This is a genomic window from Segatella sinensis (genome assembly GCF_040095255.1).
In the GTDB taxonomy this organism is placed as follows: Bacteria; Bacteroidota; Bacteroidia; order Bacteroidales; family Bacteroidaceae; genus Prevotella; species Prevotella sinensis.
Genome location: NZ_JBBNGE010000014.1, coordinates 1 through 57,671, shown reverse-complemented (window position 1 = coordinate 57,671; position 57,671 = coordinate 1). Strand labels below are relative to the sequence as shown.

The 57,671-nt window shown below is 45.8% G+C and carries 45 protein-coding genes and 1 pseudogene (1 of these 46 running past the window's edge); 15 read left to right on the top strand and 31 right to left on the bottom strand.

What is annotated here, in order from left to right:
- From AAAT87_RS05945 to AAAT87_RS05885, 14 genes are all read right to left on the bottom strand, one after another.
- Positions 1-843: the 5' portion of a lipopolysaccharide biosynthesis protein gene (locus AAAT87_RS05945; RefSeq protein WP_349225910.1), read on the bottom strand. It extends 609 nt beyond the left edge of the window; 843 of the gene's 1,452 nt are visible here — the first part of the coding sequence; the start codon lies at positions 841-843; its stop codon lies off the left edge, out of view.
- 102 nt (positions 844-945) lie between these two features.
- Positions 946-2,358, bottom strand: a complete 1,413-nt coding sequence (locus AAAT87_RS05940; protein WP_349225909.1) for an APC family permease — start codon at positions 2,356-2,358, stop codon at positions 946-948.
- Positions 2,358-3,620, bottom strand: a complete 1,263-nt coding sequence (locus AAAT87_RS05935; protein WP_349225908.1) for an ATP-grasp domain-containing protein — start codon at positions 3,618-3,620, stop codon at positions 2,358-2,360. Before AAAT87_RS05935 ends, AAAT87_RS05940 begins: the two co-directional genes overlap by 1 nt.
- A 5-nt stretch (positions 3,621-3,625) precedes the next feature.
- Complete coding sequence (locus AAAT87_RS05930) at positions 3,626-4,843, bottom strand: ATP-grasp domain-containing protein (RefSeq protein ID WP_349225907.1); 1,218 nt, start codon at positions 4,841-4,843, stop codon at positions 3,626-3,628.
- Positions 4,844-4,852: 9 nt separating this feature from the next.
- On the bottom strand, positions 4,853-5,962 hold the full coding sequence (locus AAAT87_RS05925; protein ID WP_349225906.1) for a DegT/DnrJ/EryC1/StrS family aminotransferase: 1,110 nt from the start codon (positions 5,960-5,962) through the stop codon (positions 4,853-4,855).
- 29 nt (positions 5,963-5,991) lie between these two features.
- Positions 5,992-7,050: an acyltransferase family protein gene (locus AAAT87_RS15530; protein ID WP_431996992.1), complete on the bottom strand. Its 1,059-nt coding sequence runs from the start codon at positions 7,048-7,050 to the stop codon at positions 5,992-5,994.
- Positions 7,051-7,121: 71 nt separating this feature from the next.
- The gene (gene rfbA / locus AAAT87_RS05920) at positions 7,122-8,030 is read right to left on the bottom strand and encodes a glucose-1-phosphate thymidylyltransferase RfbA (protein WP_349225905.1); all 909 of its coding nucleotides are present in this window, start codon (positions 8,028-8,030) and stop codon (positions 7,122-7,124) included.
- A gap of 371 nt (positions 8,031-8,401) precedes the next feature.
- Complete coding sequence (locus tag AAAT87_RS05915; RefSeq protein WP_349225904.1) at positions 8,402-8,674, bottom strand: hypothetical protein; 273 nt, start codon at positions 8,672-8,674, stop codon at positions 8,402-8,404.
- A 28-nt stretch (positions 8,675-8,702) separates the two neighbouring features.
- On the bottom strand, positions 8,703-9,314 hold the full coding sequence (locus AAAT87_RS05910) for a hypothetical protein (RefSeq protein ID WP_349225903.1): 612 nt from the start codon (positions 9,312-9,314) through the stop codon (positions 8,703-8,705).
- 69 nt (positions 9,315-9,383) lie between these two features.
- Entirely contained in the window at positions 9,384-9,659 is a 276-nt protein-coding gene (locus tag AAAT87_RS05905; protein WP_295411120.1) for a type II toxin-antitoxin system RelE/ParE family toxin, read from the bottom strand.
- Complete coding sequence (locus AAAT87_RS05900) at positions 9,656-9,859, bottom strand: hypothetical protein (protein ID WP_006849455.1); 204 nt, start codon at positions 9,857-9,859, stop codon at positions 9,656-9,658. Before AAAT87_RS05900 ends, AAAT87_RS05905 begins: the two co-directional genes overlap by 4 nt.
- A gap of 754 nt (positions 9,860-10,613) precedes the next feature.
- Complete coding sequence (locus tag AAAT87_RS05895; RefSeq protein WP_349225902.1) at positions 10,614-11,516, bottom strand: virulence RhuM family protein; 903 nt, start codon at positions 11,514-11,516, stop codon at positions 10,614-10,616.
- Between the two features lie 115 nt (positions 11,517-11,631).
- The gene (locus tag AAAT87_RS05890) at positions 11,632-11,784 is read right to left on the bottom strand and encodes an ABC transporter ATP-binding protein (RefSeq protein ID WP_233905729.1); all 153 of its coding nucleotides are present in this window, start codon (positions 11,782-11,784) and stop codon (positions 11,632-11,634) included.
- A 632-nt stretch (positions 11,785-12,416) separates the two neighbouring features.
- Complete coding sequence (locus AAAT87_RS05885) at positions 12,417-12,893, bottom strand: hypothetical protein (RefSeq protein ID WP_296974005.1); 477 nt, start codon at positions 12,891-12,893, stop codon at positions 12,417-12,419.
- Between the two features lie 431 nt (positions 12,894-13,324).
- Between AAAT87_RS05885 and AAAT87_RS05880 the strand changes: the two genes are divergently transcribed.
- Positions 13,325-13,810: a BT4734/BF3469 family protein gene (locus tag AAAT87_RS05880; RefSeq protein ID WP_295024668.1), complete on the top strand. Its 486-nt coding sequence runs from the start codon at positions 13,325-13,327 to the stop codon at positions 13,808-13,810.
- Between the two features lie 259 nt (positions 13,811-14,069).
- Positions 14,070-14,402 (top strand): annotated as a pseudogene (locus AAAT87_RS05875) (N-acetylmuramoyl-L-alanine amidase); the annotation flags it as partial.
- A 116-nt stretch (positions 14,403-14,518) separates the two neighbouring features.
- Here the strand turns inward: AAAT87_RS05875 and AAAT87_RS05870 are convergent.
- From AAAT87_RS05870 to AAAT87_RS05835, 8 genes are all read right to left on the bottom strand, one after another.
- Positions 14,519-16,450: a polysaccharide biosynthesis protein gene (locus AAAT87_RS05870; protein WP_412458960.1), complete on the bottom strand. Its 1,932-nt coding sequence runs from the start codon at positions 16,448-16,450 to the stop codon at positions 14,519-14,521.
- Positions 16,451-16,589: 139 nt separating this feature from the next.
- On the bottom strand, positions 16,590-17,261 hold the full coding sequence (locus AAAT87_RS05865; protein ID WP_349225900.1) for a transcription termination/antitermination NusG family protein: 672 nt from the start codon (positions 17,259-17,261) through the stop codon (positions 16,590-16,592).
- Between the two features lie 290 nt (positions 17,262-17,551).
- A complete protein-coding gene (locus tag AAAT87_RS05860; protein WP_349225899.1) occupies positions 17,552-18,037 on the bottom strand; it encodes a tyrosine-type recombinase/integrase in 486 nt (161 codons plus the stop codon).
- A gap of 47 nt (positions 18,038-18,084) precedes the next feature.
- A complete protein-coding gene (locus tag AAAT87_RS05855; RefSeq protein ID WP_349225898.1) occupies positions 18,085-18,600 on the bottom strand; it encodes a lipid-binding protein in 516 nt (171 codons plus the stop codon).
- A 33-nt stretch (positions 18,601-18,633) separates the two neighbouring features.
- Entirely contained in the window at positions 18,634-19,350 is a 717-nt protein-coding gene (locus AAAT87_RS05850) for a BT_2262 family domain-containing protein (protein WP_294971801.1), read from the bottom strand.
- A gap of 43 nt (positions 19,351-19,393) precedes the next feature.
- Positions 19,394-20,887 (bottom strand): SusD/RagB family nutrient-binding outer membrane lipoprotein, encoded by a 1,494-nt coding sequence (locus AAAT87_RS05845; protein WP_294971798.1) that lies wholly within the window; start codon positions 20,885-20,887, stop codon positions 19,394-19,396.
- Positions 20,888-20,900: 13 nt separating this feature from the next.
- Entirely contained in the window at positions 20,901-24,089 is a 3,189-nt protein-coding gene (locus tag AAAT87_RS05840; protein ID WP_296974019.1) for a SusC/RagA family TonB-linked outer membrane protein, read from the bottom strand.
- 184 nt (positions 24,090-24,273) lie between these two features.
- The gene (locus AAAT87_RS05835; RefSeq protein WP_295024661.1) at positions 24,274-25,074 is read right to left on the bottom strand and encodes a Cof-type HAD-IIB family hydrolase; all 801 of its coding nucleotides are present in this window, start codon (positions 25,072-25,074) and stop codon (positions 24,274-24,276) included.
- Between the two features lie 290 nt (positions 25,075-25,364).
- Between AAAT87_RS05835 and AAAT87_RS05830 the strand changes: the two genes are divergently transcribed.
- The 5 genes from AAAT87_RS05830 (at position 25,365) to AAAT87_RS05810 (ending at position 31,623) form a co-directional block, all read left to right on the top strand.
- A complete protein-coding gene (locus tag AAAT87_RS05830; RefSeq protein WP_349225897.1) occupies positions 25,365-26,297 on the top strand; it encodes a DUF6562 domain-containing protein in 933 nt (310 codons plus the stop codon).
- A gap of 128 nt (positions 26,298-26,425) precedes the next feature.
- The gene (locus tag AAAT87_RS05825) at positions 26,426-27,934 is read left to right on the top strand and encodes a TolC family protein (protein WP_349225896.1); all 1,509 of its coding nucleotides are present in this window, start codon (positions 26,426-26,428) and stop codon (positions 27,932-27,934) included.
- Positions 27,935-27,973: 39 nt separating this feature from the next.
- Positions 27,974-28,957 (top strand): HlyD family secretion protein, encoded by a 984-nt coding sequence (locus AAAT87_RS05820; protein WP_118311663.1) that lies wholly within the window; start codon positions 27,974-27,976, stop codon positions 28,955-28,957.
- A 133-nt stretch (positions 28,958-29,090) separates the two neighbouring features.
- Entirely contained in the window at positions 29,091-30,254 is a 1,164-nt protein-coding gene (locus AAAT87_RS05815) for an ABC transporter permease (protein ID WP_089544665.1), read from the top strand.
- A gap of 106 nt (positions 30,255-30,360) precedes the next feature.
- Positions 30,361-31,623, top strand: coding sequence for an ABC transporter permease (locus AAAT87_RS05810; RefSeq protein WP_349225895.1), 1,263 nt, complete (start codon positions 30,361-30,363; stop codon positions 31,621-31,623).
- An 867-nt stretch (positions 31,624-32,490) separates the two neighbouring features.
- Here the strand turns inward: AAAT87_RS05810 and AAAT87_RS05805 are convergent.
- Complete coding sequence (locus AAAT87_RS05805; RefSeq protein ID WP_428848565.1) at positions 32,491-33,312, bottom strand: Mrp/NBP35 family ATP-binding protein; 822 nt, start codon at positions 33,310-33,312, stop codon at positions 32,491-32,493.
- A gap of 498 nt (positions 33,313-33,810) precedes the next feature.
- Between AAAT87_RS05805 and AAAT87_RS05800 the strand changes: the two genes are divergently transcribed.
- The gene (locus tag AAAT87_RS05800; protein ID WP_349225893.1) at positions 33,811-35,937 is read left to right on the top strand and encodes a glycosyl hydrolase 115 family protein; all 2,127 of its coding nucleotides are present in this window, start codon (positions 33,811-33,813) and stop codon (positions 35,935-35,937) included.
- A gap of 737 nt (positions 35,938-36,674) precedes the next feature.
- Here the strand turns inward: AAAT87_RS05800 and AAAT87_RS05795 are convergent.
- From AAAT87_RS05795 to AAAT87_RS05775, 5 genes are all read right to left on the bottom strand, one after another.
- Positions 36,675-36,902 carry a hypothetical protein gene (locus tag AAAT87_RS05795; protein ID WP_117661268.1) on the bottom strand — a complete coding sequence of 76 codons (228 nt, stop codon included), beginning with the start codon at positions 36,900-36,902 and terminating at the stop codon, positions 36,675-36,677.
- Between the two features lie 150 nt (positions 36,903-37,052).
- Complete coding sequence (locus AAAT87_RS05790) at positions 37,053-38,069, bottom strand: branched-chain amino acid aminotransferase (protein WP_089544661.1); 1,017 nt, start codon at positions 38,067-38,069, stop codon at positions 37,053-37,055.
- 463 nt (positions 38,070-38,532) lie between these two features.
- Positions 38,533-38,727: an exodeoxyribonuclease VII small subunit gene (xseB, locus tag AAAT87_RS05785; RefSeq protein WP_089544660.1), complete on the bottom strand. Its 195-nt coding sequence runs from the start codon at positions 38,725-38,727 to the stop codon at positions 38,533-38,535.
- A gap of 741 nt (positions 38,728-39,468) precedes the next feature.
- Positions 39,469-40,773, bottom strand: coding sequence for an exodeoxyribonuclease VII large subunit (gene xseA / locus AAAT87_RS05780; protein WP_349225892.1), 1,305 nt, complete (start codon positions 40,771-40,773; stop codon positions 39,469-39,471).
- A 117-nt stretch (positions 40,774-40,890) separates the two neighbouring features.
- Entirely contained in the window at positions 40,891-42,315 is a 1,425-nt protein-coding gene (locus AAAT87_RS05775; protein WP_427865569.1) for a S8 family peptidase, read from the bottom strand.
- Between the two features lie 270 nt (positions 42,316-42,585).
- On the opposite strand from AAAT87_RS05775, the gene AAAT87_RS05770 reads away from it, so the two are divergent.
- The 5 genes from AAAT87_RS05770 to AAAT87_RS05750 all read left to right on the top strand — a co-directional run bounded on the left by AAAT87_RS05770 (position 42,586) and on the right by AAAT87_RS05750 (position 47,609).
- On the top strand, positions 42,586-43,959 hold the full coding sequence (locus AAAT87_RS05770) for an MATE family efflux transporter (protein ID WP_349225891.1): 1,374 nt from the start codon (positions 42,586-42,588) through the stop codon (positions 43,957-43,959).
- Positions 43,960-44,119: 160 nt separating this feature from the next.
- Positions 44,120-44,743, top strand: coding sequence for a cytidylate kinase-like family protein (locus AAAT87_RS05765; protein WP_022121486.1), 624 nt, complete (start codon positions 44,120-44,122; stop codon positions 44,741-44,743).
- A gap of 68 nt (positions 44,744-44,811) precedes the next feature.
- Complete coding sequence (purT, locus tag AAAT87_RS05760; RefSeq protein WP_296974044.1) at positions 44,812-45,993, top strand: formate-dependent phosphoribosylglycinamide formyltransferase; 1,182 nt, start codon at positions 44,812-44,814, stop codon at positions 45,991-45,993.
- A gap of 243 nt (positions 45,994-46,236) precedes the next feature.
- Complete coding sequence (locus AAAT87_RS05755) at positions 46,237-46,647, top strand: sugar 3,4-ketoisomerase (protein ID WP_298528871.1); 411 nt, start codon at positions 46,237-46,239, stop codon at positions 46,645-46,647.
- Between the two features lie 23 nt (positions 46,648-46,670).
- A complete protein-coding gene (locus AAAT87_RS05750) occupies positions 46,671-47,609 on the top strand; it encodes a GNAT family N-acetyltransferase (protein WP_298528868.1) in 939 nt (312 codons plus the stop codon).
- Between the two features lie 49 nt (positions 47,610-47,658).
- On the opposite strand, the gene AAAT87_RS05745 is transcribed toward AAAT87_RS05750, so the two are convergent.
- The 3 genes from AAAT87_RS05745 to AAAT87_RS05735 form a co-directional block, all read right to left on the bottom strand.
- Entirely contained in the window at positions 47,659-48,237 is a 579-nt protein-coding gene (locus tag AAAT87_RS05745) for a LutC/YkgG family protein (RefSeq protein ID WP_349225890.1), read from the bottom strand.
- 133 nt (positions 48,238-48,370) lie between these two features.
- Positions 48,371-49,744, bottom strand: a complete 1,374-nt coding sequence (locus tag AAAT87_RS05740; RefSeq protein ID WP_349225889.1) for a lactate utilization protein B — start codon at positions 49,742-49,744, stop codon at positions 48,371-48,373.
- On the bottom strand, positions 49,741-50,478 hold the full coding sequence (locus AAAT87_RS05735) for a (Fe-S)-binding protein (protein ID WP_295025195.1): 738 nt from the start codon (positions 50,476-50,478) through the stop codon (positions 49,741-49,743). The genes AAAT87_RS05740 and AAAT87_RS05735 overlap by 4 nt, the downstream gene beginning before the upstream one ends.
- Positions 50,479-50,792: 314 nt before the next feature.
- Between AAAT87_RS05735 and carB the strand changes: the two genes are divergently transcribed.
- Both carB and AAAT87_RS05725 read left to right on the top strand, forming a co-directional pair.
- The gene (gene carB / locus AAAT87_RS05730) at positions 50,793-54,023 is read left to right on the top strand and encodes a carbamoyl-phosphate synthase (glutamine-hydrolyzing) large subunit (RefSeq protein WP_349225923.1); all 3,231 of its coding nucleotides are present in this window, start codon (positions 50,793-50,795) and stop codon (positions 54,021-54,023) included.
- A gap of 1,140 nt (positions 54,024-55,163) precedes the next feature.
- Entirely contained in the window at positions 55,164-57,341 is a 2,178-nt protein-coding gene (locus AAAT87_RS05725; RefSeq protein ID WP_349225888.1) for a DNA topoisomerase 3, read from the top strand.
- Positions 57,342-57,671: the final 330 nt, after the last annotated feature.

Sequence of the window (57,671 nt, the reverse complement as noted above, 5' to 3'; positions counted from 1 at the left end):
TTCCTTATCATCCTGTATTTCTGCCAAAACAGGATAGCTAACGCGTTGGACTATTGAGGTAAGATTAGATGAAAATATGCTTGCATATTCATTTGCACGAGTATAATGTCCAAGCGTTGAAGAAGTATAGCATCTTCCTATAACTACTTGGTATAGCTGATTCCAAACATTATTCAGAATTCCACTAGCAAGGAGCTTCCAACCAAAACCCCACATATACTTAAAACTATCCTTATAGAATGTAAACTTGGGCCACCATTTGTTCAACACCCACAAACATAAAGTATATAACAACTGCTTAGAAAGTTGTTGGGCTACCAAAGACCAAACGCCATATCCCATAAACGCCATAGTAATGCCAATCACACCACTAATTATGGCAGAAACTAGAGAAGCTTTAGTCTTTGTCTTAAAATCTATGTTTTTTGTAAGAATTGTAACTTGGGTTATAGATAGAGCATTTAAAAATAATATCAAACCTGTAACTCGAACTAATGCCGTCAATTCAATTCGATGAAAGAAATCCGAAACTAAAGGCGCACTTATAAAAAGAAGAACATACAATACAATACTAATTGCCATATTGGTCGTAAACATTGTATTATAGTCTTCATCTGTTACTTCCTTCTTACGTATCAAAGCATTGCTAAATCCACTATCTACAATGCCATTTAACACCGTTGTAAAGATTAAGCAAATACCAATCAATCCGTATTCATCAGGTGACAAGAGTCGAGCCAATACTAAACCGACAATAAATGTCACGCCCTGCCCTAACAGAGCGTCTGCAGCACTCCAACCTACACCTTTAATTGTTTTGTTTTTTAATGATTCCTGTTGCATACTTCTTAATATTGAAGCCAAACTTCTATTATATAATTAACTGATACCAGATATTATTTCACACCAACTAAGGATACTAATCTGCACAGAATGATTAAAAATTCAAATATCCATACCAGAAGCAAATGAATCTTTATATAATCTTTTTCCTCTAATTCCTAAAAAAACTCCTAAAACCATCCAGCCAACGACAATTATCTGTTCTTGCCATACCAGCGTACAAGATGAACCAGGAATCAAATACATCACAGCCATAAAACCAGACATAAATACAGCCATAAAACCTACCCAATAACCATGTTTTACTCGATAAGGTCTTATCATATCCGATTTTTCCTTTCTTAAAACAACAAATGCCAAGGACACTATACAATAAGCCAAGCAACATGCAAAGTTAGCCGCATCAACAATCCAAACCAGCATAACTCTGCCGAAGAATGGGGCCACGATAGATGTCAAGCCTAATAATAGCAATGCAACAATTGGGGTCTTATAAACAGGATGCAATTTTGCAAAGCTACTAGGAATCATCCGTGACTTTGCCATAGCAAACATAACACGACTACCACCAATTAAAAATGAATTCCAACTGGTAATGATACCACAAAGTCCTCCCAATATCAATACTTTTGCCATCGTATGACTATTAAAAGCGATAGCCATTGCGTCTGCAGTAACCAATCCTGCACCTTGCATTGATGTCACCATCTGATTGCCATTCATCACATAACCTATTGCCAATACAACCAAAGCATAAAACCCTACCGCCATTGCTATGGATAGGATCATCATACGTCCTAACCTCTTCAATGGCATATTTATCTCCTCAGTTGCCTGAGGGATCACATCGAAGCCAAATAAGAAGAAAGGTGTCATGATAGCAACCTTAGCTACATTTTCAACAATAGAAATCGTATTATCACCAACAAATAATTGTTGGCTAATATTATCAGTATTTCCTATGAAAGCAGAACCTGCAACTAATATCAATCCTACTCCTGCAATAATACAAGTCAAGATATTCTGTAACTTGGCTGCCTTTTTAGTTCCTTTTATATTGATATAAACAATTATAGCAGCAGTGATGATTGCCACAACCAACCACGATGCATAAATATCAAAGCCCTTTACGGTATATAAATATCCTTTTAAGAATCCAGGAAAAATATATTGTATGATAGTAGGAAATGATACAGCTTCAAAACACACTACTCCAACATAACTCAATATCAACGCCCAAGTACTAACAAAGGCTCCCACAGGACCAAAGGCTGCATAACAGAAGTTTTGTACACCTCCTGATTTAGGCATAGCCGTAGTCAATTCTGCATAAGCAAGTCCAACAAAATATATCATCAGACCACCTATAAGAAAACCAATAACTGTACCTAAGACACCACCAGATGTTATCCATTGCCCAGAAGACACGACCCAGCCCCAGCCAATCATGGCTCCAAAGGCAACAGAAAGAACATCTAGTGTATTGAGATTTTTCTTTAAATCAGAATCTGCCATTATCTTGCCTGAGATAAAAGGTGAGAATAGTCATCAAAATAGATAAGCATGTCGTTACCCTGTTCATCCCTGTAATGAACTGTTTTATTTATATCCTCAATTACATCACACATCTTTTGACAATCTTCTACAGTAAAGGTAATTATAGAGACAGGTCTATATTGCTGAACATCATAATTTTTATGTGCTATCTCATGCACAAAGAATTTACTATTATTCTTATATTTGTCCAATCCAACAATCTGAGTTATTTTACCTCCTTGTTTTGTCCAAAGCATATAAGAACAACCACACTTCTTGTAAGGTTCTTTTTGAGATTGAGGCAAGACTCTTGAATCAAGATTATTACCCACTGCATAATTTACCAACCATGCAATGGAATTAAATCCTGTTACATCTGTCAATGGAACAAACATCATATCTCCAGGAAGACGATGTCCCATTTCTAACAAATAGAAATGTCCATCTTGATCATAAATAATCTCAAACCAAGCAATACCATCTTTACATTTGATTTCCTTTATTACTTGTTTTACCTTTTCATCTACTTCTGCAACATACTTATCCAACAAAATGTCTGATACCGTAGTTGTCAGACTATAGGTATAGATAGGCATACCCGGTTCCGAATTCATGGAATAGAAGGATACCAAAGATGGCTCACCATTGGCAATAGCATAATACGCAGTAACTTCCTGACCATGTAGTTTACGTTCTACGATGACATTAGGATTATCAGAAACAGACTTAACTTTTTCTATTGCTTGCAATAATTCTTCCTTGTTATTTACAAAAGTCAAGCCTTTGTTACTACTTTTATCTACCGGTTTCACGACGACAGGATAAACTACATTGTCCATATCTTCTTCAGAAGGATAACCATCACAACAGAAATCCGGAGAAACAGGAGCACCTACCTTTTTACATACTTGTTTGAATTCATATTTATTACGGGCATACCCCCAAGCATTCTTATTGATATAACAAGGAAGATGAAGACGTTCTGTCAACTCTAAGACTTTATCAAGATTAAATTCAGAGACACCAGCAAAAACACCATCAATGTTTTCTTCAATGCACTTCTTCTCCAAAGTATCAATATCGGCAGTACTAATATCCCAACATTCATCAGCATATTTTTTGGCTTCAGATTTTTCTACAGGAAAGAAATCAGTTACAACTGTATATATTCCTGCAGCTTTAGCATATTTTACTATCTGAACGCTACCAGTACTCGTTCCAAGCATCAATAACTTTTTCATAACATTCAAGCTAATTTTATTCTTATTAAATTATTATAATTTTTGCAGAAATCCTCCATCTGTTCCACTGTATCAAAGTGAAGGAAGATGATTCCTAATGCTTTTCCAGCACCATCGAATACTTCTACAGGGTCACCTTCTTTTTTATAGATTACCTGACGATAAACATTCGTGGCTATATTTTCATCAATTTCAATACCCTTGAAAGTTCCTGCTTCGTAGCTATGGAGTACATAGTGCATATAGCAACCAGACAAAGACTTAACAGGTTGTTCTAAGAACTCTGGCTTCTCTCCCATCGCAGCTTGAACATTAGCCTTCACTAAATCAATACCATATGCATCACTCAGCTGAATTGGAATCATGTTACCACCAGCACGAGGACCTAATTCTAAGAAATGAACATTGTCATTCTTATCGAGGATTATCTCAATATTCAGCTCACCAAAGCGAATATCAAGAGCAGTAACTATTCGCTGTAATTCCTTATGAATGTTGAAAGTTTGCTTTTCCGATGTACACAAAGGCTTTTTCTTTCCAATAGGAATAAGCGGACTTCTCTGGGTGTCTCTGAGGCACTCCATCTCTCCATATAAGACGACTCTTCCATCCCAGACAAAAATATCTCCTCCAACAACAGATGGAAAACCTCTTTGTATATATTCCTCAACGAGTAAAACCTTGTTGCGTGAATATGTATCAGCCCAAGCTATAGCTTGTTCCAAACCATCCCAGTTTTCCAACATGGTTACACCTTTACTTCCTGAAGAATCAGTTGGTTTAACTACTACTGGGAAAGAAAAATCCTTCGCATTTTCCTTGATTTCATCCAAGGAAGTTTCAGGATGAAAAGAATAAACCTTAGGACAAGCAAAACCATGGCTCTGCAAGAACTGACGCCAAGGATATTTCAATCCTAAAACCTCTACGCTCTTGGCTGGATTAGTAGGAAGGCCTAAACGCTCTGCAACAATTGCAGCTGGAAGTGCAGCTGGATCAGAAGCATAAGCAAGAATACCATCAACCTGTTCGTCCTTCGCTATTTGATAAACAGCCTCAACATCTGTAGTACTGGCATTATAATATTTATCTGCTACATACTGTCCAGGATTATCAGACAGATAATCACACAAGACTGTATAATAGCCAAGTTCTTTAGCTGTCTTAATGGCAATGACTTGTTGGGCAGAACCACCCAACAAGAGTATTTTCTTTTGTGACATTGTTTCTATTTATTTTAAGATACAATCTAAGGTCCTTTGAATATCCTCATCGCTCAATGCATGGTGCATAGGCAAGCAAATAACACTATCCGCCATCTTATGCGCATTTGGCAAGTTTGTAGGATCCGCACTCTCCAAGCCACGATAAGTAGAGAATTCACTAATCAAAGGATAGAAGTAACGACGACCCAATACATTCTGAGACTTCATCTTTGCATAAAGTTCATCACGGGTCATACCATACTTCTGTGCATCTATAAATATTGGGAAATAGCTATAATTATGACGAACACCAGGCATATCATCGAAGAAGGTAATGCCTTCTACATTGCGCAAAGCCTCACGGTACTTGATAGCTACCTGATGACGAGCCTCAATAGCTGCATCTACCTGCTTCAGGTTGAGCAAGCCATAAGCACTACGCATCTCATCCATCTTACTATTGATGCCTGGACCAACAACCTCGGTTTCTCCTGCAAAGCCGAAGTTCTTCAAGTAATCAATACGTTTCTTGGTTTTCTCGTCATGCATAATCAATGCACCGCCTTCGATGGTGTTATAGACCTTCGTTGCGTGGAAACTCAATGTACTCATATCACCAGCATTCAAGATGCTCTCGCCATTTACCTCTACACCAAAAGCATGAGCTGCATCATAAATGACCTTCAAGCCATATTTATCAGCAATTTCTTGAATTGCCTTAGTATCGCATGGCTTGCCATATACATGGACTGGCATAATAGCTGTTGTTCTTGGAGTAATAGCAGCCTCAATCTTATTTGGATCGATATTACCAGTAGTAGGATCTATGTCTACGAAAACTGGCTTGCAACCATTCCACCAAATACTGTGGGTAGTAGCTACGAAGCTATATGGAGTAGTAATAACCTCGCCTGTCACACGGAGAGCCTGCAATGCAGTAAGCAATGGCAAGGTACCATTGGTAAAAAGACTTACATAAGGAACCTTAAGATACTCTGCAAGAGCAGCCTCAAGTTTCTTATGGTAATCACCATTATTTGTTATCCACTTACTGTCCCAGATTTTCTGGAGTTCAGCATGAAAATCATCCAAGTTTGGCAGTAACGGAGATGTTACTGTTATCAATTTCTTATCCATAAGATATATGATTAAATTATTGTCTATTATTATCGATTTCCGATTCGCTTGTCTAGAATTCGAAAACACCATTTTTCGAAGGTATGTATTCGAATATAATCCAAAATTATGCAAATGAAAAAGACAGATAGCACACTCCCAATTGAGAACCACACGAGATGGTCTGATGTATACTGTCCAACATTATTAAGGGTATCTTTCCACAACCACTGGCGCATTGTATCACTATTGGCATGTATCAACAGTACGCCAAAAGTACTGGCGCTGACAGTATTGATGACTTTGCTCTGCTTAATAGGCAAATCCTTGAAATACATAAATGAACATATCGACACAACTACCGCCATTAAGACATTGGAATCCGATACCAATCTGTAAGGAGTCAATTGTATTCCGAAGTGAATATGAAGAGCGATAAGGAACAGGACACTCAATAAGGAAAGCACTATAGCAAGAAGCGTTAACACTCCCCATTGGTAGTTCTTAATGCGCGGGAAGAGTCCATAAATTCGGATATAGGAAGAGATAAAAAATAATATACTAAACCACGTGACATAATTGAATACAACATGGAGTTTCGGCAATGTACCCAAGACGGTATAGGTAAACAGGCATAATGCCAGAAGATATGTATGCTTTCGCTTATCCATATTATTGACCAAAATATTTAGGAATGGAATAAACAAGTAGAAGACAAGGAAGCAAGAGGTGAAGCCATTGTCAATCGATACTATAGGTGACAACTCCTTGAGCATAAGTTTAATGGAGAACGACTCATATCCGGTCCCTACAAAAATCGCCCATATCACAATCTTATAAAACATAATCTCCAAAAACAGCTTTAGAAACTTCCTCAACGTGATGTGCGAGCGACACATAAAATATCCTGTTATCAGTACAAAACAGTTGATACCCGTCTTACCCCACATTCCTATCATATAGAGGTAAAGCGACTTAGAGGAAAGCGGATTTTCCTCCATCACGTCTATCAGTCCACTATTCACCACGTAATGGTGTGCAACTATTAGCAGCATGACGATGATGCGATATAACTCTAAGTTTGACCGACGTATTTTATGCCCCCCCATAACCGAAGCTGTAGTCATATTAATATTTGTTCCCATTAAAAATTTTGAAAGTTCTGATACCTTTTTCTAGTTTAATATTCTAAATTCTTTTTTAAAGTTAGATTTTTCTCTTCAAGAATGGACAGGAGATACTTGCCATAGTCGTTCTTCAGCATAGGCTGAGCATTCTCTTTCAACTGTTCTGCGGTAATCCAACCTTGACGGTATGCAATACCTTCCAAGCAAGCTACCTTCAAACCCTGGCGCTTCTCCAGAACTTCAATAAAGGTGGATGCTTCAGAAAGGGAATCATGGGTTCCGGTATCAAGCCAAGCAAATCCTCTTGCCATGGTCTGTACCTTCAGCTCCTTATCCTTCAGGAACTCCTGGTTAACGGTGGTGATTTCCAATTCACCACGAGCGGATGGCTTGATATGCTTGGCTACTTCTACTACCTTGTTAGGATAGAAGTATAAGCCTACCACTGCATAGTTGCTCTTTGGATGCTCAGGCTTCTCCTCAATGCTTAAGCAATTGCCTTGCTCATCAAACTCGGCTACACCATATCGTTCCGGATCACTTACACGATAGCCAAAAACGGTAGCCTTGTTGTTCTGCTCAGCATCTACTACTGCTTGATGCAGCATCTGATTTAATCCTGCACCATAGAAGATATTATCGCCTAATACGAGGCAAGCGGAATCATTACCAATGAATTTCTCTCCGATAATGAAGGCTTGGGCTAAGCCATCTGGTGATGGCTGCTCTGCATACTCAAACTTCACACCTAACTGGCTTCCATCGCCTAAGAGGCGCTTGAAGCCTGGCAAATCGAATGGTGTTGAAATAATGAGTATTTCACGGATACCTGCCAACATCAATACTGATATTGGGTAATATATCATCGGCTTATCGAAGATTGGTATCAGCTGTTTGCTGATACCCTTTGTGATAGGATACAAGCGTGTTCCGCTACCACCTGCTAACACTATTCCTTTCATGGCTTTATATCTTTGTTTTAACTTTATATCGTTATTTAAAAGGCAGGCTCCACACCAAAAGCGAAAAGTAGCTTATAAAAAATGCTAGTGGTGCTTCGCCTACCGAATAATATTGTTATTGTTTCGAAAACCTACCCGTCCTTCCTTACCGTTAAAGAAGTCATCTTTTCGAAAACCTACCCGTCCTTCCTTACCCTTAAGGAAGGCTCCACCTTTCTCTCCAAGCCTCTCTTTCCTCAGGAACGAGAGGATGTAGCTGGCTACGCTATAGCCTCCGCCAGAGTTTTGGTATCGTCAGCGAAGCCTGTGCCCTAAAGGGCTGCCGATAAGTGTCTACGCAACAGAGTTGCGATTGTTTGTCGGCTAGCGCATCATAAAGAATCTATCAATCTGCCGCTCTCACGCAAACGTTTTTTAAAACCTTGCATCACTGTATCTGCCCATTCATGAAGGTTTTCTTTCATCACCTGCTTTTGCTTTTCATCAAAACAAGAATAGGCTATCTGTTGCTCCATACATGTCTGAGCCGTTTCCTTTGCTAAGTCCAGTGTATGTTCTGTCACTTTACCATTGGTAAGTCTCTCGCCTAATTGGGCGTAGAAGTAGCCTTCACAAAAGGCTATACAATATTCTTTTGCTGTCATAACGCTTATATCATCATATTATATTGCATCAATCAATACACTTAGAAAATAAGTTGATATAGGAAAACATACGATAAAACAAGTAATCGATTTCGTAAGAATTCTCAATGGCAATTTTGCCTTTTTCATAATGACGAATCTGATAATCATTACCTATTTTTGTCAGTGCAAGGCATTCATCGTTCAGCAACTGTCTGAAATTAGTATCATTGCCAGACAATTTGTCTAGCACTCTATCAACAGACTTTCTTTTATCAACTTTTCTGTCTTCAAGAAAATAGGTCTTAGAACGTTCAAATGCATCCCAAAGTTTGTCCAAAGCCAATTTTCTATCCTCTAATTTTGGCAATCGTATTTTGCCTGCAGCATCAGAGACAAGCCTATTTAATTCTGAATCTTTTGTATTCACCACTCGATGAATAATAAGATTAAGAGGCAACGGGACTTCTCGCTCAATCTGACCAGCGTCTGTCAACGTATAATTTAAGCCATTGCGTTCGAACAACTCATTGATTTTCTCTTGGAATGCTTTTCTATTAGCTCCCCTATCATCTATACTGTAATGGTAATGTTTGAAAAATGTATGGTAATTTCCAATTTTCCTTACATCCTTTATATTATGATGAATATACTCTACCAAGTCTAATACTGCATAGGTGTTGATGTCTTGTGCTTCAATATCGATACCAAATGGTGAAACGATTAGTTTTTAGAAAACGTCACTATGAGAACCAGTATTAGTCATCACTAAAACCAGCTCATCATTATATTGTTTCCATATCAACAGCCAATCAGACATAATATGACATTCCCAACTTCCCGCATATTGCCCAGATAGTTTATGCGGCTTATATTCAGGAGGTAATTTTCCAGTCTCTTCAAGTAATCGAATTACTTTCTTTAGCTTTTCCATTGGAAGATTACGTTTTTTACAACGCTTTACATCCTTTTCAAAGCGACTGGTAGCTATGATTCTGTATTTCATATTCCCAACTTTTCAAACATATCATCAGCACTTTCATACTCCGTCACTCTACCATGACGAATATCATCCATTGCTTCTTCTATCCCAGACATGCTTTTCTGATGATTAGGAACAATCACAACGCCTTTCATTGCCTCAAGAACTTTCTTGAGTCCAGCCATAACACTATTATCTTCCACTTGTATAGTTAATGTTGCCATAACCTATAATTTTAAACGTTAAACTTTTCCGCAAAAGTACGCTTTTTTATTGAAACCACCAAGAAAAAAGCCGAAAATCTACAAGTTATCAGCAAATTCCACAATGCGCCAGCCGACAAACAATCGTAAATCACCGTTAGAACGTAACTACTGATTTTCAGCAGTTAGCACATCCAACAATTTTTCAAAAAAACATATTATTAATTGGTATTGCCAGAGCTGCCAATTAGGCAGCCTTGACATTCACCTTTTTGTTCGAGTTATAATTACATGGGATTAGGGACATGATAAAATTATCGATAACCAACCTTCAATAGTCTTTGCGACCCTTTCGGTTCCCCTTACAGGGGACAGAAACCTTCCTTACCGTTAAGGAAGGCTCCACCTTTCTCACCAAACCTCTCTTCAATGGTCTTTACACCCCCTTCGGTTCCCCCGTTTGCGGGGGACAGAAACCTCAGGGACGAGAGAATGTAACCGCCCTTAGTGCTGTTTTTGCCCCACCTGTCCCTCCCCAGCGGGAGGGTCCTTACCCTATACCCAAGCCCTAAATCCCTACCATAGGGATTAGGGATGTAACCGCCCTCCGGTGCTCGGAACCGCTACGCTATAAGGTTGGCGGACCAATCAAAGGTCTCGCCATGTTGTGCGGGATGGGACCGCCTTACTATAGCTTGCTGATTGGGACAGCCAGAATAGTTCCTCATTGCAGTATCGCTCTGCACTTGTCGTCGCTCGAATGAGGAATACTGTTTTATTCTACTTCTGAGAGGATTACCTCTGGGGAAGTTCCCATCAGGGTTATGGCGGAAATCTTATGACCGCCATTGGCATTTAAAGAATGACCACAATGATAGAGACTATCATCTATAATAAGCCAGCGATCATGAGACTCGTTTTTCCATTTGCGAATATCTATATGATTATCGGGGAATAGACGGTCATGCTCATCCATGAGACGTTGCATTCCTTGACCTACACCTACAGTATAAACTGTCGCTGAAACTTCCGGTTTACGAACATCTAACACACTCAGGGTTAGCGATGAAACATAACCATCTATGATTACTACTCGATGATTGGCTGTACGAATCAAGTTCTCTAAAGCAACTCTTGCTGTATAGAAATCACCTTCGAAGAAGACCATTTCTGCTGGAGGAGTGGAGGTTCGAATAAAGAAGTCGAGCTGCTGTTGCTGCTTGGCTTGAACGTCCTCAATATGGGTCATACGCTTGTCCATATTCTCCTGTAGGGCTATCAAGTGACGGTTTACGGAATAACCTTGAAGCAGGTATTGCTTTATAACAGCATTCGCCCACTGACGGAAACGGGTTCCTATTGGACTCTTTACTCTATAGCCTACAGAGATTATAACATCCAAATTATAGATTTTAGTACGATATCTTTTGCCGTCTGCGGCAGTATGTAAGGTTTCCTTACATACTGATTTTTCGTCTAACTCTTTCTCTTTAAAGATGTTACGAATATGCATAGTTATATTGTTACGAGTTGTACGAAACAACTCTGTCATCTGTGCTTGGGTAAGCCAAACTGTATCTTGATCCAGTTTCACTTCCAACCTAATGCTATCATCTGGTTGATAAAGTACTATCTGTGAATCATCAGTCACAGGCTGCATATTATTGTCGTTTGCCATAACCATACATTTTTATTGCTAACATAGCGACAAAAATACGATTTAATTTCGTAATCACCAAGGATTTAAGAGAAAAAATGCATTTATTAACCTATACTTGGCTTATGGCTAAACATTACAACACACAAAATGATTCTGCTTCCTTACCGGTTCTGCGGCGATAGTCATCACGCATACGCTTTTCCATTTGTGTTATGTATTCTGCCTTTCGTTCCCTAGAAGCCTTGAAGCGACGCATAAAATCAGCTTTTTTTTCTTCTATGTTCATAACGTAATCTCCTTATTAATTATTGTATTTTTTCGACTCCCCTGTCCCCCTCTTGCGAAGAGGGGGGCCTTACCCTATACCCAAGCCCTAAATCCCTACCATAGGGATTAGGGATGTAACCGCCCTCCGGTGCTCGGAACCGCTACGCTATAAGGTTGGCGGACCATCAAAGGTCTTCGCCATAGTTTTGCGGGATGGGACCGCCTTGCTACAACTTGCTATTATCTTGCTATAGTTTGCTATTATCTTGCTAAGAGTGAGGGTACTACCCCTATTTTAAAACAACATTAGCTTGTAATAAGTCACAAAGTGAACGCAATGTCTTTAATGTATAAGGCCGAATCGTCAAGTCATCACAAACTATCTTCTTATCCTTTCCCAAGAAAAACATTCCACAATGATCACTAAGACCTGCTTTAACAGGATATATTCTTAATCTATCATGTAAGTTTGCTAAATACCTTGGAGTAAAAAGAGCATAACCCACATAATGGCTTTCTGTCTTTTTGAAAAGAATGCCGCAAAATTCAACTGATGAGTATTTTCGTCATAAAAGGCTGGAGAGGACAACAATCGAGCTATCTCCTCCCTATCTTTCAATACTGGTTTCTCAAATGTTATATCACATTCCATTAGGCTATGTTCTTTAAGACTTCCAAAAATTTAGGGAGTTCCGAAAGTGGGAGGATGCCCTCTTTCTCTGTCTCTCCATAATTGACATCATACACTATCCTATCACTAAGAATAGATAAACAGGCATCTCCTTTGGAGGTCTTCCATTGCATTAATATATAGCCATTGGTATTTGGGAATATTGCTAATCCCTGAAGCAATGATTCGCTACAGGATGAAACAACCTTCTGAGAATAATCACATGCTTCTGATGATATGGAAGGGGAACCTGCGTAATCCCAATTCGCTGGCAAATCTCGAAGTTCAAGAATTCGCTTCTCAAGTCGTTGCCTTAACGAAAGGCTTGGCTTCTTTTTCAGCTGTTGCTTCAATAATCGCAAAGCTTCTGCCATAGCATCAGTCACACTGATGTTATTCTGCTCTGCAATTGTTGCATAGCCTTGATATAATGTATTATCGAGTACCAATGTTGCCATAATCGTAATATTCTAATTATTGGCTGCAAATATAAGGTTTTTTGATGAAACTACCAAATTTTTGGGGGGAGTTTTTGCTTCTTGCTCTAATCTCCCCCAGATTAACACAGATTTCTTAGACTTATTCGGTCTCAGGTGGTAAATCTCACTCTGCTCCTATGGATTCTATCACCAACCTTTCTAAGCTCGCCTTGTAGCCGCCTTCCATCGGGCAGGGATCGTCGGGATAGGACTTGTGATACTCCTCTTCTATGTTGTCCAGATAGTCCATTATCTGCATCACCTGGTCTCTGGTACAGGATTCCCGGCGGTTTCAACCTTTTTTCATATCTTTGCAGCAGCTTTCAAGAACGAGGGCTGAAGCTGAACTTTAGCGTTTCACTCTTTTTATAAGCAGCGCATGCTAAACCATCCTCGACCTCTTCCACCTGATGCTGGAGAAGGCGCAGAGCTACTACGAGCATCTGCTGGGACTGGAGTGCGACAAGGCTTGCGCTGACATCACCCGATGCGCCGGACTTGCCTACGACCTTGAAGCTTTCTTCAAGAACTCGCCTCTGAACTGGACATTCTGGCTGACTCGCGATGACATCGAGCTGATGCGCCTCCACAACCGCCTCTTCATGGTTGCCAACTATGCCGAGGAACAGATATTGAAGTATTACAAGGTGCCATTGCCCGACACGCCACTGGAGTACATCAAGTTCCGCTACACCTCGGAGATTCTGGAGAAGATTGGTGTCAACCCTGCCCTGCGCCAGAACCTGAACTCTCACAACATCGGTGCCGTGATGTCTCGTCTGGGATTCAAGAAGATTCACAAGGAGCACGGCAACGGCTGGGCTGTGATCGAGAAGGAGGGTTGCGAAATCAACAGCGATGCCGTCATCGATCCTAACGATACCATGGAGGATTAAGTATCTTGGTTACGATAGCTAAGTATCTTGGTTACGACAGCTAAGTATCATACTTATGGATGGTATCCGTGTGGGAAAAATTCAACATTCAACATTTAACATTCAACATTATAACAAACGTCTATGGATTTACGAAATCACTCAGCATTCAACATCGTCAATTCATCGTCCTGAACGGATGCTTGCTCATCCTGCCCGCTTCCTTTTGTCTCCCACATTAATCATTAATCACTAATCATCATGAAAGTAAACTGGAAATCCGTCAAACGAGGTGGGTGCTCACGCCCGTCACTACAACGCCCACAGCATCGGAATCTGCTACGAGGGTGGTCTCGACGAGAAAGGCAAGCCTGCCGACACTCGCACTCCAGCCCAGAAAGATTCTCTGGAAGACCTCCTCTACGGTCTCGCCCTCGACTATCCCGATGCCGAGATTCTAGGCCATCGCGACCTCCCCTGGGTTCGCAAGAGCTGTCCTTGCTTCGATGTCAAGGAATGGCTGAAGGAAATTCTGGCCTTGGCTTCCTTCAGGGTAATGATTCTACCGGGATGTTCTGGGTCCCATACCGCAGCACCTCCATGCTTGAAATAGTCCCACAGGATGATGAGAAGGGCTATGACAGAGAGAACTCCGAAAAGGATTAATATGAGTTATAACATCTTTATTTTATTTTTAATGTTGAATGTTGAATGTTAAATGTTGAATGTTTACTTTGCATCAAGCTCGCTGTACTTCGAGTGCTGGCTCTTGTACTCTGGCACTATCTCCTTCATCTTCTTCACTATCGCCATGTCATCGTAGGTGAAGGAGAGCTGATAGAGGTCTTCCTCGTTCTTGCGTGCCAATTCGTATGGATACTCACGAACCTTGGCTACCATAATCTTTGGATGATGGGTTGGAACGGTCGCCTCCTTGTCGTTCAGAACTTCCTCGAAGAGTTTCTCACCATCTCGGAGTCCAACATACTTGATGTCGATGCCATCTACTCCCGAAAGGGCTATCATACGCTTTGCCAGGTCGGCGATGCGGACTGGCTTACCCATATCGAAGACGAAGATCTCGCCTCCCTTACCCATGGTTCCAGCCTCCAATACCAACTTGCAGGCTTCAGGGATCAGCATGAAGAAACGGATGATGTCGGGATGGGTGACGGTGATCGGACCGCCCATCGCAATCTGCTTCTTGAAGATTGGGATAACGGAACCGTTACTTCCCAAGACATTGCCGAATCTTGTGGTTACAAACTGGGTAACACCCTTTACCTCGCCATCCACAATCGCCTTGTTCAATGCCTGGCAGTAGATCTCGCAGATTCGCTTGCTGCAGCCCATCACGTTGGTTGGGTTCACAGCCTTATCGGTAGAGATCATCACAAACTTCTTGGTGCCGTACTTCACAGCCATATCGGCTATCACGCGCGTACCATATATATTATTCTGCACAGCCTCTGATGGGTTGTCCTCCATCATCGGTACATGCTTATAGGCTGCAGCATGGAATACATAGTCTGGATGGTACTCAGAGAAGATGCGCTCCATACGGGTGGCATTGGTGATGCTGGTTACGATGGTTTCGCAAGGAAGATCAGCATAGTTCTTGTTCATGAAGAGGCGGACATCGTGCATTGGGGTCTCAGCCTCATCAACGAGAATCAGGCGCTGTGGCTTATAGATGGCAATCTGCTTCACCATCTCGGAACCGATACTGCCGGCTGCTCCTGTAATCAGAATGGTGCGACCGCAGAGGAGCTTTCCTATCGCCTTCATATCCACTTCGATTTTGTCTCGTGGAAGAAGGTCTTCGATATCTACCTCGTGCATCATCTGATAACGGAGGTTTGACTTGCCGTCCCAGCTCAGTGCCTTCGGCATCATCATAATCTTGATGCCTTCTGCAGTAAGCTTGTCAATCATATCCTGCTTCTCCAGGAACTTCTCTGTGACCAGAGGGCTTACAAAGAGGGTCTTGACATTCATCTTGTGCATGACGCCTATCAAAGTCTCATCATAGGAATAGACTTCGCAACCCAGCAGGAATCTGCCTACCACTGCGGCTTCTTCGGTAGAGAATCCTTTGACAACATACTGTGAAGGATGGTCGTTGCGCATAGACTTTGCCAAGGAGATACCACCCTCTCTTACTCCGAGTATGAAAACCGGAGTCTTGGTTTCAGCTGAAAAACTGGAGTCGTACATATACTTCACGAGGATTCGCATCGTCCACATCTCTATCATGGATATGAAGAGCATGACGACAATAGCCTCCGTGGTAAGCTCACAGCGGATACTGTCTGGCACCACCATGAGAAGAATGCTGTTCAGAATGAAACCGACAACGAGGGCTCCGGAAATGCGAAGCAGGTCAACGAATGACGAGTAGCGCATGATACCGGAATAGGTATGGAAGATTCGCATGCCGACTACGAAGAGTGGCAGGGAACAAATGAAAGTGAGGAGATAGTTCCAGAAATGGGAAGCTATCAGCTCGCCTCCTCCTGCGATATAGGTTGCAATCATTCCTGCCACTACGATAGCGATGCTATCGAGTACCATGATGCACCAATATGGCAGTGTAGCCTTAGAAAAATACCAATTCGTCAGTTTGTTTACAAAAAGGGATACTTTGAGCTGATACAGCATCCCTGAGAATGGCTTCTTTTCTGAACTATTCTGATTTAATTTATCACTCATAAATAATATAACTTAATCTTTATTCTAAATATATTAATGGGTATATATCTACGTTTTCTTTTTTAATGCAACAAGATCATTCTACCACTCAATCTTCTTCAACGACTTCGAGTAAATTTCTACTTATCGTAAGCGTTGCACCACTGATGTACTTGATTTCGCTGCCGATAACGGCTTTCTTGCCATTATAGCTCTGTACGTATGCTTCTACACCTTTCATGCTACCTGCAGTCACTCGCACTTTGATACCTTTCTTCAAAGGAACAGGGGCAGCAGTGACAGGCTCTTCGTCATTCTCAACAAAATATCGATAGTTGGCAATAACCTGGTCGGGAATCTGGTATATTTTCCTTTGTCCAGGCATTGTCAGCATCTTATACACATCCGAACGGAATCGGATTTTATCAAGTTGTCTCTGAGAGACATTGCAAAAGATGAAGGTAGAAAGAAACAGCTTTTCTTTCACTCTTCGCTTATTGGAACGCTTGTCGAGATAAACCACTTTTACCTTGGGAATCCAGTAGTCAAACCAAATATGATTGTAATTAAGATTTATCCGTATAGAATCAGCTATTCTCGTTTCACAATTCACTCTCACTACAGCCACATACCATCCTGCATCAGCAGGTTTTTCAAGCCCTTCATTAGGCATTTGGAGAGTCAATTTCTTAGCGGTTTCTTCACTATTTGCCACGGCTTCGCCGTCGTCCCCTGCAATAGTGGACGTAACTTGTGATTGTATATTTGTCTCTTTCATCATGCGAATCAAGTTCGTTTTTTGATGTCGATCATCTGAATCTCTACATAAGAGACACAGATACTCTCTGCAAAAATACGAATATTGTTGCAAACTAGCAAATTATGCGTGTTAAAAAATTAGTATCATTCTACGAAAATCAACATTTTTTTAGAATTCTTATCATACGCAATTTTCTAAGTCGTTGATTGAAAGTATGTTTTCGTCATTTCTGTGTCTCTTATGTAAAGATTCAGAAAAATTGGTTCATTTTGGTTCATTTTTCAAAATCCCTATTTTATTCTTTTTTCGGCTTATAGAACTGCCAGTATCCTGGCATTGGCATCATCCACTTCTGAGCTTTTGATGGAGCGGAGATAGATCTGTGTGGTGGTTACGGTATGATGTCCCAATGCCTCGCTGATGACTGAGATAGAGATATGGTTATCTCTTACTGCCGTTGCCCAGGAATGGCGGGCGACATAGAGGGTGAGTTTGCCCTTGATACCTATCTTAGCACCTAACTTCCTGAGGTGGTAGGAGATACGGGCTTCGGCATTTCGATATAGGCGTATCGTGCCTTTCTTTTTGTCAATAGTTTTATCCTGACTCTTATTTCCATCATCAACAAGGAAGGGAAAGAGATAAGGTGAGGAGGGAATAAAGACTCTGGTTCTTTCGTGTTTCTTGGCATAATACGTATATATTTTGATGTTTACAAAAAAAGGGGACCGGCCACTGCCAGTCCCCAAGACGAGAGAGATATAAGTGTTGACTTGGTCAACAACGAGGCAAATCACTTTGCCTTATATTATATCCATTTATTATTTTAATAGAGTTTAATCTATTATTCATAGAAGCCAGAATGTCTAACTCCTGAGATGCGATAAGTCAAAGCATTATCATCATCGCTGAACTTAACCTTATAGCAGATGCTATCACAAGGAAGTCCGTGAAGGTTCTTTCCCTGATTCAATAACACCTGACCTTCGAGCAACTCAACATTGCCTGCCTCAGCATTAGAAGGATTATAGCTAGAACCAGCAGCTGCAGAGAAAGTTTTGGCAGCATAATCTACATCCACTTTCATCTGTACGCCCCAGAAGCCAGCATCCTGCAACCACATTTCCTTATCGCTATTGGCAGCAGTATTGTAGGTATTCACAGTAATGGTACCCAATCCATACGGATCTTCATACAAAACATTACCATTTTCATCTACAGCATCAACCTGTACATCCCAAATACCAGCCATCTGCTCAACGGCAGTTCCACCAGCCGACTCATCAGTCTCAGTATCACAAGACACAAGAGCTAAGCAGCCCAGCAAGGCGAACATAAACATTGAAATATATTTCTTCATAATCTTATTCCTTTAAAATCTTAATTTTTTTTATTACTTCAATGTGATGACGAAATCCATTGATGTAGCATAATTCACCACGTAAGAGATTTCTCCTGTAGCAGGATCATACTTTCCATCCTTAAAGCCAGTAGCAGAATCGCCCCAACCTTCCACAGAACTAGAAAGCAAGACCAGAGAATTATCAGCCAACAACTGGAAGTAACCTGTCATTGCGTAGCTTGAACCATAACCAGCCTTCTGGTCATAGTAACCACCCATCATATCACTTACATAGAAGATGCCAGGTGCAGCCTTAGTAACCTTAACGGTATAACCAGAGAAAGAAGTAGTAGCTACAGAACCATCCTCTTTGTGATAATCACGATGAGAACCAGCCTGGAGAGTATAGGTACCCGACATATCTGTTGTAATGGTTGGATCACAGACAGCTACAGTACGAGTAGTAGATACTGAGAAGCCATCAGCATTTGTTGCAGAATAAGTAATGTAATACAAACCAGCCTTAGAAGCATCTACAGTACCAGACGTTACAACCTTAGAAGAATAATCTTCTCCATTCAACGTAGCTTTACAACCCTGCTCTGTATAAGTGGTACCGATAGGCACCTGAACAAAGTCATCACCCTGGATTTCCAAAACCGGATAATATGTAATCCTTGAATCAGTAAACTCCTCATCGTCGCTGCAAGAAGTTAATCCAACAGCAGTCATGCTGAGCATCAAGGCCAAAAACAATATCTTTTTCATATCTTTTATCTTTATATAATGAATGAATAAAAGTACCTATTGATTACTTAACATCCCAGAATACAGGATCTGCCAAAGTCTTAACGGCAGGAGTATTCTTGTTCAGCTGACGCGCTGTTGAAGGATAAGGCATACGCTTGCACAAGCCGCCCTTACCATAGTAATTAACAGCAGGCGCAATCAGATTACCAGCAGTATAGCTTGTTGGATCCTTGTGAACCTTCTCGGCAGAAGCAGAAGACAAGACAGGAACATCAGTACGACGCTGCTCAGACCAAGCCTCGAAGTGATTACGATAGAACAAAGCAACCCACTTCTGCATATAGATCAAATTCAACTTATCTTCCTTAGTAGCCTGCTTATCGAAGTTTACCTTATCACCTGCAATGAAATCAGAGTAACCTGCAACCTGACGAGACAAGAAGTCATTCTCAACAGCAGCCTCATAATCAGCCTTGGCAGCAGCCTCATCGTTATTGAATCGCAACTCAACCTCAGCCTTCAGGAACTCAACCTCGCTAAGAGTAAAGAGATAAACCGGCATAGCTTTGGCAACCTCTGTATTAACGAGACTTACATCCTTATCCATCAACTTAGTACCATCCCAATCCAAATACTTAGTCTTTGCACCAGGAATCTCACCTACATACTTACCACTTGCAGTAGCCTTGTTCAAAGCATAGGCCTCACGAGGGTCATTGGTAGCATTGAAGTAAGTTACCAATGGATAAGCAGCACAGAAGTTGTTTGCATTCAAAGAGAAGATATTACCATACCAAGGATTATACTGTCCCTCTGCATTGCTATATACATTAAATACTACATCAGAAACAGGGAGGATACCGTTAGCCACGATAGCCTTAGCCTTGGCAGTATAATTAGCCGCATCTACATTTGCATCAATCAGACGCATATACATACGAAGACGGAGGGCATTGGCAAAACGCTTCCAGCTGTTCAGGTTCTTGCTGAACATAGGGTCAGTCATATCGATGTTATCCGAAGCAGCAATAGCAGCCTCAGCATCATCCATAGCCTTCAAAACATTCTCATACACACTCTTACCATCATCCCAAACCGGATTAGGATTAGAGCTTCCCTGGCAAGCCTCTGTATAAGGAGCATCGCTACAAGCATCTACCATATACTGCATAGCCAAAGCTGTCATTACCTTGCAGACATAGAGGTTGGCTGTATTGGTAGTCTTACTCTCAATATCCTTGATATCAGTCATCGCACCGGCATAGATGGTACGATAGCAACGATCGAAGAGCTGAGAAGCCTCATCAAAGTGAAGCTCAGCAATATTGTTATACTGGTTATACTCAGGACGCTGCTCAAAATACTGAGCAAAATAGCCACCATAAGTGAACATTGCATCACCAGGAACCGCAGCTATGGCATTCTGCACAGCAGGGAACTCCAATGTTGGTGTAATATCACCAGAAGCAGGATAGTTTGGATTCTCATTGATATCCATATCGCAGCTAGAAAGCGCCAAGAGGCAAGCTGCACTACATAATAATATTTTTTTCATAAATGATCCACCTTTAGAATTTAACAGAAACATTGAAACCCATCTTGCGTGAGCTTGGGTTAGCAGAATACTCACCGAAGTTACCAGACAAGTCGTTACCGAAAGAGGTTGACTCTGGGTCGATGAATGTATTGCTAGAAGGTGTCCAGAGGAAGAGGTTGTTACCGAAGACAGAAACCTTAACGCCTGTCAAGAAAGTATTAGCCAACCAAGCCTTTGGCAAATCCCAAGAGAGAACTACCGAACGAAGCTTTACATAACTCTTGTCAACCAAGAATTCTGCATCGTAGTTATCAGCACCATTGTTCCAATAGTTGTAGATATTGGTTGGTGTCAAAGCAGTAGTATTCTCTGTATAGATAGGAGCACCATTAGCATCTGTACCAGACTGAACCACAGAATTTGGAATAATCCATGGGTTACGATGGTTGTATGCTGTCTGGATAGCATTACCTGTGAAGTATTCAATATTCTTGGTACGAGAGAACATCACACCACCCTTACGGATATCAAAGTCGAATGACAGGCTGACACCCTTATAAGACAAGGTATTAGAAATACCCATCTGATACTTACTGTTCATGCTACCAACAATCTCCTGCTTATCAGTCTTCTGAGGAAGACCATTAGCATCAACGATCAAACGTCCCTGGTCATCACGCTTAGAAGTATAAGCCTTGAACACACCGAGTTCCTCACCTACGATAGCATAGAGAGAAGTACCACCAGAGAAACCGTAGATGACAGATTCACCGCCGAGTTCCTCAGGCAAAGAGATTACCTTACTCTTGTTCTTGGTGAAGTTCCAAGAGAGATCCCATTTGAAATCCTTGGTCTTAATTGGAGTTACGCTTACCAACGCCTCGATACCACGGTTGCGGATCTTACCCAGGTTCATATTCTGAGCTGTATAACCAGAAGCAGGATCCATATCCAAAGAGAAGATCTGCTTATCAGAGTTTCTGTCATAATATGAAACATCGAAAGAAACACGGTTCTGCAAGAATGCCATGTTCAAACCAAGCTCAAACTCAGTTGTCATCTCAGGACTCAATGTATTGCTACCCAGAGTATTGCCCTTGGTATAAGCATTGTAGTTACCATTGGTGAATGGGAAGCTACTAGAACCCCAGCCTGAAGTGCTAGCTGAAGCCTGAGCATAGACAGAGTTTGTCATATATACGCTGGCATCGTTACCTGTCTTACCCCAAGCAGCACGGAACTTACCGAAAGTTACGATCTTCTGAGCCTCAGGAGACAGGAACTTAGAGAATACGAAGCTACCTGTTACACCTGGATAGAAGAATGAGCGGTTACCCTTTGGAAGAGTAGAAGACCAGTCGTTACGAGCGGTCATTGTCAAATAAGCCCAATCGTCCCATCCGAGTTCTACCTGACCGTATGCACCCATCAAACGACGAAGTGACTGATACTGAGAAAGAGATGGTTTCTCTGAAGAGTTGGTCAAGTTGAAATAAGTAGGAATTGTCAAATTAGTAACAGCACCATACAAGTATGAGTACTTACGCTCATTACCATTGAAACCGAGAGCTGCATTTACATCCAACTTATCGATGAACTTATGTGTGTAATTGAACATTGCATTGAAGTCCATCTCACGGCGACGCTCAGTCTGCTCTGTTACAGAACCAGTCAATGACTTCAATGCATCCGCCCAGTTGGGAGTGTTTGCATAAAGAGCAGACATGTTTGGTTCACCGGTATTATGATCACCAGTAGTTGTATCAAGACCGAAACGGGTAGAGAACTTCAAATCGGTGAAGATATCCCAGTCAAACTGCAACTTACCATAGAAACGCTCAGATTCATACTCATTCTTGTAGTTATTCAAGATATAGTATGGGTTGGTTACACCATAAGGAGTATAGTAATAACCTGGAGTATTGAATGGATCATTCAAGTCCTTCATCTCTACGATACTGATATCGCGAGGTGTCTGCATGATGGCATTGTACATAGAACCTGTCTTCTGACCAGTAGTCACGAAGTTGTTCTTCTGATAAGCATAGTTGGCAGACATGCTCAAAGTTACATTCTTGATCTTGTGAGAAGCACGACCAGAGAATGTATATTTGTTGTAACTATCCGCATCAGTAGGGATAATACCATCATCATGAATCTGAGAAAGACTCAAGAAGAAGTTACTAGCATCAGTTGCACCATTGAAAGATACACTGTTGCTGTAGCGAAGACCCGTGTCAAAGAAATCCTTGACATTGTTCTTTATAGGAAGATAGCTCTTCAGTTTCTGTGAGTTATCATAAACATTACCATATTTCAAGGTTGAGCCATCGAAAGCTGGTCCCCAAGAACCATTCTCGATATCAGTCTTGTCACCATACCATCCCATACCGAACTCGTTCTGGAGCTGAGGCAAACGAAGCACTGACTCAAACTGCAAACCACCATTATACTCTACACCAATGCCCTTGTTCTGCTTCTTACCACTCTTGGTAGTAATCAACACAACACCATTGGCAGCACGGCTACCATAAAGTGCTGTTGCGGCAGCACCCTTCAGAATGGTCATGCTGGCAACGTCGTCAGGGTTTACGGCATTGGCACCATTACCAAAGTCATAACCATTGTCCAAGCCATTGCTACTGGAAACAGAAGAGTTATTCAATGGCACACCATCAACAACATACAAAGGCTGGTTGTTACCCGACAATGAGCTGACACCACGGATGATGACAGAATTAGAAGCACCTGGGTCAGAAGATGTAGAAGAAATCTGCACACCAGCTACCTTACCAGCCAAACTTGACATAACGTCGCTGGTACGAGTTTCAGAGATTTTCTCACCGCCCACAACAGCAGCAGAATAACCCAAAGCCTTACTAGAACGGGAAATACCCATCGCAGTAACAACAACCTCATCAAGGTTTCTTGAGTCAGCAACCAGCATAATCTTCATCTTAGCAGAAGCTTTTACTTTCTTTGGCTCCATACCAAGATAAGAAACTTCGAGAACAGCATCCTTACCTGCATTTGGCAGAGTAAAGTTACCATCCACATCTGTCACTGTACCAGTCTTTGTTCCTGCGATTTTTACAGATGCGCCAATTATCGGCTCACCGTCTTCCTGAGAAACAACTTTACCTGTAACAGTAGTCTGTGCGAGAGCCATTCCTGTTGAAAGAACAAGCCCTCCCATTAACATGGTTAGTCTTTTTGTCATAATTTCTCTCTCTTAAATTAAACAACTTACAAATATCGGGTACAAAGATACACACTTTTTATAAAATAAACAAATTTTTAGCTAACAAAATGCAATTAAAAAGCTATTTTCTTGTCCCTTTTGCATATTTTCTGCATATTTCCAAACTTTTAGACAGATTTTTATGACTAAAGCCAACAAAACGTTAGTTTTCAGCAATAACACCATACTTGATGAGGGCATTCTTCACTCCATCCTCATCCACATGAGTCGTAATGTAATCGGCTACCTGCTTCAATTCATCACCAGCATTGCCCATTGCTACACCTACACCTGCCTTCTTGATGATAGAGATGTCGTTGCCGCCATCGCCAAACGCCATGGTTTCTTCAATGTTCAAGCCCAGATAATCAGCCATTGCCTGGAGTCCCTTTCCCTTGTCGGCTCCACGCGCCGTGATGTCGGTAAAGGCAGGATGCCATCTGCCGGAAGTGCAGCTTTCGAGCGTAGGCATCAGGAGCGCTTCCTGCTCTACGGTGCAGAAAGGAGTGACCTGCAAGATGGCCTCATCGCCCAAACGATTGAGATCGGTAACAAAAACGCTGCTATCCACTCCCAATCCCTTGCAGAAGATTTCATAAACCTCGTCGGTATAATGATGAATGGCAAAACGGCTCTCGCTTACCACGATGGCAGGATAGTTGTCTCTATCAGCAGCCTCGATGATTTTCTTCACGTCAGAAGGAAGGATGGCGTGCTGACTCACCAATGTATCCTCCACAAAGCAGCGGGCACCATTGGCTGTGATGTAACCATCGATGAGATGCTCTATCTGACCGAGGTTATTGATGATCTGCTTGGGGCGTCCCGTAGAAATATACACCTCTACCCCATTCTCCTTAGCCTGCTCCAAAGCATCTACAGTACTCTGCGGAATCCTGTGAGACTTGAAACTCACCAACGTGCCGTCGATGTCGAAAAACAATGCTTTTATCTTCTTATCCATAAATATATCTTGTTCCTTATTATTTAAACCCAATTCCTTTTCATGTAAATACCATGCCATATTTACCCATTTCTCACGCGCGTACCTTGTTATATATAGATACAAATGATTCTTCTCGCTGAAAAAACGGGTGCAAATATACGAAAAAAAAAGATAATTAGCCAAAAATATGCAGTTTTTTTAGAATATCCTTGCCATTTTCGAAGAAAAATCGTATATTTGCTGCGACTTTCATGCGCAAGAAAACGTCTTGCACCATGCATAGAAAGCAAACTTAAAAACTTAGTGATATGAAGAAGAAGACCTATGTCTGGCTGGCATCCCTCTTGCTGATGCTGGTAGCTACGCTTACTTCATGCGAAAAGTTTGCACTCGATGATTCGGGTACCAATTCACATGACGCAAACGCCAACGTAATCATCCATGCGTCCGTGGCAAAAAACAATTCTACGGGAACAAGAAGCGGAGAAGAAGATGAGGAAGTAGAGGGAAAGCCTCTGGAAGATTACTGTTCCCGGCTTTCCATCGCCATTTTTGATGGAGAGGAAAAGGTGAAGACCCTGAATCTGAAAGCAGAAGATGGCTACGATGATATCGGGATTAATCTGGATGCAGGAAAATACCGAATGGTTGCCATCGGTCATAACGGAAGCGGAAACTGTACGATCAGTTCCCCTGAGAAAGTGAAATTCTACAAGAACAAGATGACCGATACCTTCTTCTATTACGGCACTTTCAATGTGATAGATGGAGAGGATACGGATAATTACATCCTGTTGAATAGAGCCGTGGCACAGTTTAAGGTCCATATTACCGATGCCACCCTCCCCGCCGAGGCACACAGCATCAAGTTTTACTATACGGGAGGCAGCAGCACCCTTGACGCCGTAACGGGTTATGGATGCGTACAGAGCCGGCAGACCGAAAGCTTCAAGCTTCAGGAAGGGAAAAGGGATTATTCGGTTTATACCTTCCCACGCGAAGAGAACAAGGGGTTGAAAATGACCATCAACATCCTGGATGCAGATGCCCAGAGTATCAAGGAATATTCCAAGGAAGGCGTCCCGGTGAAACGCAACAACATCACCCAGACCCATATCAGCATCAAAGACCATACTATCTCCGACCCCGACCAGAAAGAAGATGGTGATTCCGGAAAAGGCAACCTGGGATTCACCGTAAATCCCGACTGGGAAGGAGAAATCGTTGTTGAATTTGAATAGAAGAATGTTCCATTTTTCCATAATGTAAGGTAATTTTCGATTCTTAAAGATTTGATAATAAAAAATCCTTTGTGGTTTGCGAATATTTCCATAAATTTGCACCAATATTATAATATTATAGTAAAGGAATGAAAAAAATACTAACTCTTATCATGCTGATGGGAGCAATGACTGCAGCCGAGGCTCAAACGATGGTTCTGAACCTCGACAGTTGTCGTGCGATGGCGCTACGCAACAACAAGCAGATCAATGCCTCTAAGCTCAAGAAGGACGTGGCGACCAACCTGAAGAAATCGGCACGCACGAAATATTTGCCAAAGGTAGATGCCATGGGCGGATATGAATGGTTCAGCAAGGAAATCTCTTTGCTCAATGATGGTCAGAAGTCAGCATTCAGCAATTTAGGTTCCAACATCGTAGGTGGAATCACCGGCAATGCCAACGACGTGATGGCCGATCTGGTAAGCAAGGGAATGCTCACCCCTGAACAGGCACAGAAAATCAGAGGATTGCTCAACGAGAAAGGAAGCGCTATCCAGCAGCAGGGCAATGCCATCGGACAGAGCGTGGTAGATGCTTTCCGCACCGACACCCGCAATATGTGGGCTGGTAGCGTGATGCTCCGTCAGCCTATCTATATGGGCGGCGCCATCTTGGCTGCCAACAAGATAGCAGACATCGGTGAGCAGATAGCAGACAATGATCTCGACATGCAGACCCAGAAGACCCTCTACAGCATAGACCAGGCTTACTGGCTTGCCGTTTCGCTGAAGCAGAAGTACAAGCTCGCCACCAGCTACAGAGACCTGGTGAAAAAGCTCAATGACGATGTTCACAAGATGATTCAGCAGGGCGTAGCCACCAAGGCAGATGGTCTGAAGGTAGATGTAAAGGTGAACGAGGCGGAGATGAAGATTACCCAGGCTGAAGACGGTCTGGTGCTCTCCAAGATGCTTCTCTGTCAGCTTTGCGGCATTCCGATGAACCAGGAAGTGACTCTTGCCGATGAAGACAAGGAGACGCTGGCTCTTTCGGGAACTCCTGTGGATACAGAGCAGCAGCGAGTAGCCGCTTCTGATTCTGCGATGAATACCCGTCCGGAATTGCGCATGCTCCAGAATACGGTCGATATTTCCAAGCAAGCCACCAATCTGGTTCGCGCCGTCTATCTGCCTCATGTGGCATTGACCGGCGGCTACACCATTTCGAATCCAAATGTGTTCAATGGTTTCCAGAAGAAGTTTACCGGTGTATGGAATATTGGTGTCATCGTGCAGGTTCCGGTATGGAACTGGTTCGACGGAGCCTATAAGGTGCGTGCATCCAAGGCAGCCACCAACATTGCCCAGATGAACCTCGACGATACCCGCGAGAAGATCCATCTCCAGATTACCCAAAGCCAGTTCAAGGTGAAGGAAGCAGAAAAGAAGCTCAACATGGCCATCAAGAACATTGACAGCGCCAACGAGAACCTGAGATGCGCCAACCTCGGATTCAAGGAAGGAGTGATGGAGGTAACTGATGTGATGGCAGCCCAGACTGCCTGGCAGCAGGCACAGAGCCAGAAGATCGATGCGGAAATCGACGTGAAGCTGACACAGGTAGGGCTCAACAAGGCGCTCGGTATTCTGCAGTAACAAAAGAAACATTTTTAAAAATTCAAATTCAGAAAAAACATGTCTAAGAAATCACAGCATAACAATATACTGCTTGCCGTTATCGGTTTTACGGCAGTTGTCATACTCGTGGGAATCATCGGCTTCTTCACGCTTGAGCAGAAAGACGACACTATCCAGGGCGAGGTAGAAGTATCAGAATACAGAGTATCCTGCAAGTTGCCAGGCCGCATCGTAGAACTGAGAGTCAAGGAGGGCGATTACGTTCACGTGGGCGACACCCTCGCTATCCTCGAAGTTCCAGAGATGAAATCGCAGGAGCAGATGCTCCAGGCAACCAATGCCGCAGCAGAGGCCATGAAGGATCTTACCGATGCCGGTGCGCGCAAGGAGCAGATTCAGGGTGCCTTCCAGCTGGTTCAGCAGGCAGAAGCTGCTGCAACCATTGCCAAGAAGACTTACGACCGCATGCAGAACCTCTATAACGACGGTGTAATCAGCGGTCAGAAGCGCGACGAAGCATTTGCTGCCTACAAGGCTACAGAGGCTCAGGTGGCAGCAGCCAAGAGCCAGTATGAGATGGCGAAGAATGGTGCCCGCGAGCAGGAGAAGCGCATGGCTGCCAACAACACACAGGCTTCCAAGAGCGCTGTAGATGTAGTGAAGAATCTCTTGAAGGAGACTGTTCAGGTGGCACAGTGCGAAGGCGAGGTCAGCAATGTCTATCCTAAGGTAGGCGAGCTGGTGGGTCTCGGTTCTCCTATCATGAGCATCTCTATCATGAGCGATATGTGGGGAACCTTCAATGTTCGCGAGGATCATCTCCAGGGATTGAACAAGGGCGATGAGTTCACCGCTTTCGTTCCTGCCTTCAACAAGGAAATCAAGATGAAGGTTTACTATCTGAAAGACCAGGGTTCCTATGCTACCTGGAAGGCAACCAAGGATAATGGCGACTACGACCGCAAGACTTTCGAGGTGAAGGCACGTCCTATCACCAAGCTGGAGGGATTGCGCCCGGGAATGTCACTCATCATTAAATAACATTGAACTTTGAGATTTGAACTTTGAACTTTATGATTAGTTTTCTTCTTTGAGTTTACTATAAAATTTTGAGAAATTAAGCATATCATAAAGTTCAAAGCTCAAAGTTCAATGTTCAAAGTAAACAAGTTCTATGTTCAAGAAATTATATCATATTGCCCGTAGAGAGTGCGGCATCATGCGGAAGAATCCCATCTATCTCTTCTGCATGGTCATCTTCCCCATCGTGGTGGTGATTTTCTTCACTACCCTGATGCAGGGAGGTGTGCCTACGGATATGCCTGTGGGCATCGTTGACCAGGACAATTCTCATACCTCCCGCCAGCTGGTGCATAAGCTCGACGCTTTCCAGACCACCAAGGTGGTGGCTCACTATGAAAACATAGCCGAGGCAAGACATGCTATCCAGAAGAACGAAATCTATGCCTTCCTGGTGATTCCTAACGGAACAGAGGCAGGACTGATGGCTTCCCGACAGCCGAAGATTTCCTTCTACTACAGCAGCGTTTCGCTGGCAGCAGGCTCCCTGCTCTTCCGGGATCTGAAGACCATTTCCACCCTGGGAGGAGCAGCAGCAGGTATGGCGAAGCTGTCGGCACTGGGAAAGACGAACGATGAAATCATGACCTTCCTGCAGCCTATCGCCGTGGATCTGCACATGATAGGCAACCCTTACGCCAACTACAACTATTATCTGTCGAGCGTGATGGTGCCGGGACTCATCATGCTGTTCATCTTCCTGATCACCCCTTATTCCATCGGAACGGAACTGAAGTTCAACAGAGCCAGAGACTGGATGCGAATGGCGAACAACAATCCTTATCTCGCCATCGCGGGTAAGATGTTGCCTCAGACGCTCATCTTCCTGAGCATCTTCCTGCTCTTCGAGTTCTACATCTATTATGTATTGGGATTCCCGCATCCGGGAGGTGCAGCACCCATCATACTGCTGGGCATTCTGAGCGTATTGTCCTGCCAGTGCTTCGGTATCTTTGCCTTCGGACTGATGCCTTCCCTGCGCATGTCGATGAGTATCTGTTCGCTTTGGGGTGTGGTGAGTTTCTCCATCTGCGGAGCCACCTATCCACTCTTCTCCATGGATTCGCCAATCCAGGCCATCGGACAGCTCTTCCCTATGCGCCACTATTATATGATTTACCAGATGAACATCTTCAACGGTTTCCCGATGAGCGATGCAGTGCTCCACTGGGGCGCGATGGTACTCTTCTGTGCCCTGCCAATGCTCACCGTCTGGAATATCAAGAAGGCTATGCTGGTTTACAAGTATCTGCCATAGAATGTTGAATGTTGAGTGTTGAATGTTGAGTGTTGAGTGTTGAATGTTGAGTGTTGAATGTTGAGTGTTGAATGTTGAGTGTTCAAGATTAAATGTTAGATATTAAATGAAGAAAAGTAGTTTATTATATAAGATCATCAATGGAATCTGGGATATGTGCTACATCTGGAAGACGGAAATGCGCAATGTTTTCCACGATGAGGGTGTGCTCATCTTCTGCATCCTGGTACCGCTGGGCTATCCGCTGCTCTACTCGTGGATTTACAACAACGAGGTGGTGAGAGAGGTGGATACGGCGATTGTTGACCTGAGCCACAGCCACACTGCCCGCGAGTTTATCCGCGATTACGATGCTTCTCCGGATGTCAAGGCCACCTACTATTGCAACAGTCTCGATGAAGCAAAACAGCTGGTGCAAAGGCAGGCTGTGCATGGAATCGTCTATATTCCAGCCGATTTCGACACCAAGCTGAATCGTGGTGAACAGGCGCATGTGGGCGTATATTGCGATATGAGTCTGATGCTGACCTATAAGGCGATTTTCCAGACTGCGCAGGGTGTGGCAAGCCAGATCAACTCGGGAATTCAGATTTCCAAGGGAGGAGGATTCACGGATCGGGATGATGAAATAACCGCCCATCCGCTGGAATTCGATGAAGTTCCGATATTCAATACCACCGGGGGATATGGTAATGCGATTCTTCCGGGTGTGCTGGTACTCATTCTGCAGCAAACCATGCTGCTGGGCATCGGAATGGCAGCAGGAACATCGAGAGAGCTGAACAGAAACCGCGAACTGATACCGGTAAGCAAGCATTATGGCGGCATTTTCCGAATCGTATTCGGCAAGTCGATGGTTTATTTCATGGTTTACGCAGTGATGGGAATGTACCTGACGCTGGTTGTTCCGAAACTTTTCGGCTTCGTAAGTATGGTAACCTGGACCACCATTCTGGGTTTCCTCCTACCTTATATTCTGTCGTGCGTATTCTTCGGATTGATGCTATCATGCCTGGTAAGATACCGTGAGAATGTAATGCTTCTGGTGGTTTTCACCTCTGTGCCATTGCTTTTCATGACGGGTATTTCGTGGCCACAGAGCAATATTCCAGCCTTCTGGCAGGGATTTGCCTGGGTTTTCCCATCTACCTTCGGTATCAGAGGATTCCTGAGAATCAGCAGTATGGGAGCATCTCTTGCCGATATTCTGCCGGAGTTCAGAGCGCTCTGGATACAGACGGGCGTATATTTCCTCGCTACCTGCCTGGTTTTCAGGCAGCAGTTGCGCTCAGCAAGACTCAAGGCGAATCTTACAGCCGAAGTTGCAGAAGAAGAGGATGAGGCGGAAGAAATCGTGGAGAATGGATAATGGATAATGTACAATGAATAATGTACAATGGATAATTTCGGGGGTGACCATGCAAAAAACAGCTGTTAACTGTTAACCTGTTAACTCCTGAGAAAAAAGAGGGTGTGTCAAGAGCGCAACCCCGCCAGGCGTCCCGGCGGATTTGAAATCCGCCGTAAAAAAAAAGGTTCGACCTATTAAACCGGGGATTTACAATCCCCCAACATAAGGTAAAGCATACTCCTTTGCTGCGGATTGCAAATCCGCAGAGCCTAATAGGTTAGGACATTTTTTAATGCCGGATTGCAAATCCGGCAGAACGCCAGGGTTGACCATACAAAAAACAGCTGTTAACTGTTAACCTGTTAACTCCTGAGAAAAAAGGGGGTGTCAAAAGCGCAACCCCGCCAGGCGTCCCGGCGGATTTGAAATCCGACGTAAAAAAAAGTTCGACCTATTAAAACCGGGGATTTACAATCCCCCAACATAAGGTAAAGCATACTCCTTTGCTGCGGATTGCAAATCCGCAGAGCCTAAATAGGTTAGGACATTTTTTAATGCCGGATTGCAAATCCGGCAGGACGCCAGGGTTGACCATACAAAAAACAGCTGTTAACTGTTAATCTGTTACCCCCCCCGATAGAAAAAAGCTAGCCCCATACGCCCTGTAAGGGCAGAAGCTCCTAGCCCAGGGAACGCCCTGGGGATTATTGGCAAATACAAAAACGCCCTGTAAGGGCAAAAGCTTCTCATATTTAAAGCTTTTGCCCTTACAGGGCGTCTTTGTTTATTACGTGTTTACCCAGGGCGTTGCCCTGGGCTAGGAGCTTCTGCCCTTTCAGGGCGTACGGGGACTATCCCTTTAATCTTCAGGACGTATGGGGACAATTAGTGTGTTCTGACAATCTTGGTTGGAGCCTTCTCCGCATTTCTGCGGTTCACCACCGTCACGATGCTCTGGGCTAGGCTCAGGAAAGCCTGACCGGTGATGGAATCAACCTTGGTAGCAGCAGGCGCACCATCATCACCACCCTCGCAGATGCTCTGAACGATAGGAATCTGGGCAAGCAATGGCACGTTCATCTCCTTGGCGAGATTCTTGCAACCCTCCTTACCGAAGATATAATACTTGTTCTCCGGCAACTCGGCAGGAGTAAAGTATGCCATATTTTCGATAAGACCGAGGATAGGCACATTCACCTTATCATTCTGATACATGTCAATACCCTTTCTTGCATCGGCAAGCGCCACCTGCTGAGGAGTACTTACGATCACCGCACCCGTGATGGCGAGAGTCTGGAGCAGGGTAAGATGAATGTCACTGGTGCCAGGAGGAGTATCGAGGATGAAGTAATCCAACTCACCCCAGTCAGCATCGGCAATCAGCTGTTTCAGGGCAGAGCAAGCCATACCGCCACGCCACAAGGTAGCCGTGGTAGGACTTACGAAGAAACCGATACTCAGGAGCTTCACGCCATATTTCTCTACAGGTTCGATGAGATCTCTGCCATCTTTGTGAACTGAATAAGGACGCTCTTCCTCTACGCCGAACATCTTAGGCATGGAAGGACCGAAAATATCTGTATCGAGCAAACCCACCTTGTAACCCAACTTGGCAAGTGCAATGGCGAGATTGGCAGAAACCGTACTCTTACCTACTCCACCCTTACCCGAGCTTACAGCGATGACGTTCTTCACCAGAGGAAGCATTTTTCCTACTTCAGGACGAGGAGCCGACTTGAACTCAGTAACGATCTCCACCTCTACCTCCTTGGAGATATGATAATGGATGGCAGCCTCAGCCGCCTTCACCGTACTCTTCAGGAAGGGATCGGTATCTCTAGGGAAGAGCAGAACCACCTTCACCTTCATACCATTGATGCTAGGCGTATCTGCCAGCATCTCACTCTCTATAAGGTTCTTCTTGGTACCGGGATAGATGACGGTAGCAAGAGCCTCTTCAATTAATTTTGGATATAATGTCATAATTATTGTTTTGTTTGGTGCAAAAGTAACAATAATTAATGTAATAAGCAAATAAAAACTAAATAATTTCAGTTATTAAACACTTTTATGTATCTTTGCAGATTGGAGACGACGATGAAGCGACATCAGAAACTTCTGATTCGCACCATCAAGGATTCGAATTGCGACATCAGGAACTTCGGATTCCCCCCTCCACCTTCAAAACAACAAAACTGAATAAAAATGAATTATAAGAAAATCATAGTAGGTTTCGCCCTTTCTCTGGCTTGTCTTTCCGTGCAGCAGGCAGGCGCTGAAGCCTTCAGCAAGAGTAAGAAGAAAGAGAATGTGACTGCAGCTACCAGCATCAACTGGGCGGATGCTTCGGGCAAGGTAAGCTACTCTATCAACGCCACCACTGCGCCTGTGGTGAAGATTGCCCTCAGGATGTTTTCCAACGACATGAAGGCTGTAACCGGCAACGAGGCGAAGGAGAAAGCCAGTGCCAACATCCAGATTTACCAGCTCAACCAGCTCACCAACAAGGAGTTTTCTGCCGTAGAAAAGCTCGGCGCTCCTCTCCACAAGTTCATCACAGCCAAGGATGCTTTCTACATCGGAACCCGAAAGGGCAAGATCATCGTGATAGGAAGCGATGCACGAGGCACTGCCTACGCCATCATGGAACTCTCGCGCATGGCTGGCGTTTCGCCTATGGCAGGATGGAACGACCTGAAGCCGCAGACACGTCAGAATCTCTCTACCCAGGTGGGAACGGAGAAGATAGAAATCCCGAGAATCGAATTCAGAGGTCTTGCCCTCAACGGAAGCAAGTGGATGAATCAGAAGAACTACAGTCAGCTGGCGCGACTGATGCTGCGACTGAGAGCCAACACCCTCTGGCAGGTGGACGGCAAGCACGAGGCTGCCTACAACAAGGCGGTGACAGATAGTTTCGACATCTGCATTGCCGAAAACTACAAGGTGACGGAAATCACTGGCAAGAAACACAAGAAAAAGCATAAAAAGACCCTGGAGAACGTGAAGATGATCTGTGCCGGCAACCAGATGCAGCTGGAGAATGTCTCCCCTGCCCTGGTACTCGAGATGCTCAACAACAGAGATTATCTGGAAACCAAGTCGGAGCACCGGGAGAAATCCCATCGCTCGGAGATGCATCATGATGAAGACTGCGCATGGATTGCCAACGTAACCAATCCGAAGATGGTGTCGCTCCAGCTTGCCATGATTTCAGATCTCGCCTGGAACAGCAAGGCGCTGCAGGGAGGCATCAGCAGCTACCTGCAGAACTGGCTCAGCAGTCTCTTCGGCAACGTGGCAGCCAAGAAAATCAAGCCTCTGATGGAGGAATACTATCGCCTGACCAGTATCCGACAGCCAGCCTTCATGGGAATGCCATACGGCGATACAGAGTTTCATTCGGGCGAGTTCGGCAATGAGTTGGAGCGCTATCTCTACGCCTACGACCTGCTGAAGACCAAGACTGCCAATCTGGAAAGAACCCTTCCTGCCGATCAGCGAGACGGTTTCTTCGAAATCGTGAAATATCCTATCTTCTCTGCTGCCCTCATCGCCGAAAAGGAGCTGGAGGCACAGGAAGCCAGAGACATCGCCCGTCCGGGACTGTTCCAGAATGATGATGAAGCCAAGGCTTCGGCTGCCGTGAGCCTCAATGCCTTCAACACCCTGAAGCAGCTCAACGCCTACTATCTGAAGCTGGGCAAGGGCAAATGGAGCAGCATCATCGCTACAGATGGGGCAGAAATGCAGGCTCCGCAGTTGCCGGGCACCCTACCTGCCAAGGATATCAAGCTTCTGATGCAGGATGCCTTCGACAGAAATCAAGATCTCCAGCCGCTGGTGACATTCACCAAGAACATCACCGCCAAGAATGCATACGACTGGACGAATGCCTTCCAGGCACCTGCAGCCAAAGATGGAACTGCGGAGAAGATCCAGCTGAAACCGCTGCTGGGTCATAGCAACAACGCCGTGAAGCTGCCAAAGGGAGCCATCCTGAGATACAGATTCGTAAACAGCAGCATAGGAGATGCGAAATTCACCCTCGCCACCATCCCGAGCTATCTGCCATACGAGAAGAATATGCGGGTAAGCGTGAGCATCGACGGTGCAGAGCCGGTAATCTGCCAGATGAAGGAGGATTACAACTCCAAGGAATGGAAGATGAATCATTGGCGCGGACAGGCGCTCAAGAGCTTCTACGTAACCCTGCTTGACGGCTATCATACTGTAGAAATCAAGGCGCTGGATGACAATATCATCGTTGACCAGTGGGTGCTTGATTTCGATGTAGATAGAGAATACTACGTATTCCCGGTTACGAGATAAAGGGAAATACAAGGATCAAACAAGCGACACGAAAGCGACACGAAAGTGACACGAAAGCGACACGAAAGCGACACGAAAGCGACACGAAAGCGACACGAAAGAGGCTTAATAGATGGCAAGCTGGAGGCATAATAGATGACCGATCCTTGCCATCTATGAAGCCCGGAAAGTGTTAAAGAAGCTAAGTGATAGTTTCTTATCCCCCATCTCTATGAGTTCTCTATCGAAAAGCATAAAGATGGTTTGAAAAATAGGCAGGGTTAACAGGTTAACAGTTAACAGCCGAAAAATGCATGGTCCCCACCCCATATCTATAAAAAGAAGTATATATATATATTATTATATAATAAGGTACGCGAGGGGGACTATCGAAAAATCGACTGTTAACTGTTAACCTGTTAACCTCCACCAGCCGTAAGAGCCGAAGAAGCCTCCCGGCAAAGCAATGCCGAGAGGCTTCTTGTTTATGATATTATTTGAGATACTTCTCTACAAATTCCTCAGGAGTCAAGACTTCGGGTCTCTGCCCCAATACGTTCTTGTAATCTTTGATATTGATAGTCAATAAGACATCACAATCATTCTGCAAGGCACAATGATACTGGAAGCTATCCTCTATGTCGGTAAAGCGCTCATCATTGACAGCTTCTTGAAAACATCACGTACCCATCTGAATTGCTTACGGCACGTGGTATATTCGATAAAAATATTAGTATCTAAAAAGACTTTCATCGCTGTCAAATTTGAAATTTTTCTTTCAGATACTCCTCTATTAATTCCTTATCCGACTTATCAGTCTTCATTATACCGCATAAAGCATCATGAGCATATTGCCTTCTTGCAACCTTTGCCTTAGGCTTAGCTTTAGCCACTAATTTCTTAGCATACTCTGTCAGCTCCTGCTTCAATGTATCCAACTGATAAGACTGAGGTACATCCAATGATATGTTGATAGTTGTCTGCATAATCTTTCCTTTCTTTTAAGAAGTTATATTTTCTGTGGGCAAAGATACGATATTTTTATGAAACTCCAAGGGAAAAAGCATAAAAAAAGCACTCCAAGAAGCGAAAACTCCTCAAAGTGCTCTGAACTTAATATTATCTCTTATTGGTTTTTACTCAATAACTACGGTTGTCCAACCGTGCTTGTCCTCTACAGTACCATACTGAATGCCACGGAGAGTATCATACAGATGCTTAGAGACAGGACCTGGCTTCTCACCGAAGTTGTAGCGCTTGCCTGTATCCAGGTCATCAATGTAGCTGATAGGGCTGATAACGGCAGCAGTACCGCAAGCACCAGCCTCCTCGAATGTATCCAACTCATCCTCAGGAATCTGACGGCGCTCTACCTTCATACCGAGATCCTCAGCCAGCTGCATCAAGCTCTTGTTGGTGATAGATGGGAGGATGGATGTACTCTTAGGAGTAACGTATGTATTGTTCTTGATACCGAAGAAGTTGGCAGCACCACACTCATCCATGTATTTCTTCTCCTTGGCGTCGAGATAGAACTCGCAGGCATAACCCTTCTCGTGAGCGATATTGTTGGCTCTGAGGGAAGCAGCGTAGTTACCACCTACCTTATAGATACCTGTTCCGAGAGGAGCAGAGCGGTCGAAATCACGGATGATGACGTATGGGTTGGTAGAGAATCCACCCTTGAAGTATGGACCCACTGGGGTTACGAAGATGAGGAAGCAATACTCCTTAGAAGGATGCACACCCACCTGAGGACTTGTACCGATGAGCAAAGGACGGATATAGAGCGTAGCACCACTCTCGTAGGTAGGAATCCACTCCTGGTTGAGGCGGACCACCTTCTTCACCATCTCCTCGAACAACTCTGTTGGCACCTCTGGCATCAGGATACCACGGCATGTGCTCTGCAGGCGGGCAGCGTTCTCGTCCATACGGAACACGCGTACCTTGCCGTCTGGACAACGGTAAGCCTTCAGACCCTCGAATGCTTCCTGACCATAGTGCAGACAGGTTGCAGCCATGTGCAATTTCAAATACTCATCAGAGCAAACTTCTATTTCGCCCCATTTGCCGTCGCGATAGTAACAGCGAACATTGTAGTCAGTCTGGCGATAGCCAAATGACAAATTAGACCAATCTAAGTCTTTCATAACATCTTATTTTTTAATGTTCTACTAATATTTTGAATGCAAAAGTACAAAATATTCTATTAATCTGCAACTATTTTGCGATAAATTTAGTAGAAACGTTATTATTTTACGTATTTCTGCCGTTTTGAGGCATTATTTTACCATTTTATGGGTACTTTTTCGTTCTTGCGCCGGTCCTTGAAGCGGATTGCAAATCCGAAATAGGTAACTGGCGGCGGATTGCAAATCCACCGAAACAAGCGGGGGCTTCAATCCTCCGTAGGCGTTCCTGCGGATTTGAAATCCGCAGACAAAAAAGGTTCGACCTATTTCTTTGCGGATTTGAAATCCGCCGAAACTGGCATTATTTTACCATTTTATGGGTACTTTTTCGTTCTTGCGCCGTTACTTGAAGCGGATTGCAAATCCGAAATAGGTAACTGGCGGCGGATTGCAAATCCGCCGAAACTGGTGAGAGGGGAAATCAATCTTCGCTAAGGAGCTTCTTGATTTCCTCATCGGTCTTGGTGAGTTTGTCCTTGCAGAGCTTCACCAAGGTTTTGGCACGTTTCAACTGCTCGGAGAGCTGATCAATATCCAGTTCATCATTCTCCATTCTTTCTACAATCTGCTCAAGCTCTCTTACAGCTTGCTCGTATTTCATTTCTTCTTTTGCCATATTTATATAGTGTTTAATGTGTAGTGTTTAATGTGTACTTTTGAATCAAATATTGCCAGCTTTTATCCACACGCCCTGAAAGGGTAGAAGCTCCTAGCCCAGGGCAGCGCCCTGGGTTTGTATGGTCCAGGCCTGTCGCCCTGAAAGGGCAAAAGCTTTCGATTACTAGGCAATATACAAAGCTTTTGCCCTTACAGGGCGTCTTGTTGAATGCTAGTATACTTTTATCCATACGCCCTGAAAGGGCAGAAGCTCCTAGCCCAGGGCAGCGCCCTGGGTTTGTATAGTCCAGGCCTGTCGCCCTGAAAGGGCAAAAGCTTTCGATTACTAGGCAATATACAAAGCTTTTGCCCTTACAGGGCGTCTTGTTGAATCCTAGTATACCCAGGGCAGCGCCCTGGGTTTGTATGGTCCAGGCCTGTCGCCCTGAAAGGGCAAAAGCTTTCGATTACTAGGCAATATACAAAGCTTTTGCCCTTACAGGGCGTCTTGTTGAACGCTAGTATACCCAGGGCAGCGCCCTGGGTTTTTATGGTCCAGGCCTGTCGCCCTGAAAGGGCAAGAGCTTTCAATTAACAGGCAATATACAAAGCTTTTGCCCTTACAGGGCGTCTTGTTGAACGCTAGTATACCCAGGGCGTTGCCCTGGGCTAGGAGCTTCTGCCCTTTCAGGGCGTGCGGGGAAAACCTATTGCCTCAGGGCGTGCGGGGAAAACCTATTGCCTCAGGGCGTGTGGGGAATTATTTTACTTCCGACTTCACATGACCCTCGGCGAATCTCGTTTCGATGATGTCGCCAGCCTTCAGCTGAGAGGCAGAACGGATGCTCTTGCCATCTTTCAGCGTGATGCTGTAGCCACGCTTCAGCAGCAGATCCGGATCCTGCGCCTGGATGCGCTGCTGGAGAAGCTGCAGTCGATGATTCTCATTGAGCATCTTCCGCTCCAGTACCGGCTGGATATTCTGCGAGAGAATCTCTAAACGGCGCTGGACATTTGCAACCTTCGACTGCAGATTCGTCGTAATACGAGTCATCAGACGGTCGAGATACGCCCCCTGCTTCGTCTTCACCAGCGAGAACTGCACGGGAATGGTACTGCTCAATCTCTCGATCCTCATCTTCTCCACCTGCAACCGGTGCTTCACGTTCTGCACGATAGCCTCCTGCGCATTCATCACCCGGGCATAGACCTCGGCGAGATGATTGATGAGGAAGGCGGCAGCGGCAGTCGGTGTCTTCACCCGCTGGAAGGAAATCATATCCAGTACACTCTCGTCCCTCTCGTGTCCTATACCCGTGATGATAGGCAGCGGGAAGTTAGCCACATTCTCGGCAAGCGCCAGGGTGTCGAAACCGGAAAGGTCGCTGGTAGCACCACCGCCACGGATGATGACAACGCAGTCAAACTCCTCATATTCGGCATTGATGCTGTCCAGGGCAGCGATGATGCTCTGCTCCACTCCCTCGCCCTGCATCGTGGCAGGAAAGAGGCGGGTGGTGAACTGCAAGCCGTAATCATTATCGGCAAGCTGATTGCAGAAATCGCCATATCCGGCTGCCGTGGCACTCGAAATCACGGCGATGCGCTGGCAGAACATCGGGAGCACCAGCTCCTTCTGCAGCTCGAAGACGCCCTCAGCCTTCAGCGTATTGACGATTTCCAACCGCTTGCGAGCCATATCGCCCATCGTATAGTTGGGGTCGATGTCATCTACAATCCAAGAGAAACCATAGTTCTCATGGAACTGGGCGTGCACCTTGAGCAGCACCTTCATGCCGGCATGAATGCGCTGCCCCGTCACTCGCTCGAAATTCGGCTTGATGAGCATCCAGCGGTTTCGCCAGCAGTTGGCATGCGCCTTGGCTATCGGCGTATTGGAGCGTTCATCCTTCTGGATGAGTTCCAGATAGCAGTGCCCGCCGTAACCCTCGCGAGCCTCGGAGAGTTCCGCTTCCACCCAATAGCTGTCGGGTAAGGACATCGAAATGATTTCGCTGACTATCGAGTTTAATTCATATAGAGATAATCTTTTTACTTTGAACATTGAGCTTTGAACTTTATGAATACTATTACTTGGTACTTAGCCTCCATGGAACTTCCCCTATCATATAGCAGCAAAACTAATCATAAAGTTCAAAGTTCCAAGTTCAAAGTTCCAAGTTTACTTAATCGCTTTCCCCGTCTGATAAGCTTTCCAGAAATCAGGCACTCCGTATCCGAAGACATTGTCGGGATGCTGCTGGTTATCGCCAGCCAGTTTTACGAGCTTGATGATCTGCTTGGCAGTCTTGCCAGGCAGCGCCTGCCAGAGGCAAGCCACCATACCCGCTACAAGCGGAGAGGAAAACGAAGTTCCATTATCATTGATGATGCTGCCCCTGCCCGTAATCACGCAGGTAGGACTTCCGAAGGCCATCACATCAGGCTTGATTCTGCCATCCGCCGTAGGTCCTACGGCACTGAAGGCAGCATTCATGCCATGTTCGTTGATGCTTCCCACCGTGAGGATATCCTTGGCATCGGCAGGGAAATTGATTTTCTTCCAGGAACCCATACCGTCGTTTCCGGCAGAGTTCACGCATACGATTCCCTTGTCGGCACACATCGATGCGGTTCGGGAGATGAGGGCGGTGTTGCCATCCTGCTCATAATAGTGATGATCCATCGAAGAATCATCGAAGCCATGATAGCCGAGCGAAGAATTGATGACATCCACGCCACAGCTGTCAGCATATTCCGCAGCACTTGCCCAGTAATCCTCCTCGGCAAGGCTCTCGGTGCGTTCATCCTCGCATCTTATCAGCAGATATTGCGCATCAGGAGCCACACCCACATAGAAATCGGGCGCATGGGCAGCCATCGTAGAGAGCACCATCGTGCCATGTTCCATCTCTCCGAAGACATTCTTGGATTCAGGAACCACGAAATCCTTCACACCCGCCAGCTTGATTTTGTGCAGGGCAGGAATCTTATCCACATTCATGAATCCGCCATCGAATACGGCTATCATCATTCCCTTGCCGCAATAGCCACTTTCGTGGAGCCTTTTGCCGTTCAGCGACTTCAGCTGAGCATCAGCTGCACCATAGAATCCATCGCCCTGACTCCACTCGTTCAGTCCATTGCGTACATTCGAGCGCATACTCTGACTTACGGAATCGGGAGCCTGGAACACCTTCTTCCTCTTGGTGATGAATTCCAGGCCATCCAACTTGCGAAGCTCCTTGTCCTTGTGGATGCGGATGAGCAGCGTATTGTTCCACTTGCTCTTCCCCACAATCTCGATGCCAGCCTCAGTCACCTGCTTTTCGTAAGCCGGAGCCACAGGAAGGTCGGTCAGATCTACAGGAATGCCCTGGCGCTTACGTCGGTCGATGGAGCGCTGGGAGAGGAACTCCGAAGGGCGGTTCACCGAAAAGGGCGTATGGTCGAGGTCTTTATCCTTGAGGTAAAGACGATACATCTGGCATTTTCCACCAGGGAAAGACACCATATCGGTCTCCAGAATGCCAGTTACCTTGTCATCGTGAGCCAACAATGTCAAGGTGGACAGAATAAATGCACAAAGCATCAAATATCTTTTCATCATTTATCGGTAGTACGATTGTTATATTGTTACATTCTCGTCTGACTGCTGTTGCCCAATCAGATTGTTATTGTTTATACTAAGCTGCAAAAGTACAGTTTTTGTATGAGAATGCCAAAAGAAAAGGGAAGTTTTTATCAGGAAATGCAAGTTTTTCTTATATATATAATAAGGTATCAGATATTTTTTGTACTTTTGCAGACAAGTAGCCGCCGCAGTTGCTTTCTGAAAGGAGCTGTGCGATGGTCTATGAGGAAAAAACAGATATAAATGGAAAATAAACAAGCGACATTAGAATTAGGTACGAAGCCGGTGGGCAAGCTGCTCGTTCAGTACGCCCTGCCAGCGATGATTGCGATGACCGCCGCCTCACTCTACAATATTGTTGACCGTGTATTCATCGGTCAAGGTGTGGGAGCCATGGCCATCTCAGGTCTCGCCATCACCTTCCCCTTCATGAACCTCACCGCCGCTTTCGGAGCCGGTGTGGGCGTAGGAGCATCTACGGCCATCAGCGTGAAGCTGGGACAAAAGGATTATGCCACGGCGCAGAACATTCTGGGTAACACGATTTCTCTGAATCTCATCATCGGTATCGGACTGAGCATCATCTGTCTGCTCTTCCTCGACCCTATCCTGAGATTCTTCGGAGCCAGCGACCAGACGCTCGTCTATGCCCATGAGTATATGGTCATCATCCTGCTGGGCAATGTGGTGAGCCACATGTATTTCGGCATGAACGCCCTGCTCCGAGCAGCGAGCAAACCCAAGCAGGCGATGTACGCCACCATCTTCACGGTGGTGATGAACGTGATACAGGATGCGCTCTTCATCCTCGTCTTCAAATGGGGAATACAGGGTGCCGCCATCGCCACCATCCTATCGCAGCTGATGGCGCTGATGTGGCAGTTCAAGCTCTTCAGCAACAAGAACGAGCTGCTCCACTTCAAGAAAGGCATCTACAAACTGAAGAGAAAGCTCGTAGATAACATCCTCGCCATCGGCATTTCGCCTTTTCTGATGAACGTGTGCGCCTGCATCATCGTCATCTTCATCAACAACCAGCTGGTGCGTTTCGGAGGCGACCTCTCCGTGGGTGCCTACGGAATAGCCAATGGTATTGCAATGGTGTTCGTGATGTTCGTGTTCGGCGTAAACCAGGGAATGCAGCCTATTGCCGGATACAACTATGGTGCCCAGAAACTGGATAGACTGATGCGCGTGCTGAACCTGAGCATCATCGCCGCCACCGCCATCATGGTGACGGGCTGGCTGATAGCGATGTTCCTGCCTTACTACTGCGCGAGAATGTTTACTACCGATAAGCAGCTGATAGACTTGGGCATCAAGGCAATCAGAGTGGTGATGTTCTGCTTCCCAATCATCGGATTCCAGATGGTCATCACCAACTTCTTCCAGTGCATCGGAAAGGTGAAGATCAGCATCTTCCTCTCCTTGTCGAGACAGTTGCTCATCCTTCTGCCGCTCCTGGCTTTCCTGCCGATGATATGGGATATTGATGGCGTATGGTACAGTATGCCTATCTCCGACTTCTCAGCCGCAGTCATCGCTGCCATCGTCATGTCATGGTATATGAACAAGTTGAAAAGACAACATAAAGAAAACATGAAAGTTAATGATTAGTGATTAACAGCTTTACTAATCATAAAGTTCAAAGTTCAAATCTCAAAGTTCAAAGGCTTATCATAAAGTTCAAAGTTCAAAATTCAAAGTTCAAAGGCTTATCATAAAGTTCAAAGGCTTATCATAAAGTTCAAAGTTCAAAATTCAAAGTTCAAAGTAAATGAATAAGATTATCATAAACGTGGGTCGCCAGATAGGAAGCGGCGGCCATATCATCGCCGAGAAGCTGGCGGAGGATTTCGGTTGCAAGTGCTACGACCGGGAACTGCTGAACCTTGCCGCCAAGGAGAGCGGTTTTTCAGAGAAATTCTTCGAGCAGAACGATGAGCAGAAGGGATTCTTCAAGTCTCTCTTCCATACCCATCTGCCTTTCCTGAGCGACAACAACTTCTATCACAACGACTTCTCGCAGGAAGGCTTGTACAAGTTCCAGAGCGACGCCATCAGAAAGGCTGCCGATGAGGGCAACTGCGTGTTTGTGGGCAGAACCGCCGACTATGTGCTGCGCGACTACAAGAATGTAATCAACATCTTCATCACCGCCAACATCGACGACCGCATCAAGGCGGTGTGCAAGCGAAAGGACATCGACAGAGCCTCCGCCCGCAAGTTCATCGAAAGCCATGAGGAGCAGCGCGCCTCTTACTACGATTACTATACAGGCAAGAAGTGGGGACACAGCGAGAGCTACGACCTCTGCATCAACAGCAGCCATCTGGGAATCGAGGAGACAGAGAAGTTTATCGCAGAATTTATCAGAAAGAAATTCGGACTTAGTGATTAATTATTAGAGATTAATTATTAGGGATTAGTAATTAATTTTAGGGATATAAAATATTAAACATCATATAAATGAAGAAGATTATGCTTTTGGGCTCAGGCGAACTGGGCAAGGAGTTTACCATCGCCGCAAAGCGAGCAGGACAGTATGTCATCGCTTGCGACAAGTATGACAATGCACCAGCCATGCAGGTAGCCGACGAGCGAGAAGTGTTCTCAATGCTCGATGGCGACGCATTGACCGCTGTGGTTGAGAAGCATCACCCAGACATCATCGTGCCTGAGATTGAAGCTATCCGCACCGAGCGCCTCTTCGACTTCGAGAAGGAGGGCATTCAGATTGTACCTTCGGCACGTGCCGTGAACTACACCATGAACCGCCGTGCCATCCGCGACCTGGCTGCCAAGGAACTGGGTCTGCGCACAGCCAAGTATTTCTATGCAAAGACTTTCGAGGAATTCAAGAACGCTGCCGATGAGATTGGTTTCCCATGCGTAGTAAAGCCACTGATGAGTTCCAGCGGTCATGGACAGAGCTATGTTCACAACGACGATGAGCTGGTGGAGGCTTACAAGGAAGCGATGGAGGAAGGCCGTGGCGACGTGAAGGAAGTGATCATCGAGGAATTCATCGACTTCGATTCAGAATTCACCCTCCTCACCGTAACCCAGAAGGATGGCCCTACCCTCTTCTGCCCACCTATCGGACACGTACAGAAGGGCGGCGACTACCGTGAGAGCTGGCAGCCATTCCAGCTTCCAGAGGAGGCTTTGAAGAAGGCTGAACATATTGCCGGCGAAGTAACCAAGGCGCTGACCGGTGCTGGTCTCTGGGGCGTAGAGTTCTTCCTGAGCAAGCAGGGTGAGGTCATCTTCTCAGAGTTGAGTCCTCGTCCACACGATACAGGTATGGTTACCCTCGGTCACACCACCAACCTGAGCGAGTTTGAGCTCCACTACCGTGCCGTGATGGGCTTGCCTATCGCCGGAATCCATCTGGAGCACATCGGCTGTTCTGCCGTCATCCTCTCTCCTGAGGAAAGCACAGAGCCATTGAACTACAACATGCTCGATGCGCTGAAGGAAGACCACACCCGCATCCGCATCTTCGGAAAGCCAGAGGCTCACGTAGGTCGCCGTATGGGTGTCGTTCTCTGCTACGGCGAGAAGGGCGATGACCTGAATGCGCTCCGCGACAAGGCAAAGCGCCTGGCAAAGACCGTCCTGGGCACCGACCCATATATGAAGAAATAGAGCAGCACGCCCTGAAAGGGCAGAAGCTCTTAGCCCAGGGCAACACCCTGGGCATTCATGGACGCAAGCCTGTCGCCCTGAAAGGGCAAAAGCTCTTAGCCCAGGGCAACACCCTGGGCATTCATGGACGCAAGCCTGTCGCCCTGAAAGGGCAGAAGCTCTTAGCCCAGGGCAACACCCTGGGCATTCATGGACGCAAGCCTGTCGCCCTGAAAGGGCAAAAGCTTTCAAACAACAAGAGACATGAAAGATATAGGTAAAATCATCTCCTTCGGCAATGCGCATCCCTCAGCATCTTTCCCCGTCCAGGCGGAAAGCAACACCGATGTGCCCTTTCACATCAGGCGCACCTACTGGACTTACGATATTCCGGCAGGTGCTGCCCGCGGAGGGCACGCCCACAGGGAATGCCTGGAAGTAATCATCGCAGCCAGCGGTTCCTTCACGGTTACGCTGGATGATGGAAACCGGAAGCAATCCTATCTTCTCAACCGCCCCGACCAGGGACTACTCGTCAACACAGGCATCTGGCGAACGCTGGAAAACTTCTCAGCCGGTTCAGTCTGTCTGGTCCTGGCTTCGGAATTGTACGAAGAAGCTGATTATATCTATGATTACGACGAGTTTCTCAAATACGCAAGGCATCATGCTTGAAACTATCCGATACGCAAGACATCATGTTTGAAATCATCAAATACACTCCCGAATATCGCCAGCAATGGGATGCGTATGTGGCAAAAGCCCGAAACGCTACGTTTCTCTTTTACCGCAACTATATGGATTACCATTCCGATAGGTTCAAGGACTATTCTCTCCTGTTCTTCAAGAAGGGAAAGCTCCATTCCATCCTGCCAGCCCATCAGGTAGGCAAGACCCTCTGCTCGCATTTCGGACTCACCTATGGCGGACTGATCATGAACATTCACGTCACGATTTCAGATGTCTGCCAACTCTTTGAGGAACTGAATGTCTATCTGCGTCTTCAGGGTTTCGAGAAGGTACAGTATCGTCCTATTCCCTGGATCTATCATCTCCATCCTTCAGAAGAAGATCTCTATGCCATCTTCTGGAAATGCAAGGCTCATCTTTCGCTCCGCAATATCGGCACTACCATCTTCATGCAGCAGAATTTGCGCTGGCGAAAAGACCACCTGCGCCGTCTGAAGAAGGCTCATCAGAATGGAGTGACCGTAGTGAGAGATGCAAGCCTGTCGGAATTCTGGGAGGTATTGAATGAGAACCTGGAAAAGCGATTTGGTGCCAAACCGGTACACACGCTTCAGGAAATGGAACTTCTGAAAAGTCGATTCCCCGAGAATATCATCCAATACAATGCTTATCGCAACGGGCATATTATAGGAGGACTCACCTTTTATATTACCCAGCAAGTGGTACATGGACAATACAGTTCTACCAACGATGAGGGAAAGGAATTCGGAGCCATGGAGGCTATCTACGAACAGATTATGTATCATGATTACCCCGATTATCCCTATCTGGACTTCGGCAGTTCTACGGAACAGCAGGGAGCCTGGATCAACGAGGGCCTCATCGCCCACAAGGAAGGTTACGGAGGAAGAGGCGTGGTTTACGACACCTATGAATGGACAGTATAAAGAGAAATCCCGAAGTTCACACGATAGTGAGCTTCGGGATTTCTGCCTTTTACAAAAGTACAACTGTCACACCACGGGCAGCTTGCGCACCCATTACCAGAGCCTGCTCGATATCTGCAGTCTTGGAAGGACCGCTGATGAAAATACCGAAATTATACTTCGGATCCATCTCGATGCGGGCATAAGCCTCGTGCATATTGTTAACAACCTTATCTTTCTGAAGGAAAATCACGAGATATTCGGAGATGAAAAGCACCGCCTTCTCCTTCATGGTCTGAGGAATCCAGACGCAGCCGTTCTCGGCAACACCCACTTCTCCACGTACAATACCCACATCGGTACCATTCAGGTCGTTGGCTTCAGCCACGGTATCAGGATTCTTCTGCGCGATGGTAATCTCAGGCAGGTTGGAAGCAAAGACCTTCGCCTCCGGATAAGCCTTCTTCACCAGATCATCCAGGCTCTCGCCCGCCTCAGCCTCTATCACGTGTCCACCCACAGACTCAGTCATCTCAATAAACTGCTTCAAGGTATCCTCATACTGGATTCCCTTGACATCTACGGCAGGCATATCGAATTGAACGTGCGTATTCTTACGCAACTTGTTCAGGAAATCTTCTTTATTCATTGAACTTTGAACTTTGAACTTTGAACTTTGAACTTTGAACTTTGAACTTTGAACTTTGAACTTTGAACTTTGAACTTTATGATCAGTAAAGCCGTTGAATTCTTCACTCTTCGTTCTTCACTCTTCACTTAAATCACTTCACCTTTCCTTCTTTCCAAAGCTGATGGAAGCTCTTCTTCGCAAACTCAGGCTTGGCGTGACCGATACCCCACGCATTCCAGTTGCTGAAGTGCGTGAAGCACTCAGGAATCAGATTGGCGAGTGGCGCAAACTTCAAGGCTGTGGTATAGAGCGCAGGACGATCGAAGAGATATTTCATGCCATTCGACATCGCCTTCTTCACAGGATTAGCCTTGCCCAATCTCTCCAGATTCTGGCGCCAAGCGTAAATCTGCGAACCAGGACCTACCTTGGAAGGGCAGACATTGTCGCAAGACAAGCACAAGGTACATGCCGAAACATTGTCGCTGTACTTCTGAGGATTCTTCAGCATTCCCAGGTTCACACCGATAGGACCCGGAATGAAATAGGTGTAGCTGTATCCGCCCGAACGGCGATAAACCGGACAGGTGTTCATGCAGGCTCCGCAGCGCATGCACTTCAAGGTCTGCCAGTGGTCCTTGTCGGCGAGAATATCGCTTCTGCCATTATCCACCAGAACCACATGCATCTCGGCACCCGGACGAGCCTGGCGGAAATGAGAGGTAAAGGCGGTGGTAGGCTGACCGGTTCCGCAGCGGCAGAGCAGGCGCTGGAATACAGCCAGTGACTTATAGTCAGGAACCAGCTTCTCGATACCCATCGCCACGATATGGAGCTTAGGCATGGAAGTAGTCATATCGGCATTACCCTCGTTGGTGCAGACCACGCAATCGCCGGTGGCAGCCACACCGAAGTTGCAGCCGGTCATACCTGCTCCAGCTTCCATAAACTGGTCGCGGAGATGATGGCGGGCACAGCGGGTCAGGTAAGTAGGATCGTAGTTTCCGATTTCCTTGGAGATTCCCTTCTCCTCGAACATCTTTCCCACTTCCTCACGCTTCAGGTGGATGGCTGGCATCACGATGTGACTTGGCTTCTGCCTCAGGAGCTGGATGATGCGCTCACCCAGGTCGGTCTCCACCACGTCAATACCGTGCTTCTCCAGATAAGGATTCATCTCGCACTCTTCGGTGAGCATCGACTTCGACTTCACCATCTTCTTCACGTTGTGATCCTTCAGGATACCGAGCACAATCTCGTTGAACTCCTGTGCATCCTTTGCCCAGTGCACCTTTACCCCACGGCTCTCCAGGTTCTTGGAAAACATATCGAGGTAATCGGCAAGATGGGTAATGGTATGCATCTTGATTTCAGACGCATGCTCGCGCAAGTCTTCCCACTCAGGAAGTTCCTGCGCCATCTTATCTCTCTTCTGACGAACAGACCAGAAGGTAGCGTCATGCCAGGTGGTCTTCTCTACGTTCTGCGTAAACTTCGCAGCTCTCTTGGAATGTTCTGTACTCATAATCCTGCAGCTAAAATTTGAACAACATGGATAAACTTGATCGGCATATTCTCCTTCTTGGCAATACCCGCCATGTGCATCAGACAGGAAGAATCCGGTCCGGTGACATATTCGGCACCCGTAGCCATGTGGCGCTTGATCTTATCCTCTCCCATTCGGGTAGAAACGGCAGGCTCCTCGATAGAGAACATACCGCCGAATCCGCAGCACTCATCCTTGCGTTCCGGCTCGTGGATGGTAATGCCTTCCACCATATTCAACAGGTCGATAATCTTGTTGAATGGTTTGATGTGTCGCTCAGATGGAGACGACAAGCCCAGTTCTCGCACACCATGGCAACTGTTGTGCACACTCACCGCGTGCGGGAATTTGCCCGGCACATGATCCACCTTTAGTACATCGTGTAGGAACTCCACAACATCCATGATCTTCTTGGATGAAATACACTCGTGCTTACCCTCCAGAATCTTAGGGTAATACACCTTAACATAAGCGGCACATGAAGCTGAAGGAGCTACGATGTAATCGTAATCCTTGAACAGCTCATCAAATGTCTCTATGACCTTCTCCGACTTGTCCTGAAAACCCGCGTTAGCCATCGGCTGACCACAGCAAGTCTGCTTTTCGGGATAATCGACATCCAGTCCGTAGTGCTTTAGTAACTTGTATGTAGCCACACCCGCTTCAGGGTATAAAGCATCCACATAACAAGGGACGAATAATCCGACTTTCATTGTTTTATAATACTCTTGTTATCTATTGTTTTATTATTATCGAAACATTCTGCTACATTTTCTGTAGGCGCTGCAAAAGTAACAAAAAAATAGCAAAAATGAGACAATCCCGAAAGGATTTTTAAATAATTGATGTTATTTAACTGTAAAGAATAGCAGAAAATTTGGATGATTCAGATATTTAACGTATCTTTGCTGCCCGAAATAGTGTATCTTCCTTAGTAATCTGACTAAGAAACTAAATAGATACTAAACAAGACATTTTCAGAAGAGACTTTTTATTATTAAGAATAAACTTATAGTTAAATAACATGATGAAGAAACAGCTTAAGAAAGTCCTCGTTCTGGGTTCCGGTGCTTTGAAGATCGGCCAGGCAGGTGAGTTTGACTATTCCGGTTCGCAGGCTCTCAAGGCGCTGCGCGAGGAGGGTATCAGTTCCGTCCTCATCAATCCTAATGTTGCTACAATTCAGACGAGTGAAGGTATTGCTGACAGGGTTTATTTCTTGCCGGTGACACCTTTTTTTGTAACTGAAATTATCAAGAAGGAGCGCCCTGACGGCATTATGCTCGCTTGGGGTGGTCAGACTGGTTTGAACGTGGGTACAGAGCTTTACCTCAGCGGCGTGCTCAAGGAGTATGGTGTGGATGTGTTGGGTACCTCGGTAGAGGCTATCATGAACACTGAAGACCGCGACCTCTTCGTGAAGGAGCTCAACAAGGTTGACCTCAAGGTTCCCGTAAGCCACGCTTGCGAGAACATGGAGGAGGCTGTGGCTGCAGCACGCAACATCGGCTACCCTATCATGATCCGTTCTGCCTATGCGCTGGGTGGTCTCGGTTCTGGTGTCTGCAAGACCGAAGAGGAGTTCAAGGAGATTGCTGAATCTGCCTTCACTTTCGCACCTCAGGTGCTCGTTGAGGAGAGCCTGAAGGGATGGAAGGAGATTGAGTTTGAGTGCATCCGCGATGCGAACGACCGCTGCTTCACCGTTGCCTCTATGGAAAACTTCGACCCACTGGGTATCCACACCGGTGAATCTATCGTGGTGGCTCCAACCTGTTCTCTCACCGACGAGCAGGTGAAGATGTTGCAGGACATCGCCGTGAAGTGCGTGCGTCACCTCAACATCGTGGGTGAATGCAACATCCAGTATGCTTTCAATGCTGAGACCAACGACTACCGTATCATCGAGATCAACGCTCGCTTGAGCCGTTCTTCTGCCCTCGCTTCTAAGGCTACAGGTTATCCTTTGGCTTTCGTTGCAGCTAAGATTGCCCTCGGTTACACTCTCGACCAGATTGGCGAGATGGGTACTCCTAACTCAGCTTATGTAGCTCCATCACTCGACTATATGATCTGTAAGATTCCTCGTTGGGACCTTACCAAGTTTGCCGGTGTAAGCCGCAAGATTGGTTCTTCCATGAAGTCTGTAGGCGAAATCATGTCTATCGGCCGTTCATTCGAAGAAATGCTCCAGAAGGGTCTCCGTATGATTGGTCAGGGAATGCACGGTTTCGTTGGCAACGACCACACCAAGTTCGACAATTTGGATGAGGAGCTTTCCAACCCTACCGACCTCCGTATCTTCGCCATCGCCCAGGCTTTGGAGGAAGGTTACACCATCGAGCGCATCGAGGAGCTGACCAAGATTGCCCCTTGGTTCATCGAGCGCATGAAGAATATCGTAGATTACAAGCACAAGCTTTCTGAATATAATACTCTGGAGGAGATTCCTGCCGAGGTATTGCGCGAGGCTAAGGTATTGGGCTTCTCTGACTTCCAGATTGGCCGCTTCGTATTGAAGACCAAGGATACCAATATGGAGAAGGAGGTGCTCGCAGTTCGTGCTCTGCGTAAGAAGCTGAACATTCTGCCTGCCGTAAAGCGCATCCCTACCGTGGCTAGCGAGCATCCTGACCTCACCAACTATCTCTACATGACTTACGCTGTAGAGGGTTACGACATCAACTACTACAAGAACGAGAAGTCTGTCATCGTTCTCGGTTCGGGTGCTTACCGCATCGGTTCTTCTGTAGAGTTCGACTGGTGTTCAGTAAACGCTATCAACACAGCACGCAAGTTGGGTTACAAGTCAATCATGATCAACTACAACCCGGAGACCGTATCTACCGACTACGATATGTGCGACCGTCTCTACTTCGATGAGCTTTCATTCGAGCGTGTACTCGATATCATCGACCTGGAGTCACCACGTGGTGTGATTGTTTCCGTAGGTGGTCAGATTCCAAACAACCTGGCTATGAAGCTCCATCGCCAGTCTGTGCCAATCCTGGGTACATCTCCTGTCAACATCGACCGTGCCGAGAACCGCGGTAAGTTCTCTGCCATGCTCGATAAACTCGGCATCGACCAGCCTAAGTGGAGCGCCCTCACCTCTATGGAGGATGTTCAGAAGTTCATCGACGAGGTAGGCTATCCTGTGCTCGTTCGTCCATCTTACGTTCTTTCCGGTGCAGCCATGAACGTTTGCCACAATGATGATGAGTTGCGTCGCTTCCTGGAGGCAGCTTCTGAGGTTTCTAAGGAGTACCCAGTGGTTATCTCCCAGTTTATGACAGAGACCAACGAGATTGAGTTCGACGGTGTGGCTCAGAACGGTGAGATTGTAGAGTATGGTATTTCAGAGCACGTAGAGTATGCAGGTGTTCACTCTGGTGACGCTACCATGACCTTCCCTGCTCAGCAGATTTCCTTCGCTACAGCCCGCCAGATCAAGAAGATTTCACGTGCCATTGCCAAGGAGCTCAACATCTCTGGTCCTTTCAATATCCAGTACCTGGCTAAGGGTCGCGATGTGAAGGTGATCGAGTGTAACCTCCGTGCATCCCGTTCATTCCCATTCGTGAGCAAGGTATTGAAGCGTAACTTCATCGAGACAGCTACCCGCATCATGCTTGATGCTCCATATCAGAAACCGGATAAGTCTGCCTTCGATATCGACCGCATGGGTGTGAAGGCTTCACAGTTCTCATTTGCCCGTTTGCAGAACGCCGACCCTGTTTTGGGTGTGGATATGAGTTCTACCGGTGAGGTAGGTTGTATGGGTGATACTTTCGAGGAGGCATTGCTCAACTCATTGATTGCCACTGGCTACAAGATTCCTTCAAAGGACAAGGGCATCATGCTTTCAAGCGGTGGTGCCAAGGAGAAGGCTTCTCTGCTCGACGCAGCACAGGCTTTGGTAAAGAACGGTTACACCATCTACGCTACAGCCGGTACAGCGAAGTTCCTCAACGAGAACAACGTAAAGGCTACAGCCGTAGGATGGCCTGATGAGGAGCACAAGGATCTTCCTAACGTGATGCAGATGATTGCCGACCACAAGTTCGACCTCATCGTCAACATCCCAAAGAATCACACCAAGCGTGAGTTGACCAATGGTTACAGAATCCGTCGTGGTGCCATCGACCACAACATTCCTCTGTTCACCAATGCCCGCCTTGCTTCAGCCTTCATCGAGGCATTCTGCACAATGAGCCAGGATCAGCTTCAGATTAAGAGCTGGCAGGAGTACGAGTAATCGCACGCAGATTGCGCAGATTACGCAGATTTATACGAATACGCCCTGAAAGGGCAGAAGCTCCTAGCCCAGGGCAACACCCTGGGTTAGATAACATTACGCAGATTTATACGAATACGCCCTGAAAGGGCAGAAGCTCCTAGCCCAGGGCAACACCCTGGGTTAGATAACAATCAGCAAAGTCGCCCTGTAAGGGCAAAAGCTTTATATATTGCTAGGTATTTTAAAGCTTTTGCCCTTACAGGGCGTCTTGTTTGCGCCATAAGGTTACCCAGGGCGCTGCCCTGGGCTAGGAGCTTCTGCCCTTTCAGGGCGTGCTGCCAAAAACTTACTTCTGTCCTTTCAGGGCGTGCTGCCAAAAACTTGCTTCTGTCCTTTCCCTTCAACAGTTAGATAACAATCAGCAAGGTCGCCCTGAAAGGGCAAAAGCTCCTAGCCCAGGGCAGCGCCCTGGGTTAGATAACAATCAGCAAAGTCGCCCTGTAAGGGCAAAAGCTTTATATATTTGGCGTCCCGCCGGATTTGAAATCCGGCGTTAAAAAATGTCCTAACCTTTTTAGGCTCTGCGGATTTGAAATCCGCAGCAAAGGAGTATGCTTCTCCTTTTGTTGGGGGATTACAAATCCCCCGGGTTTAATTGGTCGAACATTTTTTGACGGCGGATTGCAAATCCGCCGGGACGCCATAATCTCACGCAAGGATTTACCCAAACGCCCTGAAAGGGCAGAAGCTCCTAGCCCAGGGCAACACCCTGGGTTAGATAACATTACGCAGATTTATACGAATACGCCCTGAAAGGGCAGAATTTCCTAGCCCAGGGCAATCGTCCTGGGTTAGATAACATTACGCAGATTTATACGAATACGCCCTGAAAGGGCAGAAGCTCCTAGCCCAGGGCAGCGCCCTGGGTTAGATAACAATCAGCAAGGTCGCCCTGAAAGGGCAGAAGCTCCTAGCCCAGGGCAACACCCTGGGTTAGATAACAATCAGCAAAGTCGCCCTGTAAGGGCAAAAGCTTTGAAAACAAAAAGCTTTTGCTCTTACAGGGCTTTTTTATTCTCTACCATGAGAAAAAGAAGCCGAAATGATGGCTATCTCATTATTTTGTTGTACCTTTGCAAACAGAAATAAGAATAAAGAATGATAGTTTGTATAGCAGAGAAACCTAGCGTGGCTAAGGATATCGCCCGAATCATCGGAGCTACCACGGCACGCGACGGTTATATGGAAGGTAATGGATACCAAGTAACATGGACCTTCGGCCACCTTTGTGAGCTGAAGGAACCGGATGATTATACTCCGATGTGGAAACATTGGAGCCTTTCGGCGTTGCCGATGATTCCACAGCGATTCGGCATCAAGCTCATCAACGATGAAGGCATCAAGAAGCAGTTTGCCACCATCGAGAAACTGATGCAAGCTGCCGACAGCATCATCAACTGCGGTGACGCCGGACAGGAAGGAGAGCTTATCCAGAGATGGGTGATGCAGAAGGCGCAGGCAAAATGCCCCGTCAAGAGACTGTGGATTTCATCCATGACCGATGAAGCCATCAAGCAGGGATTTCAGGAACTGAAAGACCAGGGGGAATATCAGTCGCTCTATCTTGCCGGACTTTCCCGTGCCATCGGTGACTGGATTCTCGGCATGAATGCCACCCGACTTTATACATTGAAATATGGTCAGAATCGACAGGTGCTCAGCATCGGCCGGGTGCAGACCCCTACCCTAGCCCTTATCGTAAACCGCCAGAAGGAAATCGACAACTTCGTTTCCGAGCCTTACTGGGTACTCGCCACCATCTATCGCGACACCCAGTTTACGGCTACCAGCGGCAAGTTTACCAGCAAGGAGGAAGGCGAGAAGGCTTTCAGCACCATCGCCGGCAAACCCTTCACCGTTACCGATGTAAGCAAGAAGAAGGGAAACGAGGCACCCCCTCATCTCTACGACCTCACCTCGCTGCAGGTGGATTGCAACAAGAAGTTTGCCTACTCCGCCGATATTACGCTGAAGCTCATCCAGAGTCTCTACGAGAAGAAATATACCACTTATCCTCGTGTAGATACCCAGTTTCTCACAGACGATATCTATCCGAAATGTCCGCAGATTCTGAATGGTGTGAGCCAGGCAAAGATAGCTAGTCAGCAGAAATATCTGCCGCTCATCCAGCAACTCGCAGCCACCGGCAAGAAGTTGCCGAAGAGCAAGAAGGTATTCGATAACAGCAAGGTGACCGACCACCACGCCATCATCCCAACCGGTGTTCCGCCAACCGGACTCACCGATATGGAGGCAAACGTGTATGATCTCATCGCCAAGCGCTTTATCAGCGTGTTCTATCCGGATTGTAAATTCTCTACCACCACCGTATTGGGCGAGGTCATCAACGAAGACGGACCCAAACCGGAAAAGATAGAGTTCAAGGTGAGCGGCAAGGAAATTCTGGAACCGGGCTGGCGAGTAGTCTATGCCAAGGATGCGAAGAATGCCGATGACGACGATGCAGATAATGCCAACGGAAACGATGAAAAAAACCTCCCATCTTTCGTGAAAGGCGAATCGGGAGACCATCAGCCTACCCTGACGGAAAAATGGACCACTCCACCGAAGTATTACACCGAGGCAACCCTGCTCCGTGCGATGGAGACAGCGGGTAAATTCGTGGAAGACGAGGAACTTCGTGCAGCCTTGAAGGAGAACGGCATCGGTCGTCCATCATCCCGTGCCGGCATCATCGAAACCCTCTTCAAGCGCCACTACATCCGCCGCCAGCGCAAGAACCTGATGGCAACCCCTACAGGTATCGAGCTCATCGACACTATCCACGAGGAACTCCTGAAGAGCTGTGAGCTGACGGGTATCTGGGAAAAGAAGCTCCGAGACATCGAGCACAAGACCTACGACCCTGCCGAATTCATCAATGGTTTGAAAGAGCAGATCAACCAGATAGTCATCGATGTTCTATCGGATAACAGCAGCCGAAGAGTGACCATCATGACGGAGGAAGATCTCAAGAAAAAACCGGAAAAGAAGAAAACGGCAGCAAAGAAGGCAGAAGCCAAGAAGATGCCAGCCAAGAAAAAGGATGAAGCTACTGCACAAAATGTAGATGCACAAAATGTAGATGCACAAAATGCAGATACGCAGAATGCAGCAGCACAGCCGGTTTCTGCTCCTCAGACTCCAGCCGACCCAATGGTAGGCAAGCCATGCCCGCTCTGCGGCAAGGGCGTCATCATCAAGGGCAAGACCGCCTATGGTTGCAGCAACTGGAAATCAGGCTGCCAATATCGCCAGCCATTCTCACAGATGTAATAAGATATAACTCAAGTTTCGCATATAAGCTCCACACGCCCTGCTCCACACGCCCTGCTCCACACGCCCTGTAAGGGCAAAAGCTCCTAGCCCAGGGCAGCACCCTGGGTAATCATGGACGCAAGCCTGTCGCCCTGAAAGGGCAAAAGCTTCAAAGAACGAGGCAATTTATAAGGCTTTTGCCCTTACAGGGCGCCTTGCTGACTGCTACTATACCCAGGGCGTTGCCCTGGGCTAAGAGCTTCTGCCCTTTCAGGGCGTTGCCCTGGGCTAAGAGCTTCTGCCCTTTCAGGGCGTTGCCCTGGGCTAAGAGCTTCTGCCCTTTCAGGG

Excerpts from the sequence above, each read along its gene's own strand:
- AAAT87_RS05755 (WP_298528871.1), top strand. The coding sequence starts at position 46,237 with ATGAAAGATATAGGTAAAATCATCTCCTTCGGCAATGCGCATCCCTCA.
- AAAT87_RS05840 (WP_296974019.1), bottom strand. The coding sequence starts at position 24,089 with ATGACAAAAAGACTAACCATGTTAATGGGAGGGCTTGTTCTTTCAACA.
- AAAT87_RS05870 (WP_412458960.1), bottom strand. The coding sequence starts at position 16,450 with ATGCTGTATCAGCTCAAAGTATCCCTTTTTGTAAACAAACTGACGAAT.
- AAAT87_RS05795 (WP_117661268.1), bottom strand. The coding sequence starts at position 36,902 with ATGCAGACAACTATCAACATATCATTGGATGTACCTCAGTCTTATCAG.
- AAAT87_RS05750 (WP_298528868.1), top strand. The coding sequence starts at position 46,671 with ATGTTTGAAATCATCAAATACACTCCCGAATATCGCCAGCAATGGGAT.
- AAAT87_RS05895 (WP_349225902.1), bottom strand. The coding sequence starts at position 11,516 with ATGGCAAACGACAATAATATGCAGCCTGTGACTGATGATTCACAGATA.
- AAAT87_RS05905 (WP_295411120.1), bottom strand. The coding sequence starts at position 9,659 with ATGAAATACAGAATCATAGCTACCAGTCGCTTTGAAAAGGATGTAAAG.
- AAAT87_RS05820 (WP_118311663.1), top strand. The coding sequence starts at position 27,974 with ATGTCTAAGAAATCACAGCATAACAATATACTGCTTGCCGTTATCGGT.
- AAAT87_RS05915 (WP_349225904.1), bottom strand. The coding sequence starts at position 8,674 with ATGACAGCAAAAGAATATTGTATAGCCTTTTGTGAAGGCTACTTCTAC.
- AAAT87_RS05815 (WP_089544665.1), top strand. The coding sequence starts at position 29,091 with ATGTTCAAGAAATTATATCATATTGCCCGTAGAGAGTGCGGCATCATG.
- AAAT87_RS05865 (WP_349225900.1), bottom strand. The coding sequence starts at position 17,261 with ATGATGAAAGAGACAAATATACAATCACAAGTTACGTCCACTATTGCA.
- AAAT87_RS05885 (WP_296974005.1), bottom strand. The coding sequence starts at position 12,893 with ATGGCAACATTGGTACTCGATAATACATTATATCAAGGCTATGCAACA.
- AAAT87_RS05890 (WP_233905729.1), bottom strand. The coding sequence starts at position 11,784 with ATGAACATAGAAGAAAAAAAAGCTGATTTTATGCGTCGCTTCAAGGCT.
- AAAT87_RS05835 (WP_295024661.1), bottom strand. The coding sequence starts at position 25,074 with ATGGATAAGAAGATAAAAGCATTGTTTTTCGACATCGACGGCACGTTG.
- rfbA (WP_349225905.1), bottom strand. The coding sequence starts at position 8,030 with ATGAAAGGAATAGTGTTAGCAGGTGGTAGCGGAACACGCTTGTATCCT.
- AAAT87_RS05775 (WP_427865569.1), bottom strand. The coding sequence starts at position 42,315 with ATGAAAAGATATTTGATGCTTTGTGCATTTATTCTGTCCACCTTGACA.
- xseB (WP_089544660.1), bottom strand. The coding sequence starts at position 38,727 with ATGGCAAAAGAAGAAATGAAATACGAGCAAGCTGTAAGAGAGCTTGAG.
- AAAT87_RS05725 (WP_349225888.1), top strand. The coding sequence starts at position 55,164 with ATGATAGTTTGTATAGCAGAGAAACCTAGCGTGGCTAAGGATATCGCC.
- AAAT87_RS05855 (WP_349225898.1), bottom strand. The coding sequence starts at position 18,600 with ATGAAGAAATATATTTCAATGTTTATGTTCGCCTTGCTGGGCTGCTTA.
- AAAT87_RS05800 (WP_349225893.1), top strand. The coding sequence starts at position 33,811 with ATGAATTATAAGAAAATCATAGTAGGTTTCGCCCTTTCTCTGGCTTGT.
- AAAT87_RS05810 (WP_349225895.1), top strand. The coding sequence starts at position 30,361 with ATGAAGAAAAGTAGTTTATTATATAAGATCATCAATGGAATCTGGGAT.
- AAAT87_RS05805 (WP_428848565.1), bottom strand. The coding sequence starts at position 33,312 with ATGCTTCCTCTGGTGAAGAACGTCATCGCTGTAAGCTCGGGTAAGGGT.
- AAAT87_RS05850 (WP_294971801.1), bottom strand. The coding sequence starts at position 19,350 with ATGAAAAAGATATTGTTTTTGGCCTTGATGCTCAGCATGACTGCTGTT.
- AAAT87_RS05770 (WP_349225891.1), top strand. The coding sequence starts at position 42,586 with ATGGAAAATAAACAAGCGACATTAGAATTAGGTACGAAGCCGGTGGGC.
- AAAT87_RS05930 (WP_349225907.1), bottom strand. The coding sequence starts at position 4,843 with ATGTCACAAAAGAAAATACTCTTGTTGGGTGGTTCTGCCCAACAAGTC.
- carB (WP_349225923.1), top strand. The coding sequence starts at position 50,793 with ATGAAGAAACAGCTTAAGAAAGTCCTCGTTCTGGGTTCCGGTGCTTTG.
- AAAT87_RS05790 (WP_089544661.1), bottom strand. The coding sequence starts at position 38,069 with ATGAAAGACTTAGATTGGTCTAATTTGTCATTTGGCTATCGCCAGACT.
- AAAT87_RS05745 (WP_349225890.1), bottom strand. The coding sequence starts at position 48,237 with ATGAATAAAGAAGATTTCCTGAACAAGTTGCGTAAGAATACGCACGTT.
- xseA (WP_349225892.1), bottom strand. The coding sequence starts at position 40,773 with ATGTTCAAAGTAAAAAGATTATCTCTATATGAATTAAACTCGATAGTC.
- AAAT87_RS05900 (WP_006849455.1), bottom strand. The coding sequence starts at position 9,859 with ATGGCAACATTAACTATACAAGTGGAAGATAATAGTGTTATGGCTGGA.
- AAAT87_RS05830 (WP_349225897.1), top strand. The coding sequence starts at position 25,365 with ATGAAGAAGAAGACCTATGTCTGGCTGGCATCCCTCTTGCTGATGCTG.
- AAAT87_RS05935 (WP_349225908.1), bottom strand. The coding sequence starts at position 3,620 with ATGAAAAAGTTATTGATGCTTGGAACGAGTACTGGTAGCGTTCAGATA.
- AAAT87_RS05925 (WP_349225906.1), bottom strand. The coding sequence starts at position 5,962 with ATGGATAAGAAATTGATAACAGTAACATCTCCGTTACTGCCAAACTTG.
- AAAT87_RS05845 (WP_294971798.1), bottom strand. The coding sequence starts at position 20,887 with ATGAAAAAAATATTATTATGTAGTGCAGCTTGCCTCTTGGCGCTTTCT.
- AAAT87_RS05940 (WP_349225909.1), bottom strand. The coding sequence starts at position 2,358 with ATGGCAGATTCTGATTTAAAGAAAAATCTCAATACACTAGATGTTCTT.
- AAAT87_RS05880 (WP_295024668.1), top strand. The coding sequence starts at position 13,325 with ATGCTGGAGAAGGCGCAGAGCTACTACGAGCATCTGCTGGGACTGGAG.
- AAAT87_RS05735 (WP_295025195.1), bottom strand. The coding sequence starts at position 50,478 with ATGAAAGTCGGATTATTCGTCCCTTGTTATGTGGATGCTTTATACCCT.
- AAAT87_RS15530 (WP_431996992.1), bottom strand. The coding sequence starts at position 7,050 with ATGGGGGGGCATAAAATACGTCGGTCAAACTTAGAGTTATATCGCATC.
- AAAT87_RS05825 (WP_349225896.1), top strand. The coding sequence starts at position 26,426 with ATGAAAAAAATACTAACTCTTATCATGCTGATGGGAGCAATGACTGCA.
- AAAT87_RS05740 (WP_349225889.1), bottom strand. The coding sequence starts at position 49,744 with ATGAGTACAGAACATTCCAAGAGAGCTGCGAAGTTTACGCAGAACGTA.
- purT (WP_296974044.1), top strand. The coding sequence starts at position 44,812 with ATGAAGAAGATTATGCTTTTGGGCTCAGGCGAACTGGGCAAGGAGTTT.
- AAAT87_RS05765 (WP_022121486.1), top strand. The coding sequence starts at position 44,120 with ATGAATAAGATTATCATAAACGTGGGTCGCCAGATAGGAAGCGGCGGC.